This is a genomic window from Pseudomonas sp. NFX15, assembly GCF_049132105.1.
Lineage (GTDB): Bacteria > Pseudomonadota > Gammaproteobacteria > Pseudomonadales > Pseudomonadaceae > Aquipseudomonas.
The window spans coordinates 1-56039 of the sequence record NZ_JAFMPV010000033.1; the positions used below are offsets into that span (position 1 = coordinate 1).

Annotated in this window: 58 protein-coding genes; 24 read left to right on the forward strand and 34 right to left on the reverse strand. The window is 59.6% G+C overall.

Annotated features, from left to right (window positions below):
* Positions 1-809: RHS repeat-associated core domain-containing protein (locus J1D76_RS24440; protein WP_421140920.1), on the forward strand; the 809-nt coding region annotated here is incomplete at its 5' end.
* A 10-nt stretch (positions 810-819) separates the two neighbouring features.
* Positions 820-1236, forward strand: a complete 417-nt coding sequence (locus tag J1D76_RS24445; RefSeq protein WP_421140921.1) for a hypothetical protein — start codon at positions 820-822, stop codon at positions 1234-1236.
* Positions 1237-1550: 314 nt separating this feature from the next.
* Here the strand turns inward: J1D76_RS24445 and J1D76_RS24450 are convergent, their stop codons facing one another.
* Both J1D76_RS24450 and J1D76_RS24455 read right to left on the reverse strand, forming a co-directional pair.
* Positions 1551-3341, reverse strand: coding sequence for a bifunctional diguanylate cyclase/phosphodiesterase (locus J1D76_RS24450; RefSeq protein WP_421140922.1), 1791 nt, complete (start codon positions 3339-3341; stop codon positions 1551-1553).
* A gap of 146 nt (positions 3342-3487) precedes the next feature.
* The gene (locus J1D76_RS24455; RefSeq protein WP_421140974.1) at positions 3488-5569 is read right to left on the reverse strand and encodes a carboxy terminal-processing peptidase; all 2082 of its coding nucleotides are present in this window, start codon (positions 5567-5569) and stop codon (positions 3488-3490) included.
* A gap of 138 nt (positions 5570-5707) precedes the next feature.
* On the opposite strand from J1D76_RS24455, the gene J1D76_RS24460 reads away from it, so the two are divergent.
* On the forward strand, positions 5708-6670 hold the full coding sequence (locus J1D76_RS24460) for a zinc-binding dehydrogenase (RefSeq protein WP_421140923.1): 963 nt from the start codon (positions 5708-5710) through the stop codon (positions 6668-6670).
* Positions 6671-6770: 100 nt separating this feature from the next.
* Here J1D76_RS24460 and J1D76_RS24465 read toward each other — a convergent pair whose 3' ends face one another.
* From J1D76_RS24465 to J1D76_RS24490, 6 genes are all read right to left on the reverse strand, one after another.
* Complete coding sequence (locus tag J1D76_RS24465; protein ID WP_421140924.1) at positions 6771-7424, reverse strand: HAD family hydrolase; 654 nt, start codon at positions 7422-7424, stop codon at positions 6771-6773.
* 34 nt (positions 7425-7458) lie between these two features.
* On the reverse strand, positions 7459-8448 hold the full coding sequence (locus J1D76_RS24470) for an ABC transporter ATP-binding protein (RefSeq protein ID WP_421140925.1): 990 nt from the start codon (positions 8446-8448) through the stop codon (positions 7459-7461).
* Positions 8445-9245, reverse strand: a complete 801-nt coding sequence (locus J1D76_RS24475) for an ABC transporter permease (RefSeq protein WP_421140926.1) — start codon at positions 9243-9245, stop codon at positions 8445-8447. Before J1D76_RS24475 ends, J1D76_RS24470 begins: the two co-directional genes overlap by 4 nt.
* Positions 9232-10068, reverse strand: a complete 837-nt coding sequence (locus J1D76_RS24480; protein WP_421140927.1) for an ABC transporter permease — start codon at positions 10066-10068, stop codon at positions 9232-9234. The genes J1D76_RS24475 and J1D76_RS24480 overlap by 14 nt, the downstream gene beginning before the upstream one ends.
* Before the next feature lie 5 nt (positions 10069-10073).
* Entirely contained in the window at positions 10074-10880 is an 807-nt protein-coding gene (locus J1D76_RS24485) for an alkaline phosphatase family protein (RefSeq protein WP_421140928.1), read from the reverse strand.
* Positions 10881-11049: 169 nt separating this feature from the next.
* On the reverse strand, positions 11050-12120 hold the full coding sequence (locus J1D76_RS24490) for an ABC transporter substrate-binding protein (RefSeq protein WP_421140929.1): 1071 nt from the start codon (positions 12118-12120) through the stop codon (positions 11050-11052).
* A gap of 363 nt (positions 12121-12483) precedes the next feature.
* Here J1D76_RS24490 and J1D76_RS24495 point away from each other — a divergent pair, with 363 nt between their 5' ends.
* The gene (locus J1D76_RS24495) at positions 12484-13197 is read left to right on the forward strand and encodes a UTRA domain-containing protein (protein WP_421140930.1); all 714 of its coding nucleotides are present in this window, start codon (positions 12484-12486) and stop codon (positions 13195-13197) included.
* A gap of 76 nt (positions 13198-13273) precedes the next feature.
* On the opposite strand, the gene J1D76_RS24500 is transcribed toward J1D76_RS24495, so the two are convergent.
* From J1D76_RS24500 to minC, 7 genes are all read right to left on the reverse strand, one after another.
* Positions 13274-15382, reverse strand: a complete 2109-nt coding sequence (locus J1D76_RS24500; protein WP_421140931.1) for a mechanosensitive ion channel family protein — start codon at positions 15380-15382, stop codon at positions 13274-13276.
* Between the two features lie 125 nt (positions 15383-15507).
* Positions 15508-15684 (reverse strand): hypothetical protein, encoded by a 177-nt coding sequence (locus J1D76_RS24505; RefSeq protein WP_008048365.1) that lies wholly within the window; start codon positions 15682-15684, stop codon positions 15508-15510.
* Positions 15685-15934: 250 nt separating this feature from the next.
* Entirely contained in the window at positions 15935-17224 is a 1290-nt protein-coding gene (locus J1D76_RS24510; RefSeq protein ID WP_421140933.1) for a M18 family aminopeptidase, read from the reverse strand.
* Positions 17225-17438: 214 nt separating this feature from the next.
* Positions 17439-18074: an RluA family pseudouridine synthase gene (locus tag J1D76_RS24515; RefSeq protein ID WP_421140935.1), complete on the reverse strand. Its 636-nt coding sequence runs from the start codon at positions 18072-18074 to the stop codon at positions 17439-17441.
* Between the two features lie 192 nt (positions 18075-18266).
* On the reverse strand, positions 18267-18521 hold the full coding sequence (gene minE, locus J1D76_RS24520; RefSeq protein WP_007974947.1) for a cell division topological specificity factor MinE: 255 nt from the start codon (positions 18519-18521) through the stop codon (positions 18267-18269).
* Between the two features lie 3 nt (positions 18522-18524).
* Positions 18525-19337 (reverse strand): septum site-determining protein MinD, encoded by an 813-nt coding sequence (gene minD / locus J1D76_RS24525; RefSeq protein WP_093217159.1) that lies wholly within the window; start codon positions 19335-19337, stop codon positions 18525-18527.
* A gap of 201 nt (positions 19338-19538) precedes the next feature.
* Positions 19539-20276 carry a septum site-determining protein MinC gene (gene minC / locus J1D76_RS24530; RefSeq protein ID WP_421140937.1) on the reverse strand — a complete coding sequence of 246 codons (738 nt, stop codon included), beginning with the start codon at positions 20274-20276 and terminating at the stop codon, positions 19539-19541.
* Positions 20277-20394: 118 nt separating this feature from the next.
* Between minC and J1D76_RS24535 the strand changes: the two genes are divergently transcribed.
* Positions 20395-21327 carry a lipid A biosynthesis lauroyl acyltransferase gene (locus J1D76_RS24535; RefSeq protein ID WP_421140938.1) on the forward strand — a complete coding sequence of 311 codons (933 nt, stop codon included), beginning with the start codon at positions 20395-20397 and terminating at the stop codon, positions 21325-21327.
* 34 nt (positions 21328-21361) lie between these two features.
* A complete protein-coding gene (locus J1D76_RS24540) occupies positions 21362-22534 on the forward strand; it encodes a patatin-like phospholipase family protein (RefSeq protein ID WP_421140939.1) in 1173 nt (390 codons plus the stop codon).
* A gap of 68 nt (positions 22535-22602) precedes the next feature.
* Here J1D76_RS24540 and J1D76_RS24545 read toward each other — a convergent pair whose 3' ends face one another.
* The 8 genes from J1D76_RS24545 to puuE form a co-directional block, all read right to left on the reverse strand.
* Positions 22603-23388 carry an outer membrane protein OmpK gene (locus J1D76_RS24545; protein ID WP_421140941.1) on the reverse strand — a complete coding sequence of 262 codons (786 nt, stop codon included), beginning with the start codon at positions 23386-23388 and terminating at the stop codon, positions 22603-22605.
* A 377-nt stretch (positions 23389-23765) separates the two neighbouring features.
* Positions 23766-24551: an outer membrane protein OmpK gene (locus tag J1D76_RS24550; RefSeq protein WP_421140942.1), complete on the reverse strand. Its 786-nt coding sequence runs from the start codon at positions 24549-24551 to the stop codon at positions 23766-23768.
* Positions 24552-24707: 156 nt separating this feature from the next.
* Positions 24708-26066, reverse strand: coding sequence for a nucleobase:cation symporter-2 family protein (locus J1D76_RS24555; RefSeq protein ID WP_421140944.1), 1359 nt, complete (start codon positions 26064-26066; stop codon positions 24708-24710).
* A gap of 135 nt (positions 26067-26201) precedes the next feature.
* Positions 26202-27503, reverse strand: coding sequence for a urate hydroxylase PuuD (locus tag J1D76_RS24560; protein WP_421140945.1), 1302 nt, complete (start codon positions 27501-27503; stop codon positions 26202-26204).
* 50 nt (positions 27504-27553) lie between these two features.
* Positions 27554-28057, reverse strand: coding sequence for an ureidoglycolate lyase (locus tag J1D76_RS24565; protein ID WP_421140975.1), 504 nt, complete (start codon positions 28055-28057; stop codon positions 27554-27556).
* Positions 28058-28178: 121 nt separating this feature from the next.
* On the reverse strand, positions 28179-29174 hold the full coding sequence (gene alc / locus J1D76_RS24570; RefSeq protein WP_421140946.1) for an allantoicase: 996 nt from the start codon (positions 29172-29174) through the stop codon (positions 28179-28181).
* Positions 29175-29264: 90 nt separating this feature from the next.
* On the reverse strand, positions 29265-29780 hold the full coding sequence (gene uraD / locus J1D76_RS24575) for a 2-oxo-4-hydroxy-4-carboxy-5-ureidoimidazoline decarboxylase (protein ID WP_421140947.1): 516 nt from the start codon (positions 29778-29780) through the stop codon (positions 29265-29267).
* Positions 29777-30703: an allantoinase PuuE gene (gene puuE / locus J1D76_RS24580; RefSeq protein WP_421140948.1), complete on the reverse strand. Its 927-nt coding sequence runs from the start codon at positions 30701-30703 to the stop codon at positions 29777-29779. The genes uraD and puuE overlap by 4 nt, the downstream gene beginning before the upstream one ends.
* A 433-nt stretch (positions 30704-31136) precedes the next feature.
* On the opposite strand from puuE, the gene uraH reads away from it, so the two are divergent.
* Complete coding sequence (gene uraH / locus J1D76_RS24585) at positions 31137-31490, forward strand: hydroxyisourate hydrolase (protein ID WP_008017679.1); 354 nt, start codon at positions 31137-31139, stop codon at positions 31488-31490.
* A 185-nt stretch (positions 31491-31675) separates the two neighbouring features.
* Here uraH and J1D76_RS24590 read toward each other — a convergent pair whose 3' ends face one another.
* From J1D76_RS24590 to J1D76_RS24600, 3 genes are all read right to left on the reverse strand, one after another.
* Positions 31676-32302 carry a LysE family translocator gene (locus tag J1D76_RS24590; protein WP_421140949.1) on the reverse strand — a complete coding sequence of 209 codons (627 nt, stop codon included), beginning with the start codon at positions 32300-32302 and terminating at the stop codon, positions 31676-31678.
* 72 nt (positions 32303-32374) lie between these two features.
* Positions 32375-33724 carry an NCS2 family permease gene (locus tag J1D76_RS24595; RefSeq protein WP_421140950.1) on the reverse strand — a complete coding sequence of 450 codons (1350 nt, stop codon included), beginning with the start codon at positions 33722-33724 and terminating at the stop codon, positions 32375-32377.
* Positions 33725-34038: 314 nt separating this feature from the next.
* Positions 34039-34485, reverse strand: coding sequence for a MarR family winged helix-turn-helix transcriptional regulator (locus tag J1D76_RS24600; protein WP_421140951.1), 447 nt, complete (start codon positions 34483-34485; stop codon positions 34039-34041).
* 81 nt (positions 34486-34566) lie between these two features.
* Here J1D76_RS24600 and J1D76_RS24605 point away from each other — a divergent pair, with 81 nt between their 5' ends.
* Positions 34567-35733 (forward strand): PLP-dependent aminotransferase family protein, encoded by a 1167-nt coding sequence (locus tag J1D76_RS24605; protein ID WP_421140952.1) that lies wholly within the window; start codon positions 34567-34569, stop codon positions 35731-35733.
* A gap of 154 nt (positions 35734-35887) precedes the next feature.
* Here J1D76_RS24605 and J1D76_RS24610 read toward each other — a convergent pair whose 3' ends face one another.
* The 5 genes from J1D76_RS24610 to J1D76_RS24630 all read right to left on the reverse strand — a co-directional run bounded on the left by J1D76_RS24610 (position 35888) and on the right by J1D76_RS24630 (position 38662).
* Positions 35888-36259 (reverse strand): glutathione S-transferase N-terminal domain-containing protein, encoded by a 372-nt coding sequence (locus tag J1D76_RS24610; RefSeq protein ID WP_421140953.1) that lies wholly within the window; start codon positions 36257-36259, stop codon positions 35888-35890.
* Positions 36260-36363: 104 nt separating this feature from the next.
* On the reverse strand, positions 36364-36909 hold the full coding sequence (gene folE / locus J1D76_RS24615) for a GTP cyclohydrolase I FolE (protein ID WP_003204506.1): 546 nt from the start codon (positions 36907-36909) through the stop codon (positions 36364-36366).
* Positions 36910-36987: 78 nt separating this feature from the next.
* The gene (locus J1D76_RS24620; protein WP_421140954.1) at positions 36988-37545 is read right to left on the reverse strand and encodes a Smr/MutS family protein; all 558 of its coding nucleotides are present in this window, start codon (positions 37543-37545) and stop codon (positions 36988-36990) included.
* Between the two features lie 77 nt (positions 37546-37622).
* Entirely contained in the window at positions 37623-37940 is a 318-nt protein-coding gene (locus J1D76_RS24625; RefSeq protein WP_421140955.1) for a hypothetical protein, read from the reverse strand.
* 131 nt (positions 37941-38071) lie between these two features.
* Positions 38072-38662, reverse strand: coding sequence for a cysteine hydrolase family protein (locus J1D76_RS24630; RefSeq protein WP_421140956.1), 591 nt, complete (start codon positions 38660-38662; stop codon positions 38072-38074).
* A gap of 239 nt (positions 38663-38901) precedes the next feature.
* Between J1D76_RS24630 and prmB the strand changes: the two genes are divergently transcribed.
* Positions 38902-39810: a 50S ribosomal protein L3 N(5)-glutamine methyltransferase gene (gene prmB / locus J1D76_RS24635; protein WP_421140957.1), complete on the forward strand. Its 909-nt coding sequence runs from the start codon at positions 38902-38904 to the stop codon at positions 39808-39810.
* 127 nt (positions 39811-39937) lie between these two features.
* On the opposite strand, the gene J1D76_RS24640 is transcribed toward prmB, so the two are convergent.
* Together J1D76_RS24640 and J1D76_RS24645 are read right to left on the reverse strand one after the other, a co-directional pair.
* On the reverse strand, positions 39938-40729 hold the full coding sequence (locus J1D76_RS24640; protein WP_421140958.1) for a hypothetical protein: 792 nt from the start codon (positions 40727-40729) through the stop codon (positions 39938-39940).
* Between the two features lie 99 nt (positions 40730-40828).
* A complete protein-coding gene (locus tag J1D76_RS24645) occupies positions 40829-41827 on the reverse strand; it encodes an alpha/beta hydrolase (RefSeq protein ID WP_421140959.1) in 999 nt (332 codons plus the stop codon).
* Positions 41828-41910: 83 nt separating this feature from the next.
* Between J1D76_RS24645 and aroC the strand changes: the two genes are divergently transcribed.
* From aroC to mtnC, 5 genes are read left to right on the forward strand one after another with little or no spacing between them, the layout of a single operon-like run.
* Entirely contained in the window at positions 41911-43002 is a 1092-nt protein-coding gene (gene aroC / locus J1D76_RS24650) for a chorismate synthase (protein WP_421140960.1), read from the forward strand.
* Positions 43003-43031: 29 nt separating this feature from the next.
* Positions 43032-44183 (forward strand): MFS transporter, encoded by a 1152-nt coding sequence (locus tag J1D76_RS24655; protein ID WP_421140961.1) that lies wholly within the window; start codon positions 43032-43034, stop codon positions 44181-44183.
* Positions 44180-44800 (forward strand): methylthioribulose 1-phosphate dehydratase, encoded by a 621-nt coding sequence (locus tag J1D76_RS24660; RefSeq protein ID WP_421140962.1) that lies wholly within the window; start codon positions 44180-44182, stop codon positions 44798-44800. Before J1D76_RS24655 ends, J1D76_RS24660 begins: the two co-directional genes overlap by 4 nt.
* Positions 44801-44820: 20 nt before the next feature.
* Positions 44821-45366 (forward strand): 1,2-dihydroxy-3-keto-5-methylthiopentene dioxygenase, encoded by a 546-nt coding sequence (locus J1D76_RS24665; protein WP_421140963.1) that lies wholly within the window; start codon positions 44821-44823, stop codon positions 45364-45366.
* 4 nt (positions 45367-45370) lie between these two features.
* The gene (gene mtnC / locus J1D76_RS24670) at positions 45371-46054 is read left to right on the forward strand and encodes an acireductone synthase (protein ID WP_421140964.1); all 684 of its coding nucleotides are present in this window, start codon (positions 45371-45373) and stop codon (positions 46052-46054) included.
* 107 nt (positions 46055-46161) lie between these two features.
* Here the strand turns inward: mtnC and J1D76_RS24675 are convergent, their stop codons facing one another.
* Positions 46162-46440, reverse strand: a complete 279-nt coding sequence (locus tag J1D76_RS24675; RefSeq protein WP_421140965.1) for a DUF3509 domain-containing protein — start codon at positions 46438-46440, stop codon at positions 46162-46164.
* 345 nt (positions 46441-46785) lie between these two features.
* On the opposite strand from J1D76_RS24675, the gene J1D76_RS24680 reads away from it, so the two are divergent.
* The 10 genes from J1D76_RS24680 to J1D76_RS24725 all read left to right on the forward strand — a co-directional run bounded on the left by J1D76_RS24680 (position 46786) and on the right by J1D76_RS24725 (position 55829).
* A complete protein-coding gene (locus J1D76_RS24680) occupies positions 46786-48624 on the forward strand; it encodes a long-chain-acyl-CoA synthetase (RefSeq protein WP_421140966.1) in 1839 nt (612 codons plus the stop codon).
* A gap of 97 nt (positions 48625-48721) precedes the next feature.
* A complete protein-coding gene (locus tag J1D76_RS24685; protein WP_421140967.1) occupies positions 48722-49255 on the forward strand; it encodes an ankyrin repeat domain-containing protein in 534 nt (177 codons plus the stop codon).
* Positions 49256-49367: 112 nt separating this feature from the next.
* Positions 49368-49898: a hypothetical protein gene (locus J1D76_RS24690; RefSeq protein WP_421140968.1), complete on the forward strand. Its 531-nt coding sequence runs from the start codon at positions 49368-49370 to the stop codon at positions 49896-49898.
* Positions 49899-49980: 82 nt separating this feature from the next.
* Positions 49981-50172 carry a PLDc N-terminal domain-containing protein gene (locus J1D76_RS24695; RefSeq protein ID WP_421140969.1) on the forward strand — a complete coding sequence of 64 codons (192 nt, stop codon included), beginning with the start codon at positions 49981-49983 and terminating at the stop codon, positions 50170-50172.
* 252 nt (positions 50173-50424) lie between these two features.
* Positions 50425-51300: a polyamine aminopropyltransferase gene (speE, locus tag J1D76_RS24700; protein ID WP_421140970.1), complete on the forward strand. Its 876-nt coding sequence runs from the start codon at positions 50425-50427 to the stop codon at positions 51298-51300.
* A 204-nt stretch (positions 51301-51504) separates the two neighbouring features.
* Entirely contained in the window at positions 51505-51738 is a 234-nt protein-coding gene (locus J1D76_RS24705; RefSeq protein ID WP_421140971.1) for a hypothetical protein, read from the forward strand.
* A gap of 209 nt (positions 51739-51947) precedes the next feature.
* Positions 51948-52292, forward strand: a complete 345-nt coding sequence (locus J1D76_RS24710) for a ribonuclease E inhibitor RraB (RefSeq protein WP_007971898.1) — start codon at positions 51948-51950, stop codon at positions 52290-52292.
* Between the two features lie 357 nt (positions 52293-52649).
* Positions 52650-54059, forward strand: a complete 1410-nt coding sequence (locus J1D76_RS24715; protein ID WP_421140972.1) for a circularly permuted type 2 ATP-grasp protein — start codon at positions 52650-52652, stop codon at positions 54057-54059.
* A gap of 13 nt (positions 54060-54072) precedes the next feature.
* Positions 54073-55023, forward strand: a complete 951-nt coding sequence (locus J1D76_RS24720; protein ID WP_175390617.1) for an alpha-E domain-containing protein — start codon at positions 54073-54075, stop codon at positions 55021-55023.
* On the forward strand, positions 55020-55829 hold the full coding sequence (locus J1D76_RS24725; RefSeq protein WP_421140973.1) for a transglutaminase family protein: 810 nt from the start codon (positions 55020-55022) through the stop codon (positions 55827-55829). Before J1D76_RS24720 ends, J1D76_RS24725 begins: the two co-directional genes overlap by 4 nt.
* Positions 55830-56039: the final 210 nt, after the last annotated feature.

Genomic DNA, 56039 nt, shown 5'->3' on the forward strand with positions numbered 1-56039 from the left:
GGTCAGCGCGCTACAGCGCCTACGGCAAACTGCGCGAAGTGAGCCACGGCGGCGGCGAACCACTGGAACAACCGCTGCGTTTTCAGGGCCAGTACTGCGACGCCGAGAGCGGCCTGCACTACAACCGCCACCGGTATTACCACCCGGATCTTGGGCGTTACCTGACGCCGGATCCGGTCAAATTGGCCGGTGGCTTGAACCCATACCAGTACACGCGCAACCCGACCGGGTGGGTGGATCCGTTGGGGTTGAGCGGGAATTGTCCGGGGGCGAACAGGCCGGGGTGCTCGGTACCGAATCCGGTGGGTGGGACTAGGGTTGATGAAGGAGAGCCGGCGCTGCCGAAGATGTCGGCGGAGCAGCGGCGGGCTAGGATTGATGAGTTGGCGGAGGCGAATGCTAAGCGACGGGTTATAGAGTGGGAGAAGCTATACGGCATGCACACTGTTGCGAAGCACAATCCCGAAATACCGGATACAGCATTGAAACAAAGAACTATTGATGGAAGTCATCCAACAAAAAAGGGGCGGAAGGGCCCGATTCAACCCAGCTCTCAATTCAAAACCTGGTTGTTACAGATGAATGCCATCAATGATGCTGTGTCTAGAATGAATAGAAAAAATCCAGTACCGACACGGTATACGCCAGAAGGAGATCCTGTAGTTAGAAAAGAGATGTTAAAAGGCGGTAGAGGCTATAAGCCCAATAGAAAGGACAAGGAGAATCCAAAATATATAGAAGACCTTAACTACTCCGAGGTGAGATTTGATCAAGTTAGTTTGCGTCCCTATACTGCTTTCCCGGACTAGGAGGCATTAAATGCTAATGTGGCCAAGATTCAATGTCCCATTCGAGCCTACGATTTTTTATTGGTTGGGTGGTATATCAATATTTGACCGTGAGGAAACTTTAGGCGCCACTTTGTGGGTTTATGATCCAAACGAAAAAGATGACAGAGAACAGATTATTAGAGGTTTTATTTTACGTAGATTTGACCATTTGACTTATAGGCATCGATTCCTGTTGTTTGAGATTTTGAGGTCGGCACTATCGACGCCAGGGATAAATTTCGCCACCCAGTTCGAAAGTGATTACGATGCCAATACATGTTTAGCTTGGGATGAAACCGAAATAGAGGATCCTCGTGGTTTTTTTGAGGATATATACAGGTTGGCTAGTGAGGAATGGAAAGATGATCTGCAAAAGGCGGGCTTGGAAGATCAATCAACTTGGTGAGGTTGACAGTGATGCATCACTACGAAGTTTCCGGGCAGGTTTTCGGAAGTTTCCTTCAAAACGTAGCTATTTCCATGAACTGGTGCGACGTGAGCTCCATGGTTAGGCTTTGGTGGTCACTGATGATTCAGTGACGGGGCGTAGGAACCGTTCGAAACCGTTAGAGTATATTGCGTCACTGCGTGGTTTGCTGCCGTTACCTTGCGTCCATAAGATCAATTGCGGCGGCTATGCGCGGGCACGCTTCGGTGTGGTCGAGTTTTGCTCTAATTGTCTCGATATGTGAGCAAGCTCCCTCGCCACAAAAGCAAAGATCAGCGTTGTCCGGCTAGCAACTTCTCTTCGTGTCCGGGTAACGCCAGGCTATTAATCACATGCACGCTGTAACCTTGAACATTCTTCGCATGGTGCTTGGCCTGTGAAGCCAACTCCGCCAACTGGCTCGCATCAAGCTGTTCGCAGGCCTGTGGATGCAAATGCACCACGCCAATCGACAGCGATAACAGGGGAAATTCCTGGCGTTGCCCCTGGCGATTCGGGGCGATGAAGCAGCCGGCTTCCAGGTGTTCGTTGCGGTAGAAGCGTCGGCATTGGCTCTGGAAGTCGTCGAGCAACTGGTTCAAGCGTTTGCGCCAGTCGTCCGGGCCGAGTACCAGCAGGAAGTCGTCGCCGCCGATGTGGCCGACGAAATCGCGGGAGGGGTCGACGCGGTCGTTCAGGCATTGGGCCAGGCACAGTAGGACTTCATCCCCGCGGCCGTAGCCGTAGATGTCGTTGAAGGGTTTGAAGCTGTCGATGTCGACGTAGCAGATCACCGATTCGCGCTGCTGTTGCAGAAGGCGCGTGAGGCATTGCTGGATCGGTACGTTGCCAGGAAGCAGGGTCAGTGGGTTGGCGTAGCGGGCTTGCTGGATTTTCAGCTCGGTAATCAGTTTCAACACGTCGATGACTCGACCCAATCCGAGGTACCCGCCGTTGAGGGTGATGATGAAGTCTTCCTCGATGCGTTGGCGGGCGCGGCTGGTGATCAGGCGGCTGACTTGTTGCAAGGACTGGCTCAACTCGACGGCGAGGAAGTCATCGTTCATCAAGCGGCTGATCGGCTTGCGGGCAAACAGGTCGGTGGCAAAGGGTTTGAGCAACGCATCGGAAAGCGAATGTCGATGGACGATGCCGCAAGGCTGGCCTTGTTCATCCAGCACGGCCAGTGAGTTGAGGTTGGCTTGGCGGCGAAACGCTTCGAGTACCGTGGCGGTCGGGGTGTCGCGGTCCACGGCGGGTTGCTCGTTGAGCAGGGCGCTAAGGTCGCTGCCATCCTCGCTCAGTGCGACGGCGGTGCTGTCCTGCCGTGGCATCAAGGCCCGGGCATCTCGTGGGGGATACTCTTGAGGGCGACACAGCAAATAGCCCTGGACCAGGTCGACACCCATGTCGGTCAAAACCGCCAGTTCTTCGGGAAGTTCGATGCCCTCGGCGATGACGTGCGCCCGCGAGGCCTTGGCGATTTGCAGGATCGAACCAACGAACTCGCGCTTGAGTGCATCCTGGTGGATGCCATCAATGAAATGCCGGTCGATCTTCACGTAATCCGGGCGCAGCTCCGACCACAGGCGCAAGCTCGAATAGCCTGCTCCCAGATCATCCAGGGCAATCGAAAACCCCATCGCCCGATAGTGATGCAGGGCGGTTTGCAGCAACTGGAAATCGTCGGTCGGGGTCTGCTCGGTCAGTTCAATCACCACCTGGCTCGGCGGAATACCGAAGTCTTGCAGCAACTGCAGGGTACGCCCCGGTTGGTGGGCGGCTTCGAGCAGGGATTCGGGAGACACGTTAAGGAACAGCTTGCCCGGCAGTTGTTGTTCATTGAAACGTCGGCAGGCGCTTTCGCGGCAGGCGATTTCCAACTCGCTCAGGCGTCCGGCCTGACGGGCGACGGCGAACAGGGCAACAGGGGAGTGCAGTGGGCTATTGGACGGTCCGCGGCTCAGCGCTTCATAGCCGAGGATGCGTCGTTCAGAGAGGCTGATGATCGGTTGGAACAGGCTGTGCAAACCGCCTTGAGTCAGGATCGAGCTCAATGCACTCAGCTGTTCGGTTGTGGTCATGGCGATCTCTGGCGATAAAAAAGGACTGGCGTGGTCCCTTTTTCTACAAGGAGCACGCCAGTCCCATATTTCACGACAGAATGATGACTGTTTGATGACGCCCAAGGGGCGTCAGCACTAAATTGCCATCAGTTGTGGGTCAGCACTCAGTGCTTGGCCACCGCCGAGTTGAGTTTCAGGTAATCCAGCAGAATCCGCCCGGTCTCGCTCAAGTAGGCATCGTCTTCCGGCTTGGTATTGTCCGGCTCGGCCGGGATGGCATCTTCGTCTTCTTTCTTCAGCTCTTTGAGCGGTTCTTCGCCCTTGGCCTTGCGACGGATGTTTTCCATGGCCAGCTGCTTGGCTTCGATATCGGTGTGCTGGGCACGACGCTCGGCTTCATTGAGGCTGACGGTTTTCTCGGCCATCAGTTTCTGCGCCAGGGCCAGCTTGTCGCGGATGAACACGAACTCCGCATCCTTGGCCGTGCGCACGTCATGCTCGGACTTGAGCTGCGAAATGTACGGCTTGAACGGGTCAACCGCAGGCTTGATCGCCGGCTTGATGGTGTCCCACGGCATGGCTTCCGGCAGGGCGCTTTCACCGATTTCCTTGGTGTCGATGATCGACGGGTAATCGATGTCCGGCAGGACGCCCTGATGCTGGGTGCTCTGCCCGGAAACCCGGTAGAACTTGGCCAGGGTCAGTTTCAGTTCGCCATGGTTAAGCGGCTGAATGGTCTGCACGGTGCCTTTGCCGAAGGTCTGGCCGCCGATGATCAATGCACGGTGGTAGTCCTGCATGGCGCCGGCAAAAATCTCCGAAGCCGAGGCGGACAAGCGGTTGACCAGCAACGCCATCGGGCCCTTGTAGAACGCGCCCGGGTTTTCATCCTCAAGGACATCGACGCGGCCATCGGCGTTACGCACGAGTACGGTCGGGCCTTTGTCGATGAACAGGCTGGTCAGTTCGGTGGCCTCTTGCAGGGAGCCGCCGCCGTTGTTGCGCAGGTCGATGACCACGCCGTCGACTTTCTCTTTCTGCAACTCGGTCAGCAGTTTCTTGACGTCGCGAGTGGTGCTCTTGTAGTCCGGATCGCCAGCACGGAAGGCCTTGAAGTCCAGGTAGAACGCCGGGATTTCAATGATGCCGAGCTTGTAGTCCTTGCCGTCCTGTTTCAGGTTCAGCACCGACTTCTTCACGGCCTGGTCTTCAAGCTTCACCGCTTCACGGGTGATCGGCACGATCTTGGTGGTCTGGTCGTTTGGCGCATTGCTGGCCGGGATCACTTCCAGGCGGACCACGGTGCCTTTCGGGCCACGGATCAGCTTGACCACTTCGTCCAGGCGCCAGCCCACCACGTCGACCATCTCTTTGTTGCCCTGGGCAACGCCGATGATCTTGTCGGCCGGAGCAACCTGCTTGGTCTTGTCTGCCGGGCCTGCCGGCACCAGGCGCACGACTTTGACCTGGTCGTTATCGCTCTGCAACACGGCGCCGATGCCCTCGAGGGACAGGCTCATGTTGATGTCGAAGTTCTCCGCGTTATCCGGCGACAGATAGTTGGTGTGCGGGTCGTAGGACATGGCGAAGGTATTGATGTACGCCTGGAAGATGTCTTCCGCGCGAGTCTGGTCCAGGCGTGCCAACTGGTTCTTGTAGCGCTTGGTCAGGGTTTCCTGGATCTGCTTGGAATCCTTGCCGGCGATCTTCATCCGCAAAACCTCATCCTTGACGCGTTTGCGCCACAGGTCGTCGAGTTCTGCGGTGGATTTGAGCCAAGGGGCGTCCTTGCGGTCGATCAGCAAGGATTCCTTGGTGGTGAAGTCCATCTTGTCGACGCCTTTGTCCAGCTCGGCAAGGGCGAAGTCCAGACGCGCCTTGACGCGGTCCAGGTAGCGCTTGTAGATGGTGAACCCGGCGTTGAGGTCGCCGCTTTTGAGGAAGTCGTCGAACTGCGTCTTCCACTTGTCGAATTCGGTAATGTCGCTGGCCATGAAATAGCTGCGCGACGGATCCAGCAACTTGAGGTAGCTGTCGTAGATGATCACCGAGCGAGCGTCATCGAGTGGCGGCTTGCTGTAGTGGTGGCGCTTGAGCAACTCCACGACGTTCAGGCTGGCGATCACTTCGTCACGATCGGGTTGAAGCTTGTCCCAGCTGTTGGCTGCGAATGTATTGCTCGACATGGGCAGCAAGCCGATCCCGATGAATAAGGCGAGGGCAGTGCTGGGGAACAGATGCTTCATGCTGATTCGACGCGGGGACAATTGATAACGCATATTAGGCCGTCTTTGAAGTCGCCGGATCTTTGGGAGCCGGTCGCATAATGCAAAAAGCCCGGCGCTATAGCTTCGGGCTCAGTCCAGACTCACTATGGAGGCACTGTGAAAGCATTGCAAGGCGTTGACGGTCAAGTGGTGTGGGTTGATGAGCCGAGTCCTACATGCGATGTAGGACAAGTTCGTATCCGGGTGGCGGCAGCGGGTCTAAATCGGGCTGATTTATTGCAAAAAGCAGGATTGTATCCGCCTCCACCAGGGGCCAGCCAAGTGCTCGGTCTAGAGTGCTCGGGGGTGATCAGCGAGGTGGGTGCAGGGTCCTCCTGGCAGGTGGGCGATCGGGTTTGCGCCTTGCTGGCTGGGGGCGGGATGGCCGAAGAGGTGGTTGTCGACGGGCGGCATGTGCTGCCGGTTCCCGACGGCGTGTCGCTGGTCGAAGCGGCGGCATTACCCGAAGTTTATGCAACAGTCTGGCTGAATTTGTTTCAACTGGCTGCGCTCAAACCGGGTCAGAAAGTTCTTCTGCACGCCGGGGCAAGTGGAATTGGTTCAGCGGCCATTCAGTTGTGCAAGGCGTTCGGCAATCCGTGCTGGGTCAGTGTCGGCTCCACCGAGCGACTGGCGTACTGCGAAGCGTTGGGCGCCCAGGGTGGCGTGGTGCGCAGTGACGATCTGGAGAGCCTGCGCGATCTGGGTCCGTTCGACGTGATCCTCGATCCGGTGGGCGGCAATTACGCGGCGTTAAACCTCAAGCTGCTGGCGCAGGATGGCCGTTGGGTGCTGATCGGTTTGATGGGCGGCCGCGAAGCCAAGCTGGACCTGGCCCAAGTGCTGGCCAAGCGTGTGCAGTTATTGGGCTCGACGTTGCGCAGCCGTGACGATCAGTTCAAGGCCGATCTGTTCAGCGACCTGAGCCAGCATGTGTGGCCGTTGTTTGCCGAAGGTCGGTTGAGCCCGCAGTTGGCCAAAACATTCTTGATAAAGGATGCCGAGGCAGCGTTTGCTGAGCTGGCGAGCAATACCGTGGCGGGGAAGGTGGTGTTGGTGATTGACCAAAGCCTGGCTTGATCCCTGCAGGGGCTGGCTTGCCAGCGAAGAACGATAACGCGGTATGACATGAGCACCGTATCGTCCCGTTCGCTGGCAAGCCAGCTCCTACAAAAGCCGGTTATTTCCAGGTGTGGATCGGCCAGCCGGCTTTTTCGGCGTGCTCGCGCAGTACCGGATCCGGGTTGACCACATGCGGGAAGTCCACCTTCAGCAACAGTGGCAGGTCATTGCGTGAGTCCGAATAGAAGCTCGCGCCTTCGAGGTTTTCTTCCTGTTCGTCCAGCCATTCCAGCAGGCGTGCGATCTTGCCTTCGCGGTAGGTCAGGGTGCCGACGGTGTGGCCGGTATAGGCGCCATGGGCCACTTCCAGTTCGATGCCCAGGAACTCGTCGATCCCCAGGCGTTCGGCGATCGGGCCGACCAGGTGGACGCCCGACGCTGAAATCACCAGGATTCGGTCGCCGGCCTTGCGGTGCGCCGCAATGGTCTTGGTCGCTTCACTGAATATGATCGGTTCGATGTAGTCCTCCACCCAGGGGCCGACCAGATGGTCGACTTCTTGGGACGTGCGGCCGATCAACGGCTCGAGGCTGAAGGCCATGTAGTCCTCCATCGCCAGGTGACCTCTGCCATAAGCATCCATCAATTCCCTGTCGCGACGCAGGAAGGATTCGCCGTCGACCCAGCCGAGGCGGACCATTTGCTCGCTCCACAGTGAGGCGCAGTCGCCGTGGATCAGGGTTTCGTCCAGATCAAAAATTGCCAGAGCCATCAGTGCAGTTCTCTCTTGTGCATAAGCAAAGGCATCAGGCTACCTCACACAGGGCCGTCGGATCGATGGAAAGCGCCAGGCGTTGACCATCGGGATGCAGATCGGCCGCCGAGCGGTTCAGCACATCCACCACCAATTCCACGCCCCGGGCTTCGACCCGGTAGCGAATCACGTTGCCCAGCAGGCTGTGGCTGCGCACTTGCGCGTCCAGTTCGCCATTAAGGCTCAGCTCGATGGCTTCCGGGCGAATGGCGATACGCTTGCTGATCGGGCGTTGCAACAGCTTCGTAGCGCTGTCGGCGTCCAGCAGGTTGTAGTTGCCGATGAACCCGGCGGCGAACACATCCACCGGCGCGGTGTAGAGAGTTTCGGCATCACCGCTTTGTACGATTTTTCCCTGATTCATCAGGAAAATCCGGTCAGACATGGTCAGGGCTTCTTCCTGATCGTGTGTGACGAAAATCGTCGTCAGGCCCAGTTCGCGCTGGATCTGACGGATCTGTTCGCGCAGGTGCTTGCGAATCCGCGCATCGAGGGCCGACAGCGGTTCGTCGAGCAGCAACAGGCGCGGTCGAGTCACCAACGAACGGGCGAGGGCAACGCGTTGGCATTGGCCACCGGACAACTGATGCGGATAGCGCGAGGCGAAGTCTTGCAGCTCCACCAGTTTCAGCACTTCGGCAACACGCTTTTGGCTGTCATCGGCATTGACCTTTTGCATGCGCAAGCCAAAGGCGACATTTTGCTCGACGTTCATGTTGGGGAACAGGGCGTAGCTCTGGAACACCATGCCGATCCTGCGTTTCTGCGGACTCAACGGCACAATATCCACACCATCGAGCAGGATCTTGCCGCCATCTACCGAGGTCAGGCCGGCGATGCAGCGCAGCAGGGTGGATTTGCCGCAACCGGAGGGGCCGAGCAAGGTGACGAATTCGCCCTTCTGGATCTCGCAGTTGATGTCGCTGAACACGGTGGTGCCCGCGTAATTCTTTTGCAGATGCTGGACGCTGACGAAGCTCATTGGCTTTTGTCCTTGTTCAAGATATTGGCAGCCCAAGTCAGGACCAGCACAAAGAAGAAGTAGGAAATCACCAGCGCACTGGTGAAATGACCGCTGCTGTTGCGCATGTTGTTGAGGTAGACCTGCAGGGTCTCGTAGCGGGTACCGACGAGGATGTTGGCGAACACGAACTCACCGAACAGGAACGAGAACGACAGCAGCAGCGCCACCATCAGGCCCTTGCGCAGGTTCGGCAGCACTACCAGGAGTGCGGCTTGAAAGGTGCTGGCGCCGAGCAACTGGGCGGCGTCCATCAGGTCGCGCAGGTTGATCGCTTGCAGGTTGTTGGTGATCGCACGGTACATGAACGGCAGCGCCACGGTGAAGTAGCAACCGATCAGGATCCACGGCGTGCCAACCATCGCCAACGGCCCCGAGCCGTAGAGTTGCAACAGCCCCACCGACGACACCACCGGCGGCACGGCGAAGGGCAGCAGGATCAGGATGTTCATCAGCGCATCGAGTTTAGGAAAGTGGTAATGCACCACGAACAGCAGCGGCAAAATCAGCACCACCGACAGCACCAGTGAGCCGACGCAGACCAGCAACGATTGCCCGAATGCATGCAGGAAGCGTGGATCGCTCCACAGCTGGATGTACCATTTGAGGGTGAAGCCGCTGGGCAGGATGGTCGCCGACCAACTGCTGGCGATCGAGTAGATCAGCGTGCCGAGCAGCGGCAACAACAGGATGGCAAACAGCAGGTACACCACCGCGCGGTGATAGACACCGGCAGGCCCCAGTTCAGCGCGAGACATGGTAGCTCCTCTTCAACAGCAACTGGTGCACGATGGTCACCAGGGTCATCAAGGCCACCAGCACCACGGCCAGGGCACTGGCCAGGTTCGGGTCCAGGGAAATGTCACCCGAGACCAGTCCGGCAATCCGGATCGGCAATACGTTGAAGTTACCGGTGGTCAACGCGTAGACCGTGGCGTAGGCGCCGAGGGCGTTGGCCAGCAGGATCACGAAAGTGCCCAAGAGCGCAGGCGTTAGCACCGGCAAACCGATATGCCGCCAGAATTGCCAGCCATTTGCACCGAGCAACTCGGCCGACTCGCGCCAGTCTTCACGCAGGGCATCGAACGCCGGGTAGAGCAGCAACACGCCGAGGGGAATCTGGAAATAGGTGTAGAGAATGATCAACCCGGTTTTCGAGTACAGGTTGAAATCCTGAATGATCCCGGCCTGCTTGAGCATCAAGGTAAAACTGCCGTTGAAGCCGAGCAGGATGATGAACGCGAAGGCCAGGGGCACACCGGCAAAGTTGCTGGTCATGTTGGCGAACGCGTTGACGAAGTTGCGCAGTTTCGAGTCGACCCGGCGCAGGGAATACGCACCGAGCACGGCGATGACGATGCCGAAAACGCTGGACCAGAAACTGATCTCAAGGCTGAGTTGGATCGCTTGCAGGTAGAACTTCGAGCTGAAAATCTTGCTGAAGTTGGCCAGGCCCCAGCCGAATTCTTCCGACTGCAGGCTGTTGATCATCACCCAGGTCAGCGGGGCGATTTCGAAGACGATAAAGAACAACGCGAATGGTAACAGGCACAAGGCTGCCAGCCATTTACTGCGGGTCATGGCATTCACTTCAACAGCTCCCGGCAAACCGGTTTGTCGTGAGGTACGCCGAGCAGTTCGCAGACGGTGCCGCAGATTTCAGTCTGTTTCGGAGTTGCGTTGGCGTTGAAGCTGAACGCATCACCGAGGACAAACAGTGGCACTTCGCGTTCTTCCGGCAGCAAGCCGTTGTGAGAACGGTCGTTGTTCATGCCGTGGTCGGCGGTCACCAGCACCTGGTAGCCGGCATCGAGCCAGCCTTGCAAGTAATCGGCGAGGATAATGTCGGCCGAGCGGGCGCTGTTGCGGTACTGCGGAGTGTCGAGGCCGTGCTTGTGCCCGGCGTCGTCGATGTTCATCGGGTGGATCAGCAGGAAGTTCGGCGCGTGGCGCAAGCGCAGGCTTTCGGCGTCGGCGAACAGGTGCGAATCCGGGTAGTGATCGTTCCAGTAGAAATGCCCATGCTGGATCGGCAGTTGCGGGTCATTGGTGTGGCGGTCCCGGGCCGCGACGAAGGGCGAGCGGTTGTACAGCTCGCTGACCCAGTGATAAGCCGCCGCTGCGGTCGTCAGGCTAGCCTCGGTGGCGTAGTGATAGATGCTGCGCTGGTTGGACAGGCGCGAAACGTTGTTGTGGACGATGCCACTGTCGATTGGCGGCACGCCGGTCAGGATACATTCGTAAAGCGGTCGGGACAGGGCGGGCAGTTCGCATTCCAGCGTGTAGAGCGCTGCGCGTCCGGCGCCGACATAAGCCTGCAGGTGCCCCATGGCGTGACGGGCGACCTCGTCGTTGAGGCCGTCGAGCACGACAAGGATGACGTTGTGCTTCATAGGGGCAAAACTCCGTGTAACTCCAAATCAACTCAATCCCTTGTAGGCGTGAGCCTGCTCGCGATGGCAGCTTACTTTTCAACACAGAGGCTGAATGACACTCCGCTATCGCGAGCAAGCTCGCGCCCACCTGGATTTTCAATTGCCCATCAATAGAGGTTGGGCTGCATCATTGCTGCATATTGACGATGACTTCTTCGTTCCACTTCTGAGGAAGAGCCTTGGAGGTCTTTTCCCATGCGTCGGCGTCTTTGATCGGCGTTACGTTTTTGTACTGCTCGTTAGGCAGCAACTTGGCCTTCACGTCTTCTGGCAAGGTGATGTGCTCGGCACGGATCGGGCGCGCGTTGCCTTTGGCCAGGTTGATCTGCCCCTCATCGCTAAAGATGTATTCGCGAGTGAGCTTGGCGGCATTCGGGTTTTTTGCATACTTGTTGATGATGGTGGTGTAGCCGGAAATGACTGCACCGTCTGACGGGATCAGCACCACGTAGTCATCCGGGTTGGCCATCTTGGCCTTGTAGCTCAAGCCGTTGAAGTCCCAGACCACGCCTATTTCAATTTCACCTTTTTCCATAGTGGCAATCGTCGTGTTGCTCATCGACAAGCGACCCTGCTTGGCGAGGTCAGCAAACAGCTCCAGGGCCGGCTCAATGTTTTTCTCGTTACCGCCATTGGCCATGGCAGCAGACAGTACGCCATTCGCCGCCTGGGCTGCGGTGCTCACATCACCGATGGACACCTTGTATTTACCGGTTTTCAAGTCGGCCCACTTGGTAGGTATTTCGGAATCGTGCAGCAACTTCTTGTTGACGATGAACGCGATGGTGCCGGTGTAGGCCAGTGCCCAGTTGCCGTCTGTGTCCTTGGCCCAGGACGGGACCTGATCCCAGGTGGATGGCTTGTACGGCTGGACCACGCCTTGCTTGACTGCAATCGGGCCGAAGGCCGCGCCCACGTCGCCGATGTCGGCGGTGGCGTTGTCTTTTTCGGCGGCGAACTTGGCGATTTCCTGGGCCGAACTCATGTCGGTGTCGATGTGCTGGAGGCCGTACTTATCAGTCAGGTCTTTCCAAGTGCCTGACCAGTTGGCCCAGTCATCAGGCATGCCGACGCTGTTGATGGCGCCTTCCGCTTTGGCGGCGGCTTCCAGTGTTTTCAAATCGGTGTCGGCCGCCATGGCGGCGGTGCACAGTGCGATGGTCGAGCCTAACAGTGATGCCAGGAAAAGCTTTTTCATGCCGAAGCTCCTTGGGTCGTGTTCAACGCTGCGATTGCGGTGTGTGTTGGTCTAGGTCAGCAATACCTGAGCCAATTTAAGGAGGCTGGATGACACTTTGATGTCGTTCGTCGCCCGAGATGGCTTTTTGTTCAGCGGTATCGCGACTGGCCTGCTAAGCGTAGACCATGGTCAAGACCCCGGCAGGCAAGGAGTTTGGCCGGTGAATTGCAGGTTTTTACAAGCACGGCGTGGTGACCGTTCGGCAGCTTTGTCACATGTTGGTCATCTGCGCTGCCTACGCTTGCAGGCTATTGAATGAACCCGTATGAGCTGCGGTTTTGCACTTAAAGGGTGCTGGTCTAGTCCAGACAGGAAAAGTTGATGCGCGAAGAGGCAACCAAAGCGGTGACAGCCATTGGCCAGGTGCTCCAGGAGCAGATTGACCACGGTCTGTTAGCACCCGGTAGCAAGTTGCCGTCGGAGCGCAAGCTCAGTGAATTGTTCGGCACCACGCGGATCACCTTGCGCGAGGCGCTGTTGCAATTGGAGTCACAGGGGCAGATTTATCGCGAGGAGCGTCGCGGCTGGTTCGTCTCGCCGCCGCGACTGGCGTACAACCTCATGCAGCGCAGCCACTTTCACGCGATGGTCAGCGCCCAGGGACGGGTGCCATCCACTGAGGTGATTTCGGCGCGATTGCAGCCGGCCTCGGCGGCGGTGTGTGCGTGGTTGCAATTGCCGGCGTTGTCCAGCGTGATCCAGATCTGCCGCTCACGGCGGATCGACGGGCGACTGGTGCTGTATGTGGAGCACTATCTCAACCCGCAATACTTTCCAGGGATTCTCGACTTCGATTTGAATCAGTCGATCACCGAGCTTTATGCACGGCATTACGATTTGCACTACGGGCGGGTGCGCTTCGAGATTGTGCCGACGGCGTTATCGGTCGAGGCGGCCGCGGCGTTGAAAGTGTCAGTGGGCAGCCCGGGACTGCAGATTGCCCGGGTTAACTATGACCACAACGAACGGTTGATCGACTGTGACCTGGAGTTCTGGCGGCATGATGCGATTCATGTCGGGGTAGACGTTGTCTGATGTCGAAGAGGCCCTGAGATTCAACACTTCGCTGGTTGTTCGGCCGCCTTCGCTGGCAAGCCAGCTCCTACAGGGGTTATTCGTCTTGAGGGCCACCGCCGGCGGTGATTACCTGGATGCTCATTCTGGGTGTCGCCAGATCCAGTCCGGCTTCATCCATGTGTCGCTTGAGTGACAGGTTGAACGCCCGCGAAACCTCCCACTGTTTAATCGGTGCGGTCTTGAACCGGGCGCGCAGGATCGCATTGCCCGACTCAAAACTTTCCACGCCTTGAAACTCCAGCGGCGACCAGATATTGCGCCGCTGCAGAGGGTCGGTGCGCATTTTTTGGCCGACCTCGCGCATCAGTTTGATAGCGTTGTCGATGTCCATGCTGGCGGGCACCGCGACCCGGAAGATCGCGTAGCCGAATTCCCGCGAGTAGTTCTTGATGCTTTTGATTTCGCTGAACGGGATGGTGTGGACGATGCCGTCGATGTCCCGCAGACGTACGGTGCGGATGGTCAGGCCTTCGACCGTGCCGAGGTGTCCGCCTACATCCACGTAGTCGTCGATGGCCAGGGAGTCTTCGATGATGATGAACAGGCCGGTAATCAGGTCGGCGACCAGCGATTGCGCGCCAAAACCGATGGCCAGGCCGATCACACCGGCACCGGCCAGCAGTGGCGTGACGTTCATGCCCATGTTGGCCAGGGCAACGATCAGCGCGACGATGAAAATCGCCACGAACAGCACGTTGCGGATCAGCGGCATCATCGTCTGTGCACGGGCATTGGCCAGGCCTTTGCGCGAGCGGGTCAGGGCGTGGTGCACGGCGGTATCGCTGAGAATCCAGACCAGCCAGGCAAACAGCAGCGTGCCGACGAGGCTGAACAGTTTGACGCTGACGTCATGGCCGTCGCCTTCGGTAAAACGAATCAACGACATGCCCCAGACCCGCAGGCCAAGCTCGATAAAAGCCAGCCACACCAGCAGGTGCACGATCGTGTAGAGGAAGTTTTTCAGCCGTTCCGAATACACCGCGTAGCGTCGGATACCACGCTGGGGTTTGAGCGCGTGGCGGCGGAGCAGGCCGTTGATGACCATACACAGCACCAGCAGAACTGTGCAGATCAGCGACTGGCGCAGGGCGGTGCTGGTATCGCCAGCGGAAATGAACGTTGCGAACAGGGAAATGCCCACCAGCACCAGCGCCGGTGCGTACCAGAAGGTGCCGAGAATCGAGAGGGTGTCGTTAAGCGCACGACGGGTCAGACGTCGGGACAGCGGTTGGTTGCGGATCAGGTGGGCGATTGGTCGGCGAAAACGCAGGATGAACCGGCCGGTGGAGAGCGCTGCGAGAACATTGGCAACGGTCGCGGCGGTATGGGCAAGATGGCTGCCGAGGCTATCGACCAGTTGCGGATCGCTCAGGGCTTCACCAAACGCGGCGAAGCTGCCGATCAACCACAGTGGCCGAAACGCCTGGTGCCGCAGGATGTACAAGGCGCGGTGGCGGTGCGGGCCGTCGAGCAGGGAAAAAGCAATCACGCAGATGGCAGAAAAGCACGTACCGACCACCAGCGCATAGGCCAGCACCATCGCCAGGCTTTTGCCCAAGGACGACGGCAGGGCGTAGCTCATGTAGACGGTGATCACCAGGGCGATCAGCCACGGCCCGAGTTTGCGCAAGGCAAAGCGCAGCATGTCGAGCGCCTTGGGATGCTGTGGCAGTTCTTCGGTCAGGCTGAAACGCATCCGCACGCGGTGGCTGATCCAGATCAGGGCGGCCGCCAGCAGGCTCCAGACCAGCAGGATCATGGCAAATGCGAACAGCATGGGAATCCATTCGTTGGCCGGCAATGCCAGCGCCACCAGTTCTTCCTGGGCCTGGTCGAATTCACTGGACCAGCGCGTGAGCGGGCTGTCGTCGCCGGAAAATTTCTTCTCGATATTGGCCAGGGTGCCGCCAATCAGACCGAGTACGCCTTCTTCGGCCGCGGGCTGAGCCTTTTTGGTGGTGTCACGGAGCTTCTTCAGATCGGCCAGTAGCTTGGCGCGTTGCTGGTCGTTTTCCAGTGACTTGATCACTTCGTCGAGCGATTGCGCCAGCGGTTCTTGTGCTTCGGGCTGGGCCTTGGCCTGGCTGTTGAGCAGGCTCGGCAGGCCGACGGCCTGGGCAGACGCCACAGGTAGCAGCGTCATCAGGCAAACAAGGAGAAAACACGGGAGGGCAAATAGACGAGCGAACACTAGGCGGTCAACCTCGCAGGGAGCGGATCGACCGAGTGTACGAGCCCGTCAAAATCAATGCGAGCCAGGGCGATGAATTATTCGTTGAGTTTGGCGAGGATCTTGATCACCACGGTCGCGAGGATGGTCAGCATGCCAATCCACATGGCGAACACGCCGGCATTTTTATCACGAAAGTTGAAGCCGACGGCCAGCAGGAGCATCCCGGCAAGAATCGGGATGAGCATGGCGTGAAACGTGGACATCGAGATCATGGAGACAGCCTTGTCGAAAGGGTATTTAAAGTTTAGGTGGCTTTGGCAGGGGACGAGGTGATGTGTATCAGAAATGAGTCACTTGTAGCGCAATTTTTTGTGGCGAAGGAGCTTGCCCCCACTGGGCTGCACAGCAGCCCCAAAACCAACCAAGGCGATCATTCGAGAGGACCGCACGCACGGGATTGGCGACTGCTGCGCAGTCGAACGGGAGCAAGCTTTCTTGCCACAAGGTTTTTGTTGCGCCAGCTTACGGCAACTCGCGGCAGGCGTAGAACGCGTTCAGTACCTTGACCAGATGAGCCAGGTCATGACTGCCGCACAGTTCGCGGATCGAGTGCATGGCGAACGTCGGCAGGCCGATGTCTACGGTGCGCACGCCCAGGTGGCTGGCGGTGATCGGGCCGATGGTCGAACCACAACCCATGTCGCTGCGCACGACGAAGCTTTGCACTGGCACTTCTTCGGCCATGCACAGGTGACGGAAGAACCCGGCGGTTTCGCTGTTGGTGGCGTAGCGCTGGTTGCTGTTGACCTTGATCACCGGACCGGCGTTGAGTTTCGGGCCATGGTTGGCGTCGTGCTTGTCGGCGTAGTTGGGGTGCACGCCGTGGGCGTTGTCCGCTGAGACCAGCAGGGATTTCTGAATGGTGCGTACGAACTCATCACCTTCAGGCAACAAGCGACGCAGGGTTTGCTCCAGCATCGGGCCGTCGGCACCGCAGGCCGAACAGGAGCCAACTTCTTCGTGGTCGTTGCAAACCAGGACGCAGGTTTCGTCGGTGTCGGACGTCAACAGCGCTTGCAGGCCGGCGTAGCACGACAGCAGGTTGTCCAGGCGTGCGCCGGCGATGAAGTCGCCGTGCAGGCCAATGACCGCCGCGCTTTGGGTGTCGTAGAAACTCAACTCATAGTCGAGCACTACGTCGGCATTCAAACCGTGTTCGCGGGCGAGTTGATCGGTGAGCACCGCGCGGAAGTCGACGCGCTCGTCACCGGCAAATTGTGCGAGGATCGGTGGCAGCTCGGTCTGGGCATTGATCGCCCACCCCATGTTGGCTTCGCGGTTGAGGTGAATGGCCAGGTTCGGGATGATCGCGATCGGGGTCTTGAAGTCGATCAATTGGCTCTCGACCTTGCCATCACGACGGAAGGTCACGCGGCCCGCCAGGGACAGGTCACGGTCGAACCACGGCGCCAGCAGCGCGCCGCCATAGACTTCGACACCCAGTTGCCAGAAACCCTGGCGTTGCAGCTCAGGTTGCGGCTTGACCCGCAGGCACGGGCTGTCAGTGTGAGCGCCGACCAGGCGAATACCGCCGTGCAACGCAGAGTGACGGCCCATCTTGATCGCGACAATCGAGGAGTCGTTGCGGGTGACGTAATAGCGACCGTTGGCTTCGGTATTCCACGGCTCGCGCTCGTCGAGACGCTGGTAGCCCGCCGCTTCCAGGCGTTGAACGAGGCTGGCGGTGGCATGGAACGGGGTAGGGGAGGCCTTGAGGAAGTCGATCAGGCCTTGGTTCAACTCTTCGCGCATGTGTTAGCTCCAGACAGCAATGGCGCCAGTTTAACGTATTGGCTGTGGAATTGGCTGTGGACTGATGTTGGGGGCAGGCTGCGATATTGAATCTGTAGGAGATCCCTGTGGGGGCGGGCTTGCCCGCGATTGCGGCGCGTCAGACAGCATCAATGCTGGATGTGCGGGCCTCATCGCTGGCAAGCCAGCTCCCACAGGTTTTGCGTGTTTACGCTCAGAACGGCGCGGGGCATTCGAAACGCAAGCGCTCGCCACTTTGCGGGTGAGTGAAGCTGAGCATGCTCGCGTGCAGGCACAGGCGAGGCCAAGCCGCCAAAGCCTGTTCATGGGCGTAGAGCCCGTCACCCAGCAGCGGATGACCGATCGAGAGCATGTGCACGCGCAACTGATGGGAGCGGCCGGTGATCGGTGTCAGCTCGACACGGCACCAGTCACCGCAACGCTCCAGCACTTTCCAGAAAGTCAGCGCGTGTTTGCCGAATTCATGGTCGACCACATGCCGAGGCTTGGTCGGCGGATCGTAGCGCAAGGGCAGGTCGATGCTGCCACTGTCCAGTTCCGGCTGGCCCCAGCACAGGGCTGTGTAGGCCTTTTCGGTTTCGCGGTCGTGAAATTGCCGAGACAGTTCGCGATGGGTATCCGGGTCGCGGGCCAGCAGGATGATACCGGACGTTTCCCAGTCCAGGCGGTGGACGATTCGCGCTTCCGGGTAGCCGTTTTCCTGCAGGCGGGTGATCAGGCAGTCCTTGTTGTCGTCGGCCCGGCCAGGGACGGAGAGCAACAGGGTCGGCTTGTTCACCACCAGTACGGCGGCATCCTGATGGATGATGTGGATATTGGACAACGGCATTAAAACAGCCTCGTAACAAACGCCAACGGCGGCTCGATGGCTTGGACGCCCTTTTTTTGTAGGAGCTGGCTTGCCGGCGATACAGGCAACGCGTTGTAATTGTCACAACGCGTTGATGCATTCGCTGGCAAGCCAGCTCCTACAGAAAGGGTGCCCAAGTCATCGAGCCGCCGTGGCTCCTGACGGATCGACTCAGCGATCTGGCAGGGTGATATTGAGTTCCAGAATCGAGCAGCTGCCCTGGCTTTCCAGTGCGACATGCACGTCATCGGACCCGATGTTGACGTACTTGCGGATCACCTCGACCAGTTCCTTCTGCAAGGCCGGCAGGTAGTCCGGGGTGCTGCGTTGGCCGCGTTCGTGCGCCACGATGATCTGTAGACGCTCTTTCGCTACCGACGCGGTGCTTTGCTTTTTGTTGGCACGAAAGAAGTCAAAAAGGTTCATTGCTTAATTGCCTCCAAACAGGCGCTCGAAGAATCCCTTCTTCTGTACATCGAGGAAACGATGATCCACGGTCTTGCCCAGCAGGCGGTCTACGGTGTCGCTGTAGGCCTGGCCGGCATCGCTCTGGTCGTCGAGAATCACCGGAACGCCCTGGTTGGATGCCTTGAGCACCGCCTGGGATTCAGGGATCACGCCGAGCAGCGCTACCGAGAGGATTTCCTTGACGTCTTCTACGCCGAGCATTTCGCCTTTGCTCACACGCTCCGGGTGGTAACGGGTAATCAGCAGGTGTTCCTTGATCGGGTCTTCGCCCCGTTCGGCGCGACGCGACTTGCTGGCCAACAGGCCGAGCATGCGGTCCGAATCTCGTACCGAAGACACTTCCGGGTTGGTCACGACGATCGCTTCATCAGCGAAGTACATGGCCAGGTGGGCGCCTTTCTCGATGCCCGCCGGGGAGTCGCAGACCACGAACTCAAATTGTTCCTTGAGCTCCATCAGGACTTTTTCCACGCCTTCGACGGTCAGCGCGTCTTTGTCGCGGGTCTGGCTGGCGGCCAGCACGTAGAGGTTTTCCAGGCGCTTGTCTTTGATCAGGGCCTGTTGCAGGTTGGCTTCGCCGTTGACCACGTTGACGAAGTCATACACCACGCGGCGCTCGCAACCCATGATCAGGTCAAGGTTACGCAAGCCCACGTCGAAGTCGACGATAACTGTCTTGTGGCCACGCAGAGCGAGGCCGGTACCGATAGCGGCGCTGGTGGTGGTCTTACCCACACCACCCTTGCCGGATGTAACCACGAGAATCTTGGCCAAGGTGTTTCACCCCTAAGGAAGAAGGACTTTTTAGCCCCTGAAAAACATCTCTTGAAAACTACTGCAGTCGGACAGCCTTGGCTGGAATTCGGTTTTTGGCGGCGCTTACCCCCGGTAAACACTGCCTTGGGCCTTTTTCCTACTTCGTTTGAGCCGTTTTCGCTACGTTTTAGAGATGCTTGGAAAATGCGGCAGTATCCGTTAAAGCCGAATGATGTTCAACACGTCGCCTGACAGGCTGACCTGCACGCCCGAACCCCACAAAGGGTCGCGGCGCAGATCTTCGGAAACCTTGTAATGCCCGGCGATGGAAATCAGTTCAGCGCTCATTTGCTGGCAGAAAATCCGCGCCTTGGTGTCGCCCTTGACGCCGGCGAGCACTCGACCGCGCATCGGGCCGTATACATGGATGTTGCCATCGGCGAGAAGTTCCGCCCCCGGGCTGACCGAGGAGATCACCACCAGGTCGCTGCCTTGGGCATAGATCTGCTGGCCACCACGCACTGGCGAGGTGATGATTTTGGTCGGCTTGATGGACGGCTCGGGTGGTTTTTCCGGTTTTTTCTTCGGTTCGCCCTCGGTCAGGTCCAGCGGACGTTCCCGAGCACCGGACGGCGGCAGCACCGGCAGGTCGACGGCGATGGCGGCGGCGATGTCTTCGATACGGCTGGCGCGAATCGCCAGGGTGCGCAGGCCGTGCTGGCGGCACACGCGCATCAGGCCGGGCAGATCGACGGCGCCTTCGTTGGCCGGGAGTTTGTCCAGGGCCAGTACCAGCGGCGCGTTGCTGAAGAAGTTGGGCGCCTGGGCGACCTTGGCGGCCAGTTGCCGATCAAGGCTTTCGAGGTCATTACGGGCCAGTTCCAGCACCGTAATGGCCAGCATGCTGCCCTTCAACTGGAACACGGGATCTTGGTCTAGCGGTTCGGTTTGGCTCATGGTCGGCATACAACGACTTGTCACTAAAAGTGCCGAGACTTATAACGAGAACGCCCGCAGGCCGCAAGCCGGGTCGAACGATGTAGAATGCGCGGCCATTGTCATTCCGGAAGCATTAATGGACCGCCCGCGTTTTCGAAAAGCTTTTCTTTCTCCACGTTTCTGGCCGCTGTGGTGTGGCTTGGGGCTGTTGTGGCTGATCGTCCAGTTGCCGTATCCGGCTTTGCTGTGGATCGGTCGCGTGTTGGGCGCGATGATGTATCGCGTGGCGGGCGACCGACGGCGCATCGCCAAGCGCAATCTGGAACTGTGTTTCCCGGAAAAAACCGCAGCCGAACGCAAGCGCCTGCTCAAGGAGAATTTCGCCTCCACCGGCATCGCCTTCTTCGAAATGGCGATGAGCTGGTGGTGGTCGCGCAAACGCCTGGCGAGCCTGGCGCACATCGAAGGGCTTGAGTATTTGCAAAAGGCCCAGCGCGAAGGCAAGGGCGTGATCCTGATGGCGCTGCACTTCACCACGCTGGAAATCGGCGCGGCGCTGCTCGGCCAGAAGCACACCATCGACGGCATGTACCGCGAGCACAAGAATCCATTGTTCGACTACATCCAGCGTCAGGGCCGCGAGCGGCACAACCTCGATTCACTGGCGGTGGAACGCGAAGACGTACGCGGCATGCTCAAATTGCTGCGTTCGGGCCGGGCGATCTGGTACGCACCGGATCAGGACTACGGCGCCAAGCAAAGCATCTTCGTGCCCTTGTTCGGCATTCAAGCCGCGACTGTGACGGCGACCAGCAAGTTTGCCCGCTTGGGCAAGGCGTTGGTGGTGCCGTTCACCCAGGAGCGCCTGGCGGACGGCAGCGGTTATCGCCTGGTGATCCATGCGCCGCTCGAAGGTTTCCCCGGTGAAACCGAAGAAGCCGATTGCCTTCGGATCAACCAGTGGATCGAAAGCGTGTTGCGCGAGTATCCCGAGCAATACTTGTGGGCCCACCGCCGCTTCAAGAGTCGTCCACCGGGCGAGGCTAAGTTGTACGCCAAACGTCGTTGAGTGAACGATCCCTTTAGCACCCTGGAGCGTTGCGATGAGTCCTGCTGAACCGGTTACAGGCTTGATTCTTTCAGGCGGCGGGGCTCGGGCGGCGTACCAGGTCGGGGTGCTGGCGGCGATTGCCCAATTGCTGCCACCGGGGGCGAGCAATCCTTTTCCGGTCATCGTCGGCACTTCGGCAGGCGCGATCAACGCCGTCAGCCTCGCCAGCGGCGCGATGGACTTTCGCAGCGCCATCGAACGCCTCACAGCCTTCTGGCAGGGCTTTCGCAGCCATCTGGTGCTGCGCAGCGACTGGCCAGGCGTTATCCGCCAGGCCAGCCGCTTTGTCAGCCACAGCTTGCTGGGCATGGGCGCGCACCTGCCGGTGGCACTGCTCGACAGTTCGCCGCTGCGCGATTTGCTCAACGACAAGTTGCACATGAGCGGCGTTGCCGAAGCCATCGCCCAGCAACGATTGCGTGCGGTGGCGGTCACGGCGTTCGGCTATGAGTCCGGCCAAGCGGTGACCTTCTATCAGGGCGGCGGCAAGATCGACGCCTGGTTGCGTCATCGACGCATCGGCGTTCCGACCCAACTTTGCGTTGAACACCTGCTCGCCAGTTCGGCGATTCCGCTGCTGTTCGCCCCGGTGAAAATCGGCGAAGAGTATTTTGGCGATGGCGCGGTGCGACAGTCAGCGCCCATCAGCCCGGCGCTGCACCTGGGGGCCAGCCGGGTGCTGGTGGTGGGCGTCAGCGGCAACCCCCGCGGCGTCGATTCGCAACAACCGTTGCAGCGCAGCTACACCGGTCAGCAACCGACCCTGGCACAGATCGGCGGACACATGCTCAACAGCACGTTCATCGACAGCCTGGAAAGCGACATCGAGTTGTTGCAGCGCCTGAACCAGTTCAGTCACCTGATGCCCGACGGCACTCCGACCCGCGCCTTGGGGGTGGCACCGGTGGACGTGCTGGTGATTTCACCGAGCCAGCCAATCGACGAAATCGCTGCCCGCCATCGACAAGAATTGCCGGCGGCACTGCGCCTGTTTCTGCGCGGACCGGGTGCGACCAAGACCAGCGGGGCAGGGGTGCTGAGTTACCTGCTGTTCGAGTCGGGGTATTGCAGCGAGTTGATTGAGTTGGGGCGACGGGATGCGTTGGCCAAGCGGGGGGAGTTGTGCCGGTTTCTGGGGATTGCCGAGGCGATCGTTCCAGCTTGAAATCGGTGGTGCCACCTTTCGCGGACTTGCCCGCGATGGCGCCCTTGCGGACGCCACATGCAGCAAAATCAGAAGTGGAACTTCACCAGCAAGCTCGTGGTGTTCTGATTGGTGGTGAACGCCTGGGTATCGTCGATCCCGTACTTGTTCGACCAGTAGTCGTACTCGATACCGACATACAACTGCTTGGCGCCAAAATTCATGGCCTTGCCCAGGTCGTATTTGACTTGTGGGTTGAAGTGCAGGTTGGCGTGATATTCGCCTTTGCTGTTGACGTCGTTGTCCATGACCCAGTCCATGTAACCGTCGATCAGCACGCTCGAATCGCCGACCGGGATGGTGTAGGACCAGACCGGAGTGACCTGCCAGACGTTGTCGCCCGGACGCGAGCCATCGGTGTGACGGTTGTAGAAGTTCAGTTGGAAGTAATCGAAACCAGGGATGGCCAGGTCGAAGCCCGGGCCGATCAGGTAAGACTCGCTGTCACCCTCGCCAAACTCGTAGGTCATGGCCAGCAGCACGTCTTTGATCGGGCCGAATTCGATCTTCTGGTCGAGCACTTTGCCCAGGGAGATGCGTGGTTGGAACTCGCCGTAGTAGGTGTTCGGACCGTTGTTGAAGTCCTTGTCACCGTTATAGAAGATCTTGTCGACGAAGAAGAAGTTATCGCCGTACTTCCACGCATCGGCGTGCTCGAACGTCACGGTCTGCTGAATGTGCGGGTTGACCTTGAAGTCTTTACCGTAGAGGTAGGTCAGGCTGTTGTTCTGCCACTGCAGCAAATCGTCGGCCATGGCTTGGCCACCGGCCAGCATTGATCCCGCGAGCATCAGGCTAGTGCACGTACGTTTCATTCGGTTGCTCCCAAAAATGAGGTGGTTCCACGTTGTTTTTTTAAGGTCGGCGCTCTGGTGCGGCGCCTGTTTGTGTTGCGATAAAAAATCATCCAATCGGTCAGCTTTGGTGCTGATAGCAAGAGCTGAGCCAAGGCGTTCTAAAAGCAAAAAAACTCCCGTTCGGCAGCTCAGGAGCGGTCGATTGAGAGGGGTTTTGGAGTGCCTTGGAGCCTGCCAGTGCCGGGATAAGTTGGCCTGCTGGTCAGGTTTTACATCCGGGCTTTTTTTTAAACCGGATTCGGGCGGCCGCGGAGAATACTGACTCCTCGGCCAGGTCTCAAGTGCTCCGCAACGGCGCACCGACGATAGGTTTGGCGCACGGTTACGGGGCAGCATCAGAAATGCACCTTGACCAGCAGGCTGGCGGTGTTTTCGTCGGTGTTGAAACGGGCACTGTCCTCAACGCCGTATTTGTCTTTCCAGTAGCTGTATTCGGCACCGACGTAGACCTGCTTCTCGCGCCAGCCCATGGCTTTGCCCAGGTCGTATTTGACCTGCGGGTTGAGGTGCACGTTGGCGTGGTAGGTCCCGCGTGAGTTCTGGTCGTTATCGACGACCCAGTCGATGTAGCCGTCGATCAACAGGTTGGAATTACCCAAGGGAAGGGTGTAGGACCAGCCCGGGGTGATTTGCCAGACGCCATCGCCCGGGCGTGCGCCTTCGGTCTCGCGGCGATAGACGTTCAGGGTGACGTAGTTGAAACCCGGCACGGCGAGGTCCAAGCCTGGGCCGATCAGGTAGGCCTTGCTGTCGTCTTCGCCGTTCTCGTACGTCATGGCGAGCAGAACATCCTTGATCGGGCCGAATTCGAAGCGGCGGTCGAGGATCTTGCCGAAAGACAGACGCGGGCTGAACTCGCCGTAGTAGGCGTGGGCCCCTTTGTTGCGGTCTTGCTCGCCGTTGTACCAGGTGCTGTCGACGAACAGGAAGTTGTCGCCGTACTTCCAGCGGTCGGCGTGCTCGAAGGTCAGCGTCTGCTGGATCGCCGGGTTGATTGCGTAATTCTTGCCATACAGGTAGCTCAGGCTGTTGGTCTGCCACAGCAGTAGATCGCCGGCCATGGCTTGACTCGCGGCCAGCAGGCCACCACTCAACAACACGTTGGTTTGTGTCCGAATCATCTGTTGCTCCCTCTTGTTTTTATTTTCAGGCGCAGGCCACCCAACCCTGTAGGAACTGGCTTGCCAGCGAAATCGCCAGGAAGTCCGACATTCATGTCGTCTGACACGTCGCCTTCGCCGGCAAGCCGGCTCCTACAGGTTTCTTACGTTCTTGACTTAATGCGTGTGAGCCTGGCAATCGTTGATGGCCGCGCGTTCGGCGCCACCCAGGATGTTGAACAACAGGTTCAAGGTCAGCGCACTGAGCGTGGCCATGGCGATGCCGCTGTGGGTGATCGGGCTCATCCACACGGGCAGGTGGGCGAAAAACTCCGGGCGTACCACCGGGATCAGGCCCATGCCGATGCTCACCGCCACCAGCAGCTGGTTGCGACGGTCACCGATGTCGGCTTCCTGGAGGATCTTGATCCCGGTGGCAGCGACCATGCCGAACATCGCAATCGCTGCGCCGCCGAGCACGGCCGGTGGAATCGACGCGACCAGGAACGCCGCTTTGGGCAGCAGGCTCAGGACGATCAACAAACCGCCGGCAACGATGGTCACCGAACGGCAACGCACGCCGGTCATCTGCACCAGGCCGATGTTCTGGGCGAACGAGGAGTGGGTGAAGGTGTTGAAGAAACCGGCGAAGAACGAAGCACCGGCGTCGCACAGCAAGCCGCGACGCAGCATTCGTGGGCAGACTTCCTGGCCGGTGATCTTGCCCAGTGCGAGAAACATCCCGGTGGACTCGACGAAAATGATCACCACCACCAGGCACATTGAGAGAATGGGTGCGAGTTCGAATTTCGGCATGCCGAAGTGCAGCGGGGTAACGAATTGCAGCCAGGGCGCCTGCGCCATGCCACTGAGGTCGACCATGCCCAGCAGGCCACAGAGCACGTAGCCCAGGCACATGCCGATCAACACGGAAATATTCACCCAGAAACCACGCATGAAGCGGTGCACCAGCAAGATGGTGCCCAGCACCAGTGCGGCGATGGTCAGGTAGATCGGCGAACCGAATTGAGCGGCGCCGGCACCGCCGCCGGCCCAGTTGACGGCCACGGGGAACAGCGACAAACCGATCGAGGTGATGACCGTACCGGTCACCAGCGGTGGGAAGAAGCGTACGACCTTGGACATGAACGGGGCGATGAGCAGGCCGAAGAATCCGGCGGCGATGGTCGCACCGAAGATCCCTTGCAAGCCGATGCCGGGCATGCCGGCCATGGCGACCATGCTGCCGACAGCGGCGAAACTGGCGCCCATCATCACCGGCATGCGAATGCCCATGGGGCCGATGCCGAGCGACTGGACGATGGTGGCAATACCGGCCACGAGGAGGTCGGCGTTAATCAGAAAGGCGATTTCTTCACGACTCAGGCCAGCGGCCTGTCCGATGATCAGCGGCACCGCGATGGCACCACCGTACATCAGCAGAACATGTTGCAAACCGACCAGGATCAGTTGCAAGAGGGGCAAACGCTGAATGGCGGGTGCGTCGGGGATGCGCGCTTCGGATAGCTCGGACATGCAACACCTCGGATCTTTTTTATTCTTGTGATTTTGTGCATCTGGTGACCGCGGTGCGGCCATTCGCCGGCAAGCCGGCTCCTACAGGTCGTGTGAACCCTGTAGGAGCTGGCTTGCCAGCGAAGCTTTTGCTACTTAATTGGTCTGGGCTCCCTGAACAATCCAGGCACCGATCAGGTCACGTTCCTGCTGGGTCATCTGGGTGATGTTGCCCAGTGGCATGATCTGGCTGGTGACGGCTTGCGCCTGGATCCGCGGAGCGTTCTGGCGGATCTGCTCGGGGGTGTCGAACATCACACCGGCAGGAGCTGCACTGAACAGCGGGCTGGTGGGCTTGGCCGAGTGGCAAACCGCGCAACGTTCCTGAATCACGCTGTGCACTTTGTCAAAGCCAGGACCTGCGTTGGACGCTTGCGCCGGTGCGGCGGCAGGCGCTTCTGCGGGTTTGGCGTCAGCCGGTTTCAAACCACCGCCCACTGCTGTTTCCGGCAGCGGCTGGTATTCGATTTTTGCTGGGGCCTTGGCCACTTCCGGGCTGTTCATCGGCGCAGGGCCGGTGACGTAAGCCAGGCTGATCATGCCGACGGCTGCGACTGGAAGGGTCCAGGCAAACTTGTGGCTGTCGTGACGGGTGTTGAAGTAGTGACGCACCAACACCGCCAGTACCGCGATCCCGGCCAGGATCAACCAGTTGTACTGGCTGCCGTAGGTGCTCGGGAAGTGATTGCTGATCATGATGAACAGCACGGGCAAGGTGAAGTAGTTGTTGTGGCGCGAGCGCAGCAGGCCTTTGGCCGGCAGCGCCGGGTCCGGCGTGCGGTTCTCGGCGATCGCTGCGACCAGTGCGCGTTGCGCCGGCATGATGATGCGGAACACGTTGCCGACCATGATGGTGCCGATGATCGCGCCGACATGCAGGTACGCACCACGCCCGCTGAACACTTTGCTGAAGCCGTAGGCCGCACCGATGATCAGGACGAACAGGATGCCGCCGAGCAGAGCAGGGCGTTTGCCCAGGGCCGAGTCGCACAGGAAGGAGTAGATGAACCAGCCGAGGAACAGCGAGCCGATACCGATGGCCACGCCTTCAGGGCCGCTCAGGGTGCTGCCCGGAGCCAGCAGGTAGAGCGTCGGGTTGGAATAGAACACCACGCACAGCAGCGCAATACCCGACATCCAGGTGAAGTAGGCTTCCCATTTGAACCAGTGCAGGTTATCCGGCATGGTCGGTGGAGCCAGTTTGTATTTTTCCAGGTGGTAGATACCGCCACCGTGGATTGCCCACAAATCACCGGCCAGACCGCTTTTCGGGTTGACCCGATTGAGGTTGTTTTCCAGCCAGACGAAATAGAACGACGCACCGATCCAGGCCACGCCAGTAATCATGTGAACCCAGCGCACGCTCAGGTTCAGCCATTCCAACAGATGTGCTTCCACAGTCTTTACCTCTCGCCTGTCACTCTGTTGTCGAGTGATCAGACCTTCTCTTATTGGTGGGGGGCGAGGACCAAACGCTCATCCTCTTTGAAAAAATGCTCATCGCAGTTATTGCCTGTGCCACTGCGATCAACCACCAGGAAGTCATCCCGCTTTTCGATCGTCAGCACCGGGTGGTGCCAAACGCCGCGATGGTAATTGATGCCCTGCCTGCCGTTGGTGACGAAGGCGCGGACCAAGCCTGATACAGGTGCATCGCCAACCGGCGCGACCACGATCAGAAAGGGGTTGCCGAGCAGCGGAATGAAAGCCTGGCTGCCCAGCGGATGGCGCTCCAGCATGCAAACGGTCAGTGGCATGTCCTGCGCGTCGGCGCGGAAAATGCTGATGATCGCGTTGTCCTCTGGCTTGGCGGTTTCCACCGTGGCCAGTTTATGGAAGCGCATGGTCGAACCGTTGTTGATCATGAAGTGATCGCTGCCGTCGGTTTCGATCACGTCACCGAAAGGGGCGAAGGCTTCTTTGGTCAGCGGTTCAATCGTCAGTGTGCGCATGCTGTTCCTATCCGAATTCTGTGTTGTTGGTTCTGATGCGGCTTTTTGTAGGCGCTGGCTTGCCAGCGAAAGCGCCCTCACAGACGCCTTCGCCGGCAAGCCGGCTCCTACAGGCTCAGCATTACTTCGCGACCTTGCCCAGCAAACGCAGGCGGCTCACACCACCATCCGGGAACACGTTCAGGCGGATGTGGGTGATCGGGCCCAGTGCCTTGATCTGCTCGGCGAAGGTGTGTTCGGCGTGCATTTCCAGCTTCTGGCTTGGCAGCAGTTCGCGCCAGAACAGCGACTGGGTTTCGATCTGGCTGTCGGTGCCGCCCTTGACGAACGCGCCCTGGATCGAGCAGCTGTCCGGGTAGTTGCCTTTGAAGTGCAGGGTGTCGACGACGATTTTTTCGATCTCGCCCGGGTGGCCCAGCGCGACGATCACCCAGTCATTGCCTGGCGTGCGACGACGTGCGGTTTCCCAGCCGTCGCCCATGTTGATGCCACGGCCCGGGTTGAGGATGTTGCTCATGCGGCCGAAGTGTTCGTCGGAGCAGGCGAGAGCGCGGCCACCGTTGAGGGCAGCGGCCAGGTCGACTTGCTCGTTGTCGCCCACAGCGGACCAATCGCGAAACGGTACGCCGTACACGCGCAGACGGGCCACGCCACCATCCGGGTAGATGTTGAAACGCAGGTGGCTGAAGGCCTGGTCGTTGTTGATTTCGTGGAAGTGGTGGCTGTTGCCTTGCAGCTCGACGGCCGACAGCACTTCAACCCACTGAGTGTTTTCGTTCGGCTCGCCTTCAGCCAGGTAGCAGGCTTCCAGGGAGGCCGACGGCGGGAAGTTGCCGGTGAAGAATGAAGTGTCGATGTCGACGCCCTTGATCGAGCCCGGTACGCCCAGGCGGATCACCGCGCTGTCGAAGCCTTCGAAGCGCTTGCGGCGCGATTCCCAGCCGTCCATCCACTTGCCGTTGTCATCGAACACGCCCTCCTTCCACACGGCCGGGGTCGGTTGGAACAGACGGTTGGCGTCTGCGAACCAGTCATCGGTGACCGAGATGATTTTGGTGCCCAGGCGGGCATCGGCCAGGTTGACGAACTTCTCGAAAGGTACGGCGTAAGCTTTCATTCTTCTTGTCTGCCTTTAAATAAGTGGCTTGGGATGCTTGCGAGGCCCTGAGCAGTATCGGCGTTCTTGAGTCTGCTTGGGCCAGGCTTGCTATAGGGTCAGTAATCGGAACAGGGCGATCTTGTTGATCTCTGCCAGGGCGCATTTGAACTCGGTGTCGACCGGGTTGTGGATGCGCGTTTCGAACGCTGCGAGGATCTGATGCCGGTTGCTGCCTTTTACCGCCATGATGAAGGGAAACTTGAACTTGGCTTTGTAAGCGTCGTTCAGCTCGGTGAAGCGTTGGAACTCATCGCTCGAGCATTGGTGAATACCGGCGCCAGCCTGTTCATGGGTGCTGGCTTCGGTCAACTCGCCCTGGACGGCAGCTTTGCCGGCCAGGTCCGGGTGAGCATTGATCAGGGCCAGTTGGCTTTCGTGATCAGCGCTCAACAGGATGTCGCTCATGCGCTGGTGCAGGGTTTCGATCTGGTCGATCGAAGCATCCTGGCCCAGGTCGTAGGCCTTTTCGGCCACCCATGGCGAATGTTCGTAGATGTCGGCGAAGGCTTTGACGAATTCGTCGCGGCCGAGGGTCGACGGTTTGACGGTTTGAAAGGTGCTCATTTGGCAGCCCCTGTGTACGGGTGGGTTTCGTGCCAGTGGCGTGCGATGTCGACGCGCCGGCTGAACCACACCTGTTCATGACTTTTAGCGTATTCGATAAAGCGCTTGAGCGAAGCCAGACGCGCCGGACGGCCGATCAGGCGGCAGTGCAGGCCGATCGAGAGCATCTTCGGTGCTTCGGCGCCTTCGGCGTACAGCACGTCGAACGCATCCTTGAGGTATTCGAAGAAATCGTCGCCCTTGTTGAAACCCTGGACCTGGGTGAAGCGCATGTCGTTGGTGTCCAGGGTGTACGGGATCACCAGGTGCGGCTTGCCGGTCGGGTTGTTCGGTTCCCAGTAGGGCAGGTCGTCGTCGTAGGTGTCGCAGTCGTAGAGGAAACCACCTTCTTCCATGACCAGGCGACGGGTGTTCGGGCCGGTGCGTCCGGTGTACCAGCCCAGCGGGCGCTCACCGGTGATTTCGGTGAGGACGCGGATCGCTTCGAGCATGTGCTCGCGTTCCTGCGCTTCGTCCATGTACTGGTAGTCGATCCAGCGGTAGCCGTGGCTGCAGATCTCGTGGCCGGCATCGACCATGGCGCGGATCACGTCCGGGTGACGCTGGGCGGCCATGGCCACGGCGAAGATGGTCAATGGAATATCGAATTCCTTGAACAGCTTCAGAATCCGCCACACGCCGGCGCGGCTGCCATACTCGTAGAGCGATTCCATGCTCATGTTGCGCGCGCCTTGCAGCGGCTGGGCGGAAACCATTTCCGAGAGGAACGCTTCGGATTCTTTGTCGCCGTGCAGGATGTTGCGCTCGCCACCTTCTTCGTAATTGAGTACGAACGACAGGGCAATGCGGGCATTGCCCGGCCAGTGTGGGTGAGGAGGGTTACTGCCGTAACCGACCAGGTCGCGTGGGTAGTCAGCGCTCACTGCAGGCTTCCTTCTTGTTCGATGATGACGGTTGGTGTGACGCAGCTGAAATGGGTTGGCTGGCTGGCGTCACAGCGATGGGGTGATTGTATACAACTTTATATTAAATTTGTAAGCCTGAATTTTCGCAATTTTCGCCGACTGTCATCTTTTACTGCTATTGGCGTGAGCCTGCAAGAAATCTGCCTGACTGGTCAGTAATTTGCTGGAGGGCGTATAGATGGCGTGGTTTGGCGGGAAATCAACAGTAAATTCGTGGATGGCGGGGGAGATGCGAAAAATGTGGTTTTTATTGTGTACAATTTTTTTGAAAAATGTCTTAATCAGTCGCTCGCCGCAGCTTTTCGTGCTCCGAATCGGTGCGGTCTCCTTTTCAACTGGCTTCGGGAGGCGCGAAGTCTGACTGCTCCCCGCAGGCAGGCGCGCAGAATCAATGGGACGTTTGACTACACACGTTTTGGACGCAGCACACGGTTGCCCGGGCAGCTCGATCAAAGTCGAGTTGTACCGCGTTGAAGGTTCGCAGCTGGAATTGGTCGCCACTGCCGTCACCAACAGCGATGGCCGTGTCGATGCACCGCTGCTGCAAGGCGATGACTACCGCACCGGTGTCTATCAGGTTCAGTTTCATGCCGGCGATTACTACCGCGCCCGCGGCGTCAAGCTGCCGGAGCCGGCTTTCCTGGATGTGGTGGTGCTGCGTTTCGGCATCTCCGCCGAGCAGGATCACTACCATGTGCCGCTGCTGATTTCGCCTTACAGCTACTCCACCTACCGCGGCAGCTGATCCCCCAAGCAGCTGCCTCACCTTGGGAGCGACTGCGCATATAGCTTCTTTGGTCTTTCGCCCGCTCACACTGCGGGCTTTTTTTCGCCTGGAGGAAACTGGTGTGTGGGCTGGCGCCTTCGCTGGCAAGCCAGCTCCTACAGGGTTTGCGCAGACCTGTAGGAGCTGGCTTGCCAGCGAAGCGCTTAGCGGCTCAACAGGGACGCTGCACCCGCCCCACCAAACAATGCAGCACTCACCCGGTTAAACCAGCTCTGCCCCTTGCCGCTGCGCAGATACCGCGCCGCCCCATGGGCGCCCAGCCCGTAGGCCAATTTGCACAACAGGTCGAGCGCGGTCCAGGTCGCAATCATCACCACCAGTTGCGGCAGGAACGGTTGCTCGGCGCTGAGGAACTGCGGCAGAAACGCGGCGAAGAACAGGATGTCCTTCGGATTGCTCGCGCCCAGCATGAACGCACGGCCGAACAGCGCACGAAAGCGCGGTACCGGCGCGGTCTGCGGCACTTCAGCGCCATGAGAAGGCTGGCGCGATTGCTGCCAGCTCTGCCAGGCGAGGTAAAACAGGTACAGCGCACCGAGGATCTTCAGCGCACTGAACAATTGTTCCGACGCCAGCAACAACGCCCCCAGGCCCAGCGCCGAAGCACTCAGCAGGCAGATCGAGGCCGACACGCCGCCAAGGAACGCCGGGTACGAACGGCGCAAACCGTAATTCAAACTGTTGCTGATCATCAGCAAAGACAGCGGCCCCGGGATCAGAATCACTATCAGCGCAGCGCCGCTGAACAGCAGCCAGGTTTCCAGACTCATCACTTTCCTCCATTTGCACAAAAGCCCCACCCGATAGGGTGAGGCTGTTTCGAAGCGTTTACCGCGTGTTATTTACAAGAAGATGAACTTGGCGATGAAGATCGCGCAGAGCACCCACAGGCTGACGGAAATTTCCTTGTACTTGCCGGTACCCGCCTTGAGCGCCACGTAGGTGATGAAGCCCAGCGCGATACCGTCGGCGACCGAGAAGGTCAGCGGCATCATGATCGCGGTCACGATGGCCGGGATGCTGTCGGTGGCTTCGTCCCATTCGATGTGGGCCATGCCGCCCATCATCAGCATCGCCACGTAAATCAGCGCACCCGCGGTGGCGTAGGCTGGAATCATCCCGGCCAACGGAGCGAAGAACATCGCTGCAATAAATAGCACGCCGACGGTCACGGCCGTAAGGCCGGTGCGACCACCAGCAGCAACGCCCGCCGCACTTTCCACATAGCTGGTGACTGGCGGAACACCGACTACCGCGCCGAATACGCTGGAAGCACTGTCGGCTTTCATCGCGCGGGAAAGGTTTTCGATCTTGCCGTCAGCACCTACCAGGTTGGCGCGCTGGGCAACACCCATCAAGGTGCCAGCGGTATCGAACATGTGCACGAAGAGGAACGCCAGGACCACGCTGATCATGCTGACGTTGAACACGCCGGCGACATTCATGGCCATGAAGGTAGGAGCGAGGCTCGGCGGCGCCGACATGATGCCCGCGTAGTGCACCAGGCCCAGACCCCAGCCCGCGAGGGTCACGGTGATGATGCTGATGAGAATCGCGCCGAACACCTTGTGGTAGCTGAGGATCGCGATCATCAGGAAGCAGATGGCGGCGAGCAGAGGGCCGGGTTCGCGCAGGGAGCCGAGCTTGATCAACGTGGCCGGGCTATCAACGACGATGCCCGCGGTTTTCAAGCCGATCAGCCCGAGGAACAGACCCACGCCGGCGCCCATGGCGAAGCGCAGGCTGACCGGGATGCTGTTGAGCAGCCACTCGCGAATCCGCGAGAAGGTCAGGATCATGAACAACACACCGGAAACGAACACCGCGCCCAGGGCTGTTTCCCAGTTGTAGCCCATGGTGCCAACCACGGTGTAGGTGAAGAAGGCGTTTAGCCCCATGCCCGGTGCCAGGCCGACCGGCCAGTTGGCGTACAGGCCCATCAGCAGGCAACCGAGTGCCGCGGCGATGCAGGTGGCGACAAACGCGGCGCCGTGATCGATCCCGGCGTCGGCCATGATGTTGGGGTTGACGAAGATGATGTAAGCCATGGTGATGAAGGTTGTCAGACCGGCAATCAGCTCGGTCTTCACCGTGGTGCCATGCAAGCTGAGTTTAAACAGACGTTCCAGCAAGCCACCGCGTAATGGTGGCGACAGTTCCAGTGTCGATGCTTCGGATTTGCGGCTTTCCACAGCGAATACTCCTCAAGAGTTTTATTGTTATTTCCAGGGCCGGACCCATGAGGGTGGCAGCGGCCCTTTGAGGCACTTGCGAATTTGTTGACCGGTTGGTCAGGAACTCGCACGAAGTGGATTATGCTTTTGTATACAAAGAAAGCAAATAATGTTTTTGAGTTTGTTGACGAAAAGTTTGGCTTTAGGGATATATCGCCGGTTCGGACGCCATCGCGAGCAGGCTCGCTCCTACATGGAAAGGCGCTCAATTGTAGGAGCGAGCCTGCTCGCGATGGCAGTAGGTCAATCAATACAACTCTTGAAAAGGAACCTTATTCAGCCGGCGAATGACTCTTCCCCAACGCCAAATTCACCGCCAGCCACCCATTCACCGCCGTCTCCCCAGCCTCGGCAAATACCCGCTCCAGCAATTTTACCTGCTCACGCCGCAACGCCTGTTCAAAGCGCGCACCTTCGGCCGTCAGCTCCAGCAGACGCTTGCGCTTGTCCGTCTCGGACGCCACGCTCTGGACCAAATGCATTTCCAGCAATTGTCGTAGCGGCATGTTCAGCGCCTGCTTGCTCACACCGAGCAACGCCAGCAGCTCCTTGACGCTCAGGTTCGGGTAACGGGCGATGAAAAACACAATGCGCTGATGCACCCGGCTCAGGCCGCGACGTTCGAGCATTTCGTCGGCCTTGGCGGTGAAGGCCTGGTAGCCGAAGAAAAACGCTTCCATGGCCTGTTGCTGGGAAATCGGGTTTTTAAGGTCAAGCATATTGACGTATCCGTTCGAGCTGACGTAATTTCGGTCAACAAGTTTGACTTATTTTCCTCATGCCTCGCTACCGGTGACCCCATGGCTTTTTCCGAACGTGTCTCGCGCCTTAAAAGTTCTTTGATCCGTGAAATCCTCGCCGCTGCCCAGCGTCCGCAAATGATGTCGTTTGCCGGTGGCTTGCCGGCCGAGGCCATGCTGCCAAAGGTCGACTGGACCGACATGCCGGTGTCCATGGGCCAATACGGCATGAGCGAAGGCGAGCCGGCGTTGCGAGAGGCGCTGGCCGCCGAGGCGCGGGCGTTGGGGGTAGCCTGTGAGGCCAGTCAGGTGCTGGTAGTCAGTGGCTCCCAGCAAACCCTCGACCTGGCCGCCAAGCTGTACATCGACAAGGGCACCGAGATCTTGCTGGAAGCGCCGACCTATCTGGCGGCCTTGCAGATCTTCCAGTTGTTCGGCGCCGATTGCCTGACCGTGCCACTGGAGGCCGACGGCCCGAACCTGGTGGCGCTGCGCACGCGCCTGGAGCAACTTCACCCGGCCTTCGTGTACCTGATCCCGACGTTTCAGAATCCTTCGGCCGTGCGCTACAGCGAAGCCAAGCGCGATGCGGTGGCGGCGTTGCTCGACGAGTTCGGGGTCACCCTGATCGAAGACGAGCCTTACCGCGAACTCACCTTCGATGGTGGCAGCGCCACGCCGATTGTCAGTCGCTTGAAAAAGGCCAGTTGGATCTACACCGGCACCGTGTCGAAAACCCTGTTGCCGGGTTTGCGCGTCGGTTATTTGATCGCCAGCCCTGATCTGTTTCCCCACTTGTTGAAACTCAAGCAATCGGCGGATTTGCACACCAATCGCGTCGGCCAGTGGCAGGCACTGCAATGGATCGGCAGCGAGAAATATCAGCAACATCGCAGTGAGTTACGCGATTTTTATCGGGGGCGTCGGGATGCATTCCAGGCCGCGCTGGACACCCACTTTTCGGATCTGGCGGACTGGAATGTGCCGCAGGGCGGGCTGTTTTTCTGGCTGAAACTCAAGCAGCCGCAGGACACTCGCATTTTGCTCGACGCGGCACTGGCCAATGATGTGGCGTTCATGCCGGGGGAGCCGTTCTTTCCTGAGCCGGACAACAACCTTGGATATTTGCGGTTGAATTTCAGCCATATCGATCCGGCAAGGCTGGACGAGGGGCTCAAGCGATTGGCGGCGGTGGTGCGCCAGGCGCAGGCGGCGCAAGCGGCCTGAAAACAGATAAACCGGCGCGAAGGCCGGTTTATTTTTTTAAGTTTGCAGTGCCTGTGGCGGCCCCTTCGCTGGCAAGCCAGCGCCTACAGGTTGGCGCGTACCTTGTAGGAGCTGGCTTGCCAGCGAATGCAGCCTGCGGCTCACCGTAAGAAAATCAGACCGCCGCGAAACGCGTGTCCAGATAATCAATGATCACCTTGGACTCATACATCCAGGTGGTCTGGCCGTCCTCTTCGATGCGCAGGCACGGCACCTTGATCTTACCGCCTTGCTCCAGCAAGGCCTGGCGGTCCTGTTCGTTGTTCTTCGCGTCACGCAAGGCTACCGGCACGTTCAGTCGACGCAGGGCACGGCGGGTCTTCACGCAGAACGGGCAGGCGTGGAATTGATACAGGGTCAGGCCCTTGGCGGCGGATTCGACTTGGGCCTGAGCAGCGGCGGGGCGCTTTTTCTTGCTCGGGCGGGTGATGAAGTCGATGAAGATGATCAGTTGGCCAAGGCCGACACGAAGCGCTTTTACGAACACGTTGAAAGTCTCACGGTGCGAATGAAGAAAGGCGCGCAGCTTACCTGATTTTTTGTGGACGAAAAAAAACCGGCGATGAACGCCGGTTTTCTTCGTGCGGCGAATTACTTGATCAGGCTGAGGAATTCGCTGCGGGTCGCTGCGTTCTCACGGAACTCACCGAGCATCACCGAGGTGATCATCGACGAGTTCTGCTTTTCCACACCGCGCATCATCATGCACATGTGCTTGGCCTCGATCACTACCGCCACGCCCAGGGCGCCGGTGACCTGCTGGACCGCATCGGCGATCTGGCGGCTGAGGTTTTCCTGGATTTGCAGGCGGCGGGCGTACATGTCGACGATCCGTGCCACCTTGGACAGGCCCAGCACCTTGCCGCTCGGGATGTAGGCGACATGGGCCTTGCCGATGAACGGCAGCAAGTGGTGTTCGCACAGCGAGTACAACTCGATGTCCTTGACCAGCACCATTTCGCTGTTGTCGGAGCTGAACAGGGCACCGTTGGTGACCTCTTCCAGTGTCTGTTCATAGCCGCGGCAGAGGTACTGCATGGCTTTGGCGGCACGTTTTGGCGTGTCGAGCAGGCCTTCGCGGGAAACGTCCTCGCCGAGCTGGCCGAGGATCGCCGTGTAATTCTGTTCCAGGGACATGAAACTACCTGTGGGATTTTACGCAAAGGGCAAGGGTACGGTGACGGACACGACGCTGCAAGCGTGGCGCATCAGCTTTTACTCGTCACGGCCTTCCATCATGGTGCGTTTGAGCATCACATAAACCGCGCCGGCACCGCCGTGCTTGGCCTGGCACGAGGTGAAGCCCAGTACCTGTTGATGCTGGCGCAGCCAGGTGTTGACGTGGCTTTTGATCATTGGCCGCTTGCCATCCAGGCGTACGGCCTTGCCATGGGTGACGCGCACACAGCGAATTTCGAACCTGGTGGCTTCGGCCAAAAATGCCCAGAGGGTTTCCCGGGCTTTTTCCACGCTCATGCCGTGCAGGTCGAGGCTGCCTTCAAATGGAATCTGGCCGACCTTGAGCTTGCGCATCTGGCTTTCCTGCACGCCATCGCGCGCCCACATCAGCTCGTCTTCCGGGCCGACGTCGATGACGAACTGATCGGAGAGCCCGTCAACGGTGGTGGATTCGGTGCGCACGGTAGCCGCCTGGCGCAGCTTGGCGATCTGCGCGCGGTCAGCCTTGGGTTTGCCGGTTTCGGCGCGATCGTGCTTGATCGGCTTGACGCCTTGGATCGCGCTTTTGAACAGGAAAAAATCGTCGTCTTGCATGTCAGCCTCCGCGAGGGGCGGCCAGTTTACCCAACTCCAGGCGAATCGGGCGCGACAAAACGCGCGTGGTGCGCGCCTCAGTCGTGTTTTTTCATCAGGTGCGGGGACATGGCCAAGGCACGCGACTGGCGCGAGCGGCGGCAACGGCGCCACAGCCATACGCCGAGGTACAGCACGAACAGGCCAATCGCCAGGATCACGGCAGCACCGCTACGGCTGGTGTTCAGTTCACCCAGGGCGGGTGCGTGGCCGAGCAGGCTCGCGGCACCGGCCATGGCGAGTAGCACACCGCACATTGCAAGTAACGCCGCGAACGTCGCGCCGATTCGAAAACGCCAGTTGCTTTGGCCTTTGGGCCGCAAGCGGCGAGCGTCAAAACCATCGGATAACTTCATTCCGACCTTCCTCAATGGGTATCGGCCCTTCGACCGGGAGTTGACCGGGATGTTCCTGAGGCTAAGACAATTACGGCAAATCAGCGGTTTTTGCGGATGAGCGGCGGTTCAGGCCGCTCCCGGAGCATCGGTCAGGTCAGTTCACGGGTTTGCGCGAGGGTGGCGAAGTTATCCCCCATGATCGCCATTTCCGTCTGGTGAACGTGTTCGGCACTGAGCACGCCGCCCTTGTAGGGCAGGTCGCGGGTGGCGCAGGCGTCTTCCACCAGGGTGCAGCGAAAGCCCAGGTTCTTGGCGGCGCGCACGGTGGTGCTGACGCTGGAGTGGCTCATGAAACCGCAGACGATCAGGTCAAGGGCACCGAGGTCTTCCAGGCGTTTTGCCAGTTCGGTGCCGTGAAAGGCACTGGGCAGCAACTTGCCGATGACGGTTTCATCGCTCTGTGGTTCCAGGCCCGGAATGAACTCACCGCCCACGCCCTGGGGGTTGAACAGCCCGCCGAGGGTGCCGAGGTGGCGCACATGCACGATCGGTCGGCCGGCAGCGCGGGCAGCGGCGAGCAATTGCTTGATGTTCGCCACAGCTTCGTCCATGCCACTCAGGGCCAGGGGACCGCTGAGGTACTCTTTCTGGGCATCGATGATGACCAGCGTCGCATGGCTGAAGTTGGCCGCTGCATAACCGCGGCCGCTGAGTTGAAACATCGTTTTTGGAACGGACATTCTGGGGCTCCTTGGAGTGGGGCTTTTGCGCCATTCTCCTCTGGCTGAGCGGTTCTGTGAATGGCTACTATCGTAGGTGCCGTCGTTGCTGGCCTGTAGCCTTGTCAATAGTTGCGATTTGTTCAATAGGCTGGCGAAAAAATCGATAAGTCCTACATATGCATCGGCTGTTTTCCCGCGTCGTCGTGGCGCCGTTTGACTGGTAGAATCGCCCGTCGATTTTTCTGGAGTTTGCCGTCGTGATCACTTCCCGCCTTCGCACCCTGCGTGACCATATCCGTTGGGCTGTCAGCCGCTTCCATGGGGAGGATCTGTTTTTCGGCCATGGCACCGACAACGCCTGGGACGAAGCCCGGCAATTGGTATTGGGCGCGTTGCACTTGCCGTGGGAAATCGCCGACAGCTACCTCGACTGCAATCTGGAAGAAGACGAAGTGGCTCACTTGCAGCTGTTGCTCAAGCGCCGGATCGAAGACCGGGTGCCAACCGCCTATTTGCTGGGCGAGGCCTGGTTCTGCGGCATGTCGTTCATTGTCGACAAGCGCGTGCTGATCCCGCGTTCACCGATTGGCGAGCTGATCGAAAACCGTTTTACCCCATGGCTGGCGTCCGAGCCTGCACGCATTCTCGACCTGTGCACCGGCTCCGGTTGCATCGGCATCGCCTGCGCCTACGAGTTCCAGAACGCCGAAGTGGTGTTGGCCGACCTGTCCTTTGAAGCACTGGAAGTGGCCAACCAGAACATCGAGCGCCATGGCGTCGATGAGCGCGTGTACACGGTACAGGGCGATGGTTTCGAGGGGTTGCCGGGCCAGCGTTTCGACCTGATCGTGTCGAACCCGCCCTACGTCGATGCGGAAGATTTCGCCGACATGCCGGACGAATACCAGCACGAACCGGAACTGGGCCTGGCCTGTGGCGATGACGGTTTGAACCTGGTGCGGCGCATGCTGGCCGAAGCGGCGGATCATTTGACCGAGAAAGGTTTGCTGATTGTCGAAGTGGGCAACAGCCAAGTGCACGTTGAAGCGCTGTACCCCGAAGTCGACTTCGCCTGGCTCGAGTTCGAGCGCGGTGGTCACGGCGTGTTCATGCTCAGCGCCCAGCAGTGCCGTGAGCATCAGGCGTTGTTTGCTTCCCGGGTCTGAGTCGCTGAAATCCTTTCGGTGGCAAGCCAGCTCCTACAGGTTCAGTGTGTGCCGCCTCATTTGGGTACGAGGCAGATCCTGTGGGAGCGTGGCTTGCCCGCGATAGCCTCGGCGCGGTCTCAAGCCATCAACGGTGCGTAGCAATCCAGATCAACAACCCCGCCTGAAACACCGCAAACGCCACCAGGCAAGTAATGGTGAAACGCAGCCCGGCGTCTTCGCGTTTGTACTTGCTGACTTTCTCTTCGTGTTTCTTGAGTTTGACTTCCTGCTCGGCCAGGTTCTGCTCGGCCTGTTGCAGCATCTGCGCCGCCTCGAGAATCTCCACGACCTGCAGCTTTTCGCTGTTCCAGTCCCCCGCGAGGTCACCGACCTTGACCGCCTTGACGCTGCCTTTCAAATGCTGGGCATCGGCATACACCACGTCGAAACCGTGCACACGCAAAAAATGATCGCGGCGCAGGCGGGTGTCTTCGTTCAGTGCATCCTTGTTGTTCAGGTCAAAGCCGTCGACGGTGTAGGTCGGCCAGCGCTTCTTCGCCCAGTTGATGCCCTGGGCCGCCAGGTAGCGACCAATGCCACGGTTGAGCGGTTCAATCTGCAGACCGCTGTCGGGGCCGAAATGCACGCGTTTTTCGGCGTGATCGACCCACACGTCCAAGTGGTTTTGCTCTTTACGTACGCGCTGGGCGGGCAGGGTGATGCTCATGCGCATCAGGCTGTGGGCCTTGTCATTGCGCTCGGCATAGCCCAGCTCGACAAAGCGCAACGGCCGTCCGCCGGTGTTGCGGTCCGTCTGCAACGGCGCCAGCCGGAGCATCTTGTGGTGCTCGACGGTGACGTCCGCCCAGGGCAGCTCGACCGCTGGCGGTGCGTCTTGTTCAGCGGTGGTGTCGGGTGAAGTCTGGGTGTCAGTCATAACGGCGAGATCCTGTCCAAGCTCTGCTTGTCGCCAACCCATGTGTGGGCGACAAAGGCTTATCGGCCGTTTTTTCCAGGACTGGAGGGTTAACAGGCGTTAACGGGTGCGAAGTCCGTCAATAAACCCGAGGATTCGCGTGCCCAGTTCTGCCGCCAGGGGCAATTGCGGGTCTTTATAGGAGGCCAGTTGGCGTTTGATGTCGTTGGGGACGATGCGCATGACATGGTTCATGCCTTCGATCAACGCCAGTTCGGCGTCCGGTTTGGCGGCCTTGAGCAGTCTTGCGTCGTTGACGCCGACCTGGATGTCGTTGCTGCCCTGAACGATCAGCGCCGGCATTTTCAGTTTGGCGAAAGCGGCGGCGGGGTCCTGGCGAAACAGGGAAATCAGGTACGGCTGCACGCTCGGACGAAAAATCGCCTGCAACGGCGGCGGTACGTTGTCGTCGGGTCGGCCGGCCTTGAGGCTGTCGAGCAATTGATTGCTGCGCAGCATCAGCGGCGGTGGCAGGCGATTGCCCAGTTGCTCGCGGATGACCTGATCGACCGGCCGTGCGCTACCCGAGACAGAGATCACCGCATCGGCATTGATAGTCGGTGCAGCGAGGCTGGCGATCAAAGCCCCTTCGCTATGCCCCAGCACAATCAATTTGCCGAAACGCGGGTCGGTCTTGAGCTTCTGGCCCCAGGCTTCGGCATCTGACACATAAGCGTCCACCGTCAGGTTGCGTTCATCCGGGGTCGCGGCCAGGCTCGCCGCCACGCCGCGCTTGTCGTAGCGCACGCTCGCAATGTTGTGTTTGGCCAGCACCCAGGCCAGGCGCTTGAGGCTGTCATTGCGCCCGCCATCGATGTTATTGCCGTCGCGATCGGTCGGGCCGGAGCCGGAAATGATCAAGACTACCGGCACAGGGTCGTCGGATTTTGGCAGCAACAGCGAGCCGAAAAGCTCACCGGTGCCAGTCTCCAGTGTGATCGGTCGTTGCAGGACAGTCGCCTGGGCGAAGCCGGAAATCAGGGTAAGGCTCAAGGCTAGAACTCGCAGCATCATCGCGCCATCATCAAGAAGATGCCGGTTGGACTCACAGGCACCCATAAGGTTCGAGGATGAACTACTTGGGTTGCCTGCGTATACTGGCGCGCATTACGTATTCAGGTTCATTTCACGGAGCGTCCTGCATGTCCGGCAATACCTACGGCAAGCTGTTCACTGTCACCACCGCGGGCGAAAGCCATGGTCCGGCGTTGGTCGCCATTGTCGATGGCTGCCCGCCGGGCCTCGAGATTTCGCTGGAAGATCTGCAGCGCGACCTGGACCGCCGCAAGCCCGGCACCAGCCGGCACACCACGCAGCGCCAGGAAGCCGACGAAGTCGAAATCCTCTCCGGCGTGTTCGAGGGGCGCACCACCGGTTGCGCCATCGGCCTGTTGATCCGCAACACCGACCAGAAGTCCAAGGACTACTCGGCAATCAAGGATCTGTTCCGCCCGGCCCACGCCGACTACACCTACCACCACAAGTACGGCGAGCGCGATTACCGCGGCGGCGGTCGCAGCTCGGCCCGCGAAACGGCGATGCGCGTGGCGGCCGGTGCGATTGCGAAAAAATACCTGGCCAGCCAAGGCATCGTCATTCGTGGCTACATGAGCCAGCTCGGCCCGATCGAAATCCCGTTCAAGACCTGGGATTCGGTCGAGCAGAACACTTTCTTTAGCCCGGACCCGGACAAAGTTCCGGAGCTGGAAGCCTACATGGACCAGTTGCGCCGTGACCAGGATTCGGTCGGCGCGAAGATCACGGTGGTCGCTGAAGGCGTGATGCCGGGCCTGGGCGAGCCGATTTTCGACCGCCTCGACGCCGAACTGGCCCATGCGCTGATGAGCATCAACGCGGTCAAGGGCGTGGAAATCGGCGCTGGTTTCGCCAGCGTCGCGCAACGTGGCACCGAGCATCGCGATGAAATGACCCCGGAAGGTTTCCTCAGCAACAACGCCGGCGGCATCCTTGGCGGCATTTCCTCGGGCCAGCCTATCGTCGCGCACCTGGCGCTGAAGCCGACGTCAAGCATCACCACGCCGGGTCGCTCCATCGATATCCATGGCAACCCGGTGGACGTCATCACCAAGGGCCGTCACGACCCGTGCGTCGGCATCCGCGCCACGCCGATTGCCGAAGCGATGATGGCCATCGTGCTGATGGATCACCTGCTGCGCCACCGTGGGCAGAACGCCGATGTGCGCGTGAGCACCCCGGTGCTGGGTCAGCTGTAAATGGCTGACTTCATGGTCGCTGCCGTCTGATGGCGGCAGCGGCGCTCCCGTACTGGCGGCTCTCCAGTTTCTATCTGTTCTATTTCGCCTTGCTCGGTTCGACCGCGCCGTTTTTGGCGCTGTACTTCGATTACCTCGGCTTCAGTGCCGCGCGCATCGGCGAGCTGATAGCGATCCCGATGCTGATGCGCTGCGTGGCACCGAACATCTGGGGCTGGCTGGGCGACTACACCGGTCGGCGTCTGGCCATCGTGCGTTTTGGCGCGGTGTGCACGCTGCTGACGTTTTCGTTGATCTTCGTCAGCAAGACCTACGCCTGGCTGGCAATGGTCATGGCCCTGCATGCGTTCTTCTGGCATGCGGTGTTGCCGCAATTCGAAGTCATCACCCTGGCACATTTGCAGGGGCAGACTTCGCGCTACAGCCAGATCCGCCTGTGGGGCTCGATTGGTTTCATCATCACCGTGGTGGCGCTGGGGCGGTTGTTCGAATGGCTGAGCCTGGACATTTACCCGGCGGCGCTGCTGCTGATCATGGCCGGTATTGTGCTCAGCAGCCTGTGGGTGCCCAATGCCCAGCCGGCACCGGGCCACCGGGTGGCGGGGGAGGGTTTCCTCAAGCAATTGCGCAACCCCGGTGTGTTGGCGTTTTACGCTTGCGTGGCGCTGATGCAGATGAGCCACGGTCCGTATTACACCTTCCTGACCCTGCACCTTGAGCGGTTGGGGTACAGCCGCGGCGTGATCGGCATGCTCTGGGCGGTCGGTGTGGTCGCTGAAGTCTTGATGTTTTTGGCCATGAGCAAGATCCTTGCGCGCTTTTCACTGCGCCGGGTGTTGCTGGCCAGTTTTCTGCTGGCGGCGTTGCGTTGGCTGTTGCTCGGCTCGCTCGCCGAGTTTCTCTGGGTGCTGTTGTTAGCCCAGGTGCTGCACGCGGCGACCTTCGGCAGCTTTCACGCCGCTGCCATCGCGTTCGTGCAACGTAGCTTCGGTGCGCGCCAGCAAGGTCAGGGCCAGGCGCTGTACGCGGCACTGGCCGGCACTGGCGGCGCGATGGGTGCGTTGTATGCCGGTTACAGCTGGACCACCCTCGGCGCCGCATTGACCTTTAGTATTGCCAGCCTCGCAGCGTTCGCCGCTGCCGTTATCATTGCCACATGCATGCAAGAGGACAGGCCATGAGCCTTACCCGTGAACACCTCGCCCAGGAAATCATCGACGCCGGGCGTTTTCTGTATGGCCGCGGCTGGTCGCCGGCCACCAGCAGCAATTACTCGACCCGCCTGTCGCCGACCGAAGCCTTGCTGACCGTGTCCGGCAAGCATAAAGGGCAACTCGGCCCGGACGACGTGCTGGCCACCGACCTGACGGGCAATAGCCTGGAACCGGGCAAAAAGCCGTCCGCCGAAACCCTGCTGCACACCCAGCTCTACACCTGGCGCCCGGAGATCGGTGCGGTGCTGCACACCCATTCGGTGAATGCCACCGTGCTGTCGCGCCTGACGCCGCAAGACTTCATCGAGTTCGAAGACTACGAGCTGCAAAAGGCCTTCAGCGGCGTGACCACCCACGAATCCCGTGTGCGCGTGCCGATTTTCGACAACGACCAGGACATTGCGCGCCTGGCCGCCAAGGTGCAGCCTTGGCTCGACGCCCATCCCGATTGCGTCGGCTACCTGATCCGCGGCCATGGCCTCTACACCTGGGGCGCGCGCATGAGCGATGCCTTGCGCCAGATCGAGGCCTTTGAATTTTTGTTCGAGTGCGAGTTGAAGGTGCGCTCGCTCTTTAAAGCATGAACCGCTAAGGAGTTGCCCTGATGAGCAGCCTGTCCGTCTATCACGTCTCCAGCCCTGAAATCCCTAACAAGGTGCTGACCCATCTCGAAGACATTCAGTCGACCCTGGCCGAGCAAGGCGTGCGCTTCGACCGCTGGCAAGCAGCGACCAGGCTTCAGCCCGGCGCCAGCCAGGAAGAAGTGATTGCCGCCTATCAAGGGCAGATCGACCAGTTGATGACCGAACGCGGTTACATCACCGTCGATGTCATCAGCCTCAACAGCGATCACCCGCAAAAAGCCGAATTGCGCGCCAAGTTCCTCAACGAACACCGTCATGGCGAAGACGAAGTGCGATTTTTCGTCGCCGGTCGTGGGCTTTTTACCCTGCATATCGACGATTACGTCTACGCGGTGCTCTGCGAAAAAAACGACCTGATCTCGGTGCCGGCCGGCACCAAGCACTGGTTCGACATGGGCGAACACCCACATTTCATTGCGATCCGTTTGTTCAACAACCCGCAAGGCTGGGTGGCCAATTTCACCGGCGAAGACATCGCCGGGCAATTTCCGCGTCTTGAGGACTGAGTCAATGCCGATCAAAGCGATTCTCACCGACATCGAAGGCACCACCAGCGCGGTGAGTTTTGTGTTCGATGTGCTGTTTCCGTATGCCGCCAAGCATTTGCCGACCTTTATCCGTCACAAGGCCGAGCGCGCCGATGTCGCCGAACAACTGGCCGCGGTACGCCGTGACAGCAATGAGCCGAACGCCGATGTTGAACACGTGATCGACATCCTGTTGGGCTGGATCGCCGAAGACCGCAAGGCCACGCCGTTGAAGGCGTTGCAAGGCATGGTCTGGGAGCAGGGTTATCAGGCGGGGCAATTGAAGGGTCATGTCTACCCGGACGCCGTTGAGGCGCTCAAAGCCTGGCATCAGCACGGCTATCAACTGTTCGTGTACTCGTCCGGTTCGATCCAGGCCCAACGGCTGATCTTCGGCTGCTCCGAAGCGGGGGATTTGACGCCTCTGTTCAGTGGTTACTTCGACACCACCTCAGGACCCAAGCGCGAAGCGCAGTCCTACGCCAACATCACCCGGGCGATCGATGTCGAGGCCGGGGAGATTCTGTTCCTGTCGGACATCGTCGAAGAACTCGACGCGGCGCGCTCGGCAGGCATGGCCACCTGTGGCCTGGCCCGCGAAGGCGGGGAACTGGCAGGGCATGTGACGGTGGACAGTTTTGCGCGGATAAACCCCGCCGCCTTCTAAGTACCCATAACTTGTAGGAGCGAGCCTGCTCGCGATAGCGCAGTGTCAGTCAACACTCATGTTGAAGAACCGATCGCAATCGCGAGCAGGCTCGCTTCTACAATGTTTTACAGCGAGTGATACGTCGGCAGCGCAAACCGTTGCTGGCTTTGCAGCATCGAAATCTGCGGCAATTCACTGGCCTGTTCGGCGAGATCGCGGCGAATCGCACTGATGACCCACGACAATTGGTCGCCGTTGTGCAACTGCTGATAAGAAATCGAACGCTTGAACACTTTGTCCTCAGCCCCCCGCAGCGTCAGCAAAATCCCACCGTCCGGGCGGGCCTGGGTGACGACTTCGAAGTTGGAAAACAGCGACGAAAATTTTTCCTGGATCAGGCTCATGTCTATCAGCTCCGTTGGCTCATGAATGGCAAGCATGCGGAGAGGATTGCAGTGATTGTGCCAGTATTAAGATTTAATAAAACTATATAAAAATCATATAGTTATGGCTTATCGTTTTTTTGGCTGTCGTGCATTCTGCATGAATGGCCATCGTGCATCCTGCATTTTGCGGGGTCGCTCGGCAATGGCAGGGAACCATTGCGTGGGCCGGTGTTCCTGATGGGCAACGTATCGGCCGCGGATACAAAACATTTCAAAAACCGCGTGTACAGCTCAAGAACCGATGACGTATTTTCGGTTTCAGTCATCGCCGCCCGACAATAAAAAGATCGAAACGGGAGCACCATGAGCCGCACGTCGCACGACACGATCACCTGGAGCATGATGCTCCGCAAGCTGCCTTCCATCGCCAAGGCCATCCCCCGGGTGTTCAAGGGCATGAAGGCCGCCAACGTCAAGGACCCGACCCAGGCGTGTGGTTTGGGCTGGAGTTTCGAACAAGCCACGTTGCGCAACCCCGATGGCCCGGCGCTGTTGCAGGGCGACGTGACGCTCAGTTATGCCGAGGTCAACCAATGGGCCAACCGCATCGCCCATCACCTGATCGGCCAGGGCATCGGCAAAGGCGATGTGGTGGCGATCTTCATCGACAATCGCCCGGAATTGCTGGTGACGATTCTCGCGGTGGCCAAGGTCGGCGCGATCAGTGCGCTGCTCAATACCTCGCAGACCCGTGACGCCCTGGTGCACAGCCTGAACCTGGTGGCGCCGGTGGCGATCATCGTCGGTGAAGAGTTGGTAGCGGCGTACCTGGCTGTGCGTGAGCGGGTCGCGATCAAGGCTGACCGAACCTGGTTCGTCGCCGACCAGGACACCTCCAGGCAACCGGGTATCGCGCCGCAAGGGTTCATCAACCTGATGACCGTCAGCCTCGACGACGCCAACGACAACCCCGCCAGCAGTCAGCAGATCTTCTTCTACGACCCCTGCTTTTATATCTACACCTCGGGCACCACCGGGCTGCCCAAGGCCGGCGTGTTCAAGCACGGGCGCTGGATGCGCAGCTCTGTGAGCTTCGGCATGATCGCTTTGGACATGCGCCCGGACGACGTGGTCTATTGCACTTTGCCGCTGTACCACGCCACGGGCCTGTGCGTGTGCTGGGGTTCGGCGGTCAGCGGCGCCAGTGGCTTTGCCATTCGGCGCAAATTCAGCGCCAGTCAGTTCTGGAATGATGTGCGCAAGTATCGGGCAACCACCATCGGTTACGTCGGGGAGCTGTGCCGCTACCTGGTCGATCAGCCACCCGTCGCCGAGGACAGTCGGCACCGCGTGAAGAAGATGATCGGCAATGGCCTGCGTCCTGGCGCCTGGAACGAGTTCAAGACCCGTTTTGCGGTCAATCACATCTGCGAGCTTTACGCCGCAAGCGACGGCAACATCGGTTTCACCAACATTCTGAATTTCGACAACACCATCGGTTTTTCCCTGATGTCCTGGGAGCTGGTCGCCTTTGATCACGACAGCGGCGCGCCGATTCGTGAGGCCAATGGCCTGATGCGCAAGGTCGCCAAGGGCGAGCAGGGGTTGCTGCTGGCGAAAATCGACGACAAGGCCCCGCTCGACGGCTACACCGATCCGCAGAAAACCGCCAAGGTCGTGCTGCACGATGTGTTCGAGAAAGGCGACAGCTACTTCAACACCGGCGACCTGTTGCGCAACATCGGCTTCGGGCATGCGCAGTTTGTCGACCGTTTGGGCGATACCTACCGCTGGAAAGGCGAAAACGTCTCGACCACCGAGGTCGAAAACATCCTGCTGCAATACCCGCACATTTGCGAAGCCGTGGCCTACGGCGTGGAAATCCGCAACACCAATGGCCGCGCCGGAATGGCGGCAATCACCCCGGCCGAATCCCTGGCCACCCTGGACTTCAGCGAGTTGCTGGCCTTCGCTCGTGAGCAAATGCCGGCCTACGCGGTGCCGCTGTTCCTGCGTGTGAAAGTGAAAATGGAAACCACCGGCACCTTCAAATATCAGAAAACCCGGCTCAAGGACGAAGCGTTCGACCCGGGTAGAACCGGCGATGATCCGATCTATGCCTGGTTGCCGGGGACCCAGACCTACGTGCAGGTCACCGAGCAATTGCTGACTGACATTCACAGTGGCAAGTACCGCTATTGAATTTGGCTATGGCCGCTCTTGAGAAAAAACAAGTGACAGTCCCAAGGCTGCTCGGGAAACTGTCGGCTTTTACAAATGACAGAAAAGGGAGCGCCCAATGTCAGACCAAAGCCGCCAGATGACCCCCGAAGAAGCCGCCGAATTTGCCGAACAGGTATTCAACAAGGCACGGGAGGGCGATGCGGCGATGATGGCCGCGCTGCTGACCAAAGGCTTGCCACCGAACTTGCGCAACCACAAGGGCGATACCTTGCTGATGCTGGCGGCGTATCACGGCCATGTCGACACGGTAAAAGTGCTTCTGGAACACAAGGCCGACCCGGAAATCCGCAACGACAACGGCCAGAGCCCGATTGCCGGCGCGGCGTTCAAGGGCGACCTGGCAGTCATCAAGGCCTTGGTCGAGGGTGGCGCGCAAGTTGAGGGCTCGTCGTTCGATGGCCGCACGGCGCTGATGATGGCGGCGATGTTCAACCGCGTCGAAGTCGTCGATTACCTGATCAGCAAGGGTGCCGACCCGAAAGCCAAGGATGCCAACGGCATCACCGCGCTGGAAGCGGCGAAGACCATGGGGGCTGTCGATACGGTTGTGCAATTGGAAAAATTGCTGGGCTGCCCCCGAGATTTCTGACGAGCAGGCTTCTGTGGCGAGGGGGATTGCATCGCCACAGGTCCGCATTTCACCCAGTAATGCGCTATCCTTCGCGCCCTCAAAACCTCCCTCGCTACAGGATCTGCCCCCCATGAAAGCTGCACTCGTCGAACTCATCAGCAAAATCAGCTCCGGGTGCATGGGCGAAGACGAAATCCTCAAGGTCGCGGACGAAGCGGCCCAGGCCTACGCCGAGCCCCAGGCTTTTCTGGCCTCCAATCCGGACATCAACTACGACGAGACCTTCCCGATCCCGTTGGGTGAGTGGGTAGTGGTCGGCAGCCTGCCGGAGACGGTGCTGTTCCAGGCCGACAGCTACATGGACCTGTTCGCGCAGATCGTCGCCTCGTTCGGCCCGGGTGTTGATTTCAACCTCAAGCCCAAGCAACTGGCCAAGACCGAAGCATTGACCGCGCTCAACCGTATCCAGGTGCAAATGAGCAGCCTGAACAAGGATAACGGCGGCTACACGCTGATGAACTTCAGCCAGTTGCTCGATGATGAGTTGCAGGTAGTGCTGGTCTTCGGCAATGACCTGCCACGGGTGCTGGAATTGTGTGCAGAAACCGGCATTGCCGCAGCGCCATCCCTGGAAGCCTTGAAAGTCGCGATCCACGTCTAATAGCCAAACACTGTCAATAAACGGGAACCCTGGCGCCGACCGGCTATCCTATGGTGGCATATCACTTTTAGGGAGCGTCACCATGGGTTCCACGTTCAACAGCCTGGTCGCCTTGATCATTTTTGCCCTGGACATCTGGGCCATCATCAACGTGTTCAAAAGCAGCGCCGGGACCGGGTCGAAGGTCCTCTGGGTGTTGCTGATCGCGTTGCTGCCCGTGCTGGGGCTGATCATCTGGGCCATCGCCGGGCCGCGGGGCAACGTCAAGTTCTGAAGGACCAACACTGTACCTGTGGGAGCGTGGCTTGCCCGCGATACAGACGCCTCGGTCTGTCAGGTGCACTTGGTTGATCCTTTCGCGGGCGAGCTCGCTCCCACAGGATTGGGGCAACCCGAACAAGTGAGGTTCGACCTGTCATCTTCCGCGACGTAGAATGCGCGCCTTTCCCGGTCAATCGAGCCGATCGATTGGCCATCATGGGCGGGTAACCGTCCGTTGCCACCCGCATTCATCGGAGCACTTCCCATGAGCAACATCCCCGCCAGCGACTACCTGGAAACCCTCTACGAAGGCTACGGCCAGCGTTTTCGCATGGAAAAACTGCTGTACGAAGTGCGCACCGAGCACCAGCACCTGGTGATCTTCGAAAACCCGCGCATGGGCCGGGTGATGGCGCTGGACGGCGTGATCCAGACCACCGAAGCCGACGAGTTCATCTACCACGAAATGCTCACCCACGTGCCGATCCTCGCCCATGGCTCCGCCAAGCGCGTATTGATCATCGGCGGCGGTGATGGCGGCATGCTGCGTGAAGTGGCCAAGCACCGCAGCGTTGAGCACATCACCATGGTCGAGATCGACGGCACCGTGGTCGACATGTGCAAGGAGTTCTTGCCGAATCACTCCAAGGGCGCGTTCGATGATCCACGCCTGAACCTGGTGATCGACGACGGCATGCGTTTCGTCGCCACCGCCACGGAAAAATTCGACGTGATCATTTCCGACTCCACCGACCCGATCGGGCCGGGCGAAGTGCTGTTCTCGGAAAACTTCTACCAGGCCTGCCGCCGTTGCCTGAACGAAGGCGGCATCCTGGTGACCCAAAACGGCACGCCGTTCATGCAGATCGAAGAAGTGAAGACCACCGCCGGTCGCCTGCGCAGCCTGTTCCCGGACTGGCACTTCTACCAGGCCGCCGTGCCGACCTACATCGGCGGCTCGATGACCTTCGCCTGGGGCGCAACCAATAACGCTTATCGCAAGTTGTCCCGCGAAACCCTGCAACAGCGCTTCACCGGCAGCGGCATTATCACGCGCTACTACAATCCTGAAATTCACATCGGTGCGTTTGCCTTGCCGCAGTACGTATTGCAGGCCGTGAACAAACCAAGCAACGACTGATTTCCATCGGTTGGTTCGCAATACCTGTGGGCGTGGCTTGCCCGCGAAAGCGGTGTTTCAGACACATTAATGTCAACTGACACACCGCTTTCGCCGGCAAGCCACGCTCCCACAGGTCCTCTCTGACCTCGATGGAACAATTAGCCTGCTAACAAGGTCGAGATAGAGGTAAGCCCACCGACGGGTTTTATCGAGGAGGCACCAATGCAAAAGTGGAAAGTCACTTTCGTGGATGATCATGGCGAGACCATCAACGAAGTCTTTGAGTGCGATGAATGCCCGGATAAAGAGCAGGCCGCCAAGCTGATCAAGGCCCGGCTTCTTCCTGTCGCTGCCGAACTGGATCTGAACGATCTGGAAGGGCGCACCCTTGACGCGCGCGTCAAAGAGCTCAAGTCGCAGAACAGCATACAAATCCTCGGCATCACTCCAATCTGAACAACACCTGTCGCATTCAAATCCAGGCCTTGGCAGCGGCTCTATCTTGGGGCTACTCTGCAAGCGAGATCAGCGAATGGATCGCTAAGGTCTGGTCTTGTCAGCTCCATGCTTGTTTCCCACCGGCACATCATTGCCGTCGCTCGCGCTGTTCGGTTGCGGGTGAGGGAGTACGGAAAGTCTATCCATCGTTTTGAGGAGGACGTTTCATGAGCACAGCCTATCAAGAAGACATCAGCAGCAGTGTGCTGCGCCGCATGAAAGAAGGCGGTTTTGACTTTTCCCGGTTTCATCCCATCGAGTTCTACGCCATTTTCCCGGACGAGGAGCGGGCACGCAGGGCGGCAGGACATTTCCACCGGGGTGAATCCCTGGATGCGCAAGTCAGTGTGCGCGATGACGGCGCCTGGGCGCTGGAGTTGTGCAAAGTCATGTATGCCACCTACGACGACATCGGCGATTTCGAGCAGGGTTTCGAAGCGGTGGTCGAACCATTGGGCGGTATCATCGAAGGCTGGGGTGTGAAACAGGAGGTACGAGGGCGACTCGCATAACCTTATGAACAGTAACAACCAGCAAACACGGCTGACCTTCGGGTTGGCCGTTTTCATTTTCGCCGCCAATTAATTCAACACGCCCTTGTAGGAGCTGGCTTGCCAGCGATGGCGTCCTCGAAGAACAACACATGACTTAACGGCCCTTCGCCAGCAAGCCGGCTCCTACGGACTATGCTGGTGACAGGCTCTTATCACGCCTTGTAATGAAGCGGGGGCGATCAGGTTGGGGCGTTTGCCGCACAGGATTGGTGCGGTGTCAGCGCGGTGAATATCCAACCGATTGAAATCAAAGCGATTCTGCCGATGGCACGGGCCTTGCGATGGTCCGAGGGTCCGGGTGACAAGGAGTACGGCATGATCCGCACCTATTTTGATGAAATGTATGATGCCGGCGGCCAGGTCCGCCCGCATTATCGGGAGTTTGCCCGTTGGCTGGCCGAGACGCCTGACGAGCTTCTGGCACAACGGCGACGCGAGGCCGATCTGTTGTTTCATCGCGCCGGGATTACCTTCACGCTCTACGGGGACGAGCAGGGCACAGAGCGCCTGATCCCCTTCGATACCATCCCGCGCAGCATTCCTGCCAGCGAATGGCGAGTGGTCGAGCGCGGCTGCATCCAGCGGGTCAAGGCGTTGAACATGTTCCTCGCCGACCTCTACCACGAGCAGCGCATCATCAAGGCCGGCATCATTCCGGCCGAACAGGTGCTGGCCAACGAGCAATACCAGTTGGCGATGCAGGGCCTGGACCTGCACCGCGATATCTACTCGCACATCTCCGGCGTCGATCTGGTGCGCGACGGTGACGGCACCTACTACGTGCTCGAAGACAACCTGCGCACGCCGAGCGGCGTCAGCTACATGCTTGAAGACCGCAAGATGATGATGCGCCTGTTCCCCGAGCTGTTCGCGGCGCAGCGCATCGCCCCCATCGATCACTACCCGAACCTGCTGCTCGACACCCTGAAAAGCTCAAGCCCCATCGATAACCCGAGCGTGGTGGTGCTGACGCCGGGGCGCTTCAACAGCGCATTCTTCGAGCATGCGTTTTTGGCGCGGGAAATGGGTGTGGAGCTGGTGGAGGGCGCGGACCTGTTCGTGCGCGACGACAAGGTCTACATGCGCACCACCGACGGGCCGAAAGCGGTCGATGTGATTTATCGGCGCCTCGACGACGCCTTTCTCGATCCGTTGGCGTTCAACCCTGAGTCGATGCTCGGCGTGCCGGGGCTGCTGTCGTCCTATCGCTCCGGCAACGTGGTGCTGGCCAATGCCATCGGCACGGGGGTGGCGGATGACAAGTCGGTGTACCCGTTCGTCACCGACATGATCCGTTTCTACCTCGATGAAGAACCGATCCTGAAGAACGTGCCGACCTGGCAATGCCGTAATCCGTCTGAACTTTCCCACGTGCTGGCCAATCTTCCAGAGCTGGTGGTCAAGGAAACCCAGGGCTCCGGCGGTTACGGAATGCTGGTGGGGCCGGCGGCCACGGCGGCGGAAATCGAAGCTTTCCGCGCGCGCCTCATCGCCAAGCCCCACGCATACATCGCGCAACCGACGTTGTCGCTGTCGACCTGTCCGACCTTTGTCGAAAACGGCATCGCGCCACGCCACATCGACTTGCGCCCGTTTGTGTTATCGGGTCGTGAAACCCGGGTGGTCCCCGGTGGTTTGACCCGTGTCGCGCTGCGCGAGGGCTCCCTGGTGGTCAACTCCTCCCAGGGTGGCGGAACCAAAGACACCTGGGTGGTCGAGGATTGAAAGGAAGCCTGCCATGTTAAGTAGAACTGCCTCGGATCTGTACTGGATGTCACGTTACCTGGAGCGGGCGGAAAACCTCGCACGGATGCTCGACATCAGTTATTCACTGTCGCTGATGCCGCAAGACGGCCGTGGCAATGGTTTGCACGAACTGGCCATGCCGCTGTTGATCACCGGCACGCTCGACGATTACCTGGAGCGCCACGGCGAGTTGCATGCCGAGCGGCTGCTGCATTTTTTCGCGCTGGATGCGGCGAATCCGGCGAGCATCTACAGCTGCCTCGGCGCTGCGCGGGCAAGCGCCCATGCGGTGCGTGGGCGCATTACCGCCGACATGTGGGAAAACATCAACGCCACCTGGCTGGAAATTCGCGGCATCGCCGAACAGGGCCTCAGTCGCTACGGCATGAGCCGTTTCTGCGAGTGGATCAAGGAGCGCTCCCACCTGTTCCGGGGCGCGTCCTACGGCACCATCATGCGTAACGATGCGTTTCGCTTCATTCGCCTGGGCACCTTCATCGAACGGGCGGACAACACCTTGCGCCTGCTCGATGCCCGTTACGAAATGGCCGGCGACCAGGCCGAAGCGGTCAGCGACGGCACTGCGCACGCGTATTACCAGTGGAGCGCGTTGTTGCGGGCGCTGTCGTCGTTCGAGGCCTACACGGAAATCTACCGCGACGCGCCTGGCGCCCGGCATGTCGCCGAACTGCTGTTGCTGCGGGCCGACGTCCCGCGCTCGCTGCGCGCCTGCACCGAAGAAATCGACCAGATCCTCGCGCAGTTGCCGGGGGCCAACGGTCGTCCCGCACAACGCCTGGCGGCGGAAATGGACGCACGCCTGCGCTACACCGGCATCAACGAAATCCTCGACGAAGGCCTGCACGCCTGGCTGACCGAGTTCATCCCGCTGGTGCGCCAGTTGGGTAACGCGATTCACAGTTCTTACCTGGAGGCGGCATGAGACTTTCCATCAGCCACGAGACCACCTATCACTACGAAGACAAGGTGCGGGCGAGCATCCAGTACCTGCGACTGACCCCCCACGATAGCGAGCGCCAGCATGTGCTGAGCTGGCAACTCGACCTGCCCCGCCCGGTACGGGCGCAACTCGATCCGTTCGGCAACATCCTGCACGTGCTGACCATGGACGAGCCCCACGAGGCCATCATCATCGGCGCCCGTGGCCAGGTCGATATCGACGAATTGCGTGAAGCCGAACACGAGAGTCAGTCGGCGTTGCCGTTTTTGCGTTTCACCCGCCTGACCGAGGCCGATGCCGCGCTACGAGCGTTCGCCGAGAAGGAGTGCAAGCAGCGCCGCGATCGTACGGCGCTGATCGATTTGATGCATGGCCTGAACCAGCACATGACTTACACGCCAGGTTCCACAGAAGTCGACACCAGCGCAGCCCAGGCTTTCGCCGGGCGTTCCGGCGTGTGCCAGGATCACACCCACGCATTTCTGGCCTGCACTCGCAGCCTGGGCATTCCGGCGCGCTATGTGTCGGGCTACCTGTACAGCGAAAACAGTGAACACCTCGCCAGCCACGCCTGGGCCGAAGCCTGGCTGGATGACGCCTGGTACAGCTTCGACGTAACCAATGAACTGGCCCGCCCGGAACGTCACCTGAAACTGGCCGTGGGCCTGGATTACCTGGACGCCTGCCCGGTGCGCGGCATGCGCCGGGGCGGCGGTAGCGAGCAGATGCACGCCAAGGTTTTGGTCTCGCCGACACCCGCGCCGGTGATCAGCGTTCAACAACAGTAACTGGAACACCAGGAATCCTGTAGGAGCTGGCTTGCCAGCGAAGGCGTCCCTCCAGTCAGCACTTTTGTGACTGACAGACCGCTTTCGCTGGCAAGCCAGCTCCTATGTATGGACTCGCCCCCACTGTCTACCCGCTTTTGAAAAACCGCTGCCCCGTTGCATCTATGTATTAGGCCTATTCGTGGAAGCCGTCTTCGGCTTCTGGCCAAA

Excerpts from the sequence above, each read along its gene's own strand:
- J1D76_RS24675 (WP_421140965.1), bottom strand. The coding sequence starts at position 46,440 with ATGAGCCTGATCCAGGAAAAATTTTCGTCGCTGTTTTCCAACTTCGAA.
- J1D76_RS24630 (WP_421140956.1), bottom strand. The coding sequence starts at position 38,662 with ATGTCCGTTCCAAAAACGATGTTTCAACTCAGCGGCCGCGGTTATGCA.
- J1D76_RS24660 (WP_421140962.1), top strand. The coding sequence starts at position 44,180 with ATGAGCCTTACCCGTGAACACCTCGCCCAGGAAATCATCGACGCCGGG.
- J1D76_RS24680 (WP_421140966.1), top strand. The coding sequence starts at position 46,786 with ATGAGCCGCACGTCGCACGACACGATCACCTGGAGCATGATGCTCCGC.
- J1D76_RS24495 (WP_421140930.1), top strand. The coding sequence starts at position 12,484 with ATGCGCGAAGAGGCAACCAAAGCGGTGACAGCCATTGGCCAGGTGCTC.
- J1D76_RS24690 (WP_421140968.1), top strand. The coding sequence starts at position 49,368 with ATGAAAGCTGCACTCGTCGAACTCATCAGCAAAATCAGCTCCGGGTGC.
- J1D76_RS24715 (WP_421140972.1), top strand. The coding sequence starts at position 52,650 with ATGATCCGCACCTATTTTGATGAAATGTATGATGCCGGCGGCCAGGTC.
- aroC (WP_421140960.1), top strand. The coding sequence starts at position 41,911 with ATGTCCGGCAATACCTACGGCAAGCTGTTCACTGTCACCACCGCGGGC.
- J1D76_RS24645 (WP_421140959.1), bottom strand. The coding sequence starts at position 41,827 with ATGGGTGCCTGTGAGTCCAACCGGCATCTTCTTGATGATGGCGCGATG.
- J1D76_RS24450 (WP_421140922.1), bottom strand. The coding sequence starts at position 3,341 with ATGACCACAACCGAACAGCTGAGTGCATTGAGCTCGATCCTGACTCAA.
- mtnC (WP_421140964.1), top strand. The coding sequence starts at position 45,371 with ATGCCGATCAAAGCGATTCTCACCGACATCGAAGGCACCACCAGCGCG.
- J1D76_RS24490 (WP_421140929.1), bottom strand. The coding sequence starts at position 12,120 with ATGAAAAAGCTTTTCCTGGCATCACTGTTAGGCTCGACCATCGCACTG.
- J1D76_RS24510 (WP_421140933.1), bottom strand. The coding sequence starts at position 17,224 with ATGCGCGAAGAGTTGAACCAAGGCCTGATCGACTTCCTCAAGGCCTCC.
- uraH (WP_008017679.1), top strand. The coding sequence starts at position 31,137 with ATGGGACGTTTGACTACACACGTTTTGGACGCAGCACACGGTTGCCCG.
- J1D76_RS24705 (WP_421140971.1), top strand. The coding sequence starts at position 51,505 with ATGCAAAAGTGGAAAGTCACTTTCGTGGATGATCATGGCGAGACCATC.
- J1D76_RS24590 (WP_421140949.1), bottom strand. The coding sequence starts at position 32,302 with ATGAGTCTGGAAACCTGGCTGCTGTTCAGCGGCGCTGCGCTGATAGTG.
- J1D76_RS24640 (WP_421140958.1), bottom strand. The coding sequence starts at position 40,729 with ATGACTGACACCCAGACTTCACCCGACACCACCGCTGAACAAGACGCA.
- minC (WP_421140937.1), bottom strand. The coding sequence starts at position 20,276 with ATGAGCCAAACCGAACCGCTAGACCAAGATCCCGTGTTCCAGTTGAAG.
- J1D76_RS24550 (WP_421140942.1), bottom strand. The coding sequence starts at position 24,551 with ATGATTCGGACACAAACCAACGTGTTGTTGAGTGGTGGCCTGCTGGCC.
- J1D76_RS24535 (WP_421140938.1), top strand. The coding sequence starts at position 20,395 with ATGGACCGCCCGCGTTTTCGAAAAGCTTTTCTTTCTCCACGTTTCTGG.
- J1D76_RS24540 (WP_421140939.1), top strand. The coding sequence starts at position 21,362 with ATGAGTCCTGCTGAACCGGTTACAGGCTTGATTCTTTCAGGCGGCGGG.
- J1D76_RS24505 (WP_008048365.1), bottom strand. The coding sequence starts at position 15,684 with ATGATCTCGATGTCCACGTTTCACGCCATGCTCATCCCGATTCTTGCC.
- J1D76_RS24600 (WP_421140951.1), bottom strand. The coding sequence starts at position 34,485 with ATGCTTGACCTTAAAAACCCGATTTCCCAGCAACAGGCCATGGAAGCG.
- J1D76_RS24465 (WP_421140924.1), bottom strand. The coding sequence starts at position 7,424 with ATGGCTCTGGCAATTTTTGATCTGGACGAAACCCTGATCCACGGCGAC.
- speE (WP_421140970.1), top strand. The coding sequence starts at position 50,425 with ATGAGCAACATCCCCGCCAGCGACTACCTGGAAACCCTCTACGAAGGC.
- alc (WP_421140946.1), bottom strand. The coding sequence starts at position 29,174 with ATGAAAGCTTACGCCGTACCTTTCGAGAAGTTCGTCAACCTGGCCGAT.
- J1D76_RS24685 (WP_421140967.1), top strand. The coding sequence starts at position 48,722 with ATGTCAGACCAAAGCCGCCAGATGACCCCCGAAGAAGCCGCCGAATTT.
- J1D76_RS24665 (WP_421140963.1), top strand. The coding sequence starts at position 44,821 with ATGAGCAGCCTGTCCGTCTATCACGTCTCCAGCCCTGAAATCCCTAAC.
- J1D76_RS24710 (WP_007971898.1), top strand. The coding sequence starts at position 51,948 with ATGAGCACAGCCTATCAAGAAGACATCAGCAGCAGTGTGCTGCGCCGC.
- J1D76_RS24625 (WP_421140955.1), bottom strand. The coding sequence starts at position 37,940 with ATGAAGTTATCCGATGGTTTTGACGCTCGCCGCTTGCGGCCCAAAGGC.
- J1D76_RS24480 (WP_421140927.1), bottom strand. The coding sequence starts at position 10,068 with ATGACCCGCAGTAAATGGCTGGCAGCCTTGTGCCTGTTACCATTCGCG.
- J1D76_RS24455 (WP_421140974.1), bottom strand. The coding sequence starts at position 5,569 with ATGAAGCATCTGTTCCCCAGCACTGCCCTCGCCTTATTCATCGGGATC.
- J1D76_RS24500 (WP_421140931.1), bottom strand. The coding sequence starts at position 15,382 with ATGACGCTGCTACCTGTGGCGTCTGCCCAGGCCGTCGGCCTGCCGAGC.
- minE (WP_007974947.1), bottom strand. The coding sequence starts at position 18,521 with ATGAACCTTTTTGACTTCTTTCGTGCCAACAAAAAGCAAAGCACCGCG.
- J1D76_RS24555 (WP_421140944.1), bottom strand. The coding sequence starts at position 26,066 with ATGTCCGAGCTATCCGAAGCGCGCATCCCCGACGCACCCGCCATTCAG.
- J1D76_RS24565 (WP_421140975.1), bottom strand. The coding sequence starts at position 28,057 with ATGCGCACACTGACGATTGAACCGCTGACCAAAGAAGCCTTCGCCCCT.
- J1D76_RS24655 (WP_421140961.1), top strand. The coding sequence starts at position 43,032 with ATGGCGGCAGCGGCGCTCCCGTACTGGCGGCTCTCCAGTTTCTATCTG.
- J1D76_RS24445 (WP_421140921.1), top strand. The coding sequence starts at position 820 with ATGCTAATGTGGCCAAGATTCAATGTCCCATTCGAGCCTACGATTTTT.
- folE (WP_003204506.1), bottom strand. The coding sequence starts at position 36,909 with ATGTCCCTGGAACAGAATTACACGGCGATCCTCGGCCAGCTCGGCGAG.
- J1D76_RS24485 (WP_421140928.1), bottom strand. The coding sequence starts at position 10,880 with ATGAAGCACAACGTCATCCTTGTCGTGCTCGACGGCCTCAACGACGAG.
- J1D76_RS24725 (WP_421140973.1), top strand. The coding sequence starts at position 55,020 with ATGAGACTTTCCATCAGCCACGAGACCACCTATCACTACGAAGACAAG.
- J1D76_RS24605 (WP_421140952.1), top strand. The coding sequence starts at position 34,567 with ATGGCTTTTTCCGAACGTGTCTCGCGCCTTAAAAGTTCTTTGATCCGT.
- J1D76_RS24695 (WP_421140969.1), top strand. The coding sequence starts at position 49,981 with ATGGGTTCCACGTTCAACAGCCTGGTCGCCTTGATCATTTTTGCCCTG.
- J1D76_RS24515 (WP_421140935.1), bottom strand. The coding sequence starts at position 18,074 with ATGCCGTTGTCCAATATCCACATCATCCATCAGGATGCCGCCGTACTG.
- J1D76_RS24620 (WP_421140954.1), bottom strand. The coding sequence starts at position 37,545 with ATGCAAGACGACGATTTTTTCCTGTTCAAAAGCGCGATCCAAGGCGTC.
- J1D76_RS24720 (WP_175390617.1), top strand. The coding sequence starts at position 54,073 with ATGTTAAGTAGAACTGCCTCGGATCTGTACTGGATGTCACGTTACCTG.
- J1D76_RS24470 (WP_421140925.1), bottom strand. The coding sequence starts at position 8,448 with ATGAGCTTCGTCAGCGTCCAGCATCTGCAAAAGAATTACGCGGGCACC.
- J1D76_RS24475 (WP_421140926.1), bottom strand. The coding sequence starts at position 9,245 with ATGTCTCGCGCTGAACTGGGGCCTGCCGGTGTCTATCACCGCGCGGTG.
- uraD (WP_421140947.1), bottom strand. The coding sequence starts at position 29,780 with ATGAGCACCTTTCAAACCGTCAAACCGTCGACCCTCGGCCGCGACGAA.
- J1D76_RS24545 (WP_421140941.1), bottom strand. The coding sequence starts at position 23,388 with ATGAAACGTACGTGCACTAGCCTGATGCTCGCGGGATCAATGCTGGCC.